This window comes from Rhodanobacter sp. PCA2, assembly GCF_013620825.1.
GTDB lineage: Bacteria > Pseudomonadota > Gammaproteobacteria > Xanthomonadales > Rhodanobacteraceae > Rhodanobacter_A.
Genome location: NZ_NJIC01000019.1, coordinates 1 through 57,671, shown reverse-complemented (window position 1 = coordinate 57,671; position 57,671 = coordinate 1). Strand labels below are relative to the sequence as shown.

General features: G+C 69.5%; 47 protein-coding genes and 1 riboswitch (1 of these 48 running past the window's edge). Of the genes, 17 read left to right on the top strand and 30 right to left on the bottom strand.

Going from position 1 to position 57,671, the window contains the following annotated elements; translation table 11 throughout:
• From PCA_RS07415 to PCA_RS07345, 15 genes are all read right to left on the bottom strand, one after another.
• Positions 1–564, bottom strand: partial view of an ABC transporter permease subunit gene (locus PCA_RS07415; protein ID WP_181301953.1) — the 5' portion only. Its footprint begins 204 nt before the window's first position; only the first 564 of its 768 coding nucleotides appear in the window; its start codon is at positions 562–564; its stop codon lies beyond the left edge, outside the window.
• Positions 561–1,472, bottom strand: coding sequence for an extracellular solute-binding protein (locus PCA_RS07410; protein WP_181301952.1), 912 nt, complete (start codon positions 1,470–1,472; stop codon positions 561–563). The genes PCA_RS07415 and PCA_RS07410 overlap by 4 nt, the downstream gene beginning before the upstream one ends.
• On the bottom strand, positions 1,469–1,819 hold the full coding sequence (locus PCA_RS07405; protein WP_181301951.1) for a hypothetical protein: 351 nt from the start codon (positions 1,817–1,819) through the stop codon (positions 1,469–1,471). The genes PCA_RS07410 and PCA_RS07405 overlap by 4 nt, the downstream gene beginning before the upstream one ends.
• The gene (locus PCA_RS07400) at positions 1,816–2,388 is read right to left on the bottom strand and encodes an NTP transferase domain-containing protein (protein WP_181301950.1); all 573 of its coding nucleotides are present in this window, start codon (positions 2,386–2,388) and stop codon (positions 1,816–1,818) included. Before PCA_RS07400 ends, PCA_RS07405 begins: the two co-directional genes overlap by 4 nt.
• Entirely contained in the window at positions 2,372–2,869 is a 498-nt protein-coding gene (locus PCA_RS07395) for a molybdenum cofactor biosynthesis protein MoaE (protein ID WP_181301949.1), read from the bottom strand. Before PCA_RS07395 ends, PCA_RS07400 begins: the two co-directional genes overlap by 17 nt.
• 1 nt (position 2,870) lies before the next feature.
• On the bottom strand, positions 2,871–3,131 hold the full coding sequence (locus PCA_RS07390; RefSeq protein WP_181301948.1) for a MoaD/ThiS family protein: 261 nt from the start codon (positions 3,129–3,131) through the stop codon (positions 2,871–2,873).
• Positions 3,128–4,369 (bottom strand): gephyrin-like molybdotransferase Glp, encoded by a 1,242-nt coding sequence (gene glp, locus PCA_RS07385; RefSeq protein ID WP_181302044.1) that lies wholly within the window; start codon positions 4,367–4,369, stop codon positions 3,128–3,130. Before glp ends, PCA_RS07390 begins: the two co-directional genes overlap by 4 nt.
• An 8-nt stretch (positions 4,370–4,377) precedes the next feature.
• Entirely contained in the window at positions 4,378–5,391 is a 1,014-nt protein-coding gene (gene moaCB, locus PCA_RS07380; protein ID WP_255436721.1) for a bifunctional molybdenum cofactor biosynthesis protein MoaC/MoaB, read from the bottom strand.
• 3 nt (positions 5,392–5,394) lie between these two features.
• On the bottom strand, positions 5,395–6,378 hold the full coding sequence (gene moaA / locus PCA_RS07375; RefSeq protein ID WP_181301947.1) for a GTP 3',8-cyclase MoaA: 984 nt from the start codon (positions 6,376–6,378) through the stop codon (positions 5,395–5,397).
• A riboswitch (molybdenum cofactor riboswitch) is annotated at positions 6,371–6,509 on the bottom strand. (Overlaps the previous gene by 8 nt.)
• A gap of 130 nt (positions 6,510–6,639) precedes the next feature.
• The gene (gene proC, locus PCA_RS07370) at positions 6,640–7,461 is read right to left on the bottom strand and encodes a pyrroline-5-carboxylate reductase (protein ID WP_181301946.1); all 822 of its coding nucleotides are present in this window, start codon (positions 7,459–7,461) and stop codon (positions 6,640–6,642) included.
• Between the two features lie 9 nt (positions 7,462–7,470).
• The gene (locus PCA_RS07365) at positions 7,471–10,710 is read right to left on the bottom strand and encodes an amidohydrolase family protein (protein WP_181301945.1); all 3,240 of its coding nucleotides are present in this window, start codon (positions 10,708–10,710) and stop codon (positions 7,471–7,473) included.
• A gap of 47 nt (positions 10,711–10,757) precedes the next feature.
• The gene (locus tag PCA_RS07360) at positions 10,758–12,074 is read right to left on the bottom strand and encodes an amidohydrolase family protein (protein WP_181301944.1); all 1,317 of its coding nucleotides are present in this window, start codon (positions 12,072–12,074) and stop codon (positions 10,758–10,760) included.
• Positions 12,064–13,404 carry an amidohydrolase gene (locus tag PCA_RS07355; protein WP_181301943.1) on the bottom strand — a complete coding sequence of 447 codons (1,341 nt, stop codon included), beginning with the start codon at positions 13,402–13,404 and terminating at the stop codon, positions 12,064–12,066. Before PCA_RS07355 ends, PCA_RS07360 begins: the two co-directional genes overlap by 11 nt.
• 114 nt (positions 13,405–13,518) lie before the next feature.
• Positions 13,519–15,711, bottom strand: coding sequence for a TonB-dependent siderophore receptor (locus PCA_RS07350; protein WP_181301942.1), 2,193 nt, complete (start codon positions 15,709–15,711; stop codon positions 13,519–13,521).
• A 242-nt stretch (positions 15,712–15,953) separates the two neighbouring features.
• Positions 15,954–16,949 carry an alpha/beta hydrolase fold domain-containing protein gene (locus PCA_RS07345; protein WP_181301941.1) on the bottom strand — a complete coding sequence of 332 codons (996 nt, stop codon included), beginning with the start codon at positions 16,947–16,949 and terminating at the stop codon, positions 15,954–15,956.
• Between the two features lie 310 nt (positions 16,950–17,259).
• On the opposite strand from PCA_RS07345, the gene PCA_RS07340 reads away from it, so the two are divergent.
• The 4 genes from PCA_RS07340 (at position 17,260) to PCA_RS07325 (ending at position 21,484) form a co-directional block, all read left to right on the top strand.
• Positions 17,260–18,057, top strand: a complete 798-nt coding sequence (locus tag PCA_RS07340; RefSeq protein WP_181301940.1) for a helix-turn-helix transcriptional regulator — start codon at positions 17,260–17,262, stop codon at positions 18,055–18,057.
• Between the two features lie 150 nt (positions 18,058–18,207).
• Positions 18,208–19,308, top strand: coding sequence for a PepSY-associated TM helix domain-containing protein (locus PCA_RS07335; RefSeq protein ID WP_181301939.1), 1,101 nt, complete (start codon positions 18,208–18,210; stop codon positions 19,306–19,308).
• Positions 19,305–19,943, top strand: a complete 639-nt coding sequence (locus PCA_RS07330; protein WP_181301938.1) for an FMN-binding negative transcriptional regulator — start codon at positions 19,305–19,307, stop codon at positions 19,941–19,943. Before PCA_RS07335 ends, PCA_RS07330 begins: the two co-directional genes overlap by 4 nt.
• On the top strand, positions 19,940–21,484 hold the full coding sequence (locus PCA_RS07325; protein ID WP_181301937.1) for an amino acid permease: 1,545 nt from the start codon (positions 19,940–19,942) through the stop codon (positions 21,482–21,484). Before PCA_RS07330 ends, PCA_RS07325 begins: the two co-directional genes overlap by 4 nt.
• A gap of 72 nt (positions 21,485–21,556) precedes the next feature.
• Here the strand turns inward: PCA_RS07325 and PCA_RS07320 are convergent, their stop codons facing one another.
• The 3 genes from PCA_RS07320 to PCA_RS07310 all read right to left on the bottom strand — a co-directional run bounded on the left by PCA_RS07320 (position 21,557) and on the right by PCA_RS07310 (position 25,776).
• On the bottom strand, positions 21,557–23,581 hold the full coding sequence (locus PCA_RS07320) for a beta-L-arabinofuranosidase domain-containing protein (RefSeq protein ID WP_181301936.1): 2,025 nt from the start codon (positions 23,579–23,581) through the stop codon (positions 21,557–21,559).
• 159 nt (positions 23,582–23,740) lie between these two features.
• The gene (locus PCA_RS07315; RefSeq protein WP_181301935.1) at positions 23,741–25,120 is read right to left on the bottom strand and encodes an ATP-binding protein; all 1,380 of its coding nucleotides are present in this window, start codon (positions 25,118–25,120) and stop codon (positions 23,741–23,743) included.
• Entirely contained in the window at positions 25,117–25,776 is a 660-nt protein-coding gene (locus PCA_RS07310; protein WP_181301934.1) for a response regulator transcription factor, read from the bottom strand. The genes PCA_RS07315 and PCA_RS07310 overlap by 4 nt, the downstream gene beginning before the upstream one ends.
• A gap of 367 nt (positions 25,777–26,143) precedes the next feature.
• On the opposite strand from PCA_RS07310, the gene PCA_RS07305 reads away from it, so the two are divergent.
• From PCA_RS07305 to PCA_RS07290, 4 genes are all read left to right on the top strand, one after another.
• The gene (locus PCA_RS07305) at positions 26,144–27,979 is read left to right on the top strand and encodes a hypothetical protein (protein WP_181301933.1); all 1,836 of its coding nucleotides are present in this window, start codon (positions 26,144–26,146) and stop codon (positions 27,977–27,979) included.
• 8 nt (positions 27,980–27,987) lie between these two features.
• Positions 27,988–29,073: a PQQ-binding-like beta-propeller repeat protein gene (locus tag PCA_RS07300; RefSeq protein ID WP_181301932.1), complete on the top strand. Its 1,086-nt coding sequence runs from the start codon at positions 27,988–27,990 to the stop codon at positions 29,071–29,073.
• A gap of 123 nt (positions 29,074–29,196) precedes the next feature.
• Positions 29,197–32,220, top strand: coding sequence for a TonB-dependent receptor plug domain-containing protein (locus tag PCA_RS07295; RefSeq protein ID WP_181301931.1), 3,024 nt, complete (start codon positions 29,197–29,199; stop codon positions 32,218–32,220).
• Between the two features lie 144 nt (positions 32,221–32,364).
• Entirely contained in the window at positions 32,365–33,765 is a 1,401-nt protein-coding gene (locus PCA_RS07290; protein ID WP_219918606.1) for an MFS transporter, read from the top strand.
• A gap of 214 nt (positions 33,766–33,979) precedes the next feature.
• Here the strand turns inward: PCA_RS07290 and PCA_RS07285 are convergent, their stop codons facing one another.
• From PCA_RS07285 to PCA_RS07270, 4 genes are all read right to left on the bottom strand, one after another.
• Positions 33,980–34,978, bottom strand: coding sequence for a YncE family protein (locus PCA_RS07285; protein ID WP_255436717.1), 999 nt, complete (start codon positions 34,976–34,978; stop codon positions 33,980–33,982).
• A 49-nt stretch (positions 34,979–35,027) separates the two neighbouring features.
• Positions 35,028–36,407, bottom strand: a complete 1,380-nt coding sequence (locus PCA_RS07280; protein ID WP_181301930.1) for an ATP-binding protein — start codon at positions 36,405–36,407, stop codon at positions 35,028–35,030.
• Positions 36,404–37,096 carry a response regulator transcription factor gene (locus PCA_RS07275; protein WP_181301929.1) on the bottom strand — a complete coding sequence of 231 codons (693 nt, stop codon included), beginning with the start codon at positions 37,094–37,096 and terminating at the stop codon, positions 36,404–36,406. The genes PCA_RS07280 and PCA_RS07275 overlap by 4 nt, the downstream gene beginning before the upstream one ends.
• Positions 37,097–37,190: 94 nt before the next feature.
• Positions 37,191–39,839, bottom strand: a complete 2,649-nt coding sequence (locus PCA_RS07270; RefSeq protein ID WP_181301928.1) for a TonB-dependent receptor — start codon at positions 39,837–39,839, stop codon at positions 37,191–37,193.
• A 223-nt stretch (positions 39,840–40,062) separates the two neighbouring features.
• Here PCA_RS07270 and azu point away from each other — a divergent pair, with 223 nt between their 5' ends.
• The 7 genes from azu to PCA_RS07235 all read left to right on the top strand — a co-directional run bounded on the left by azu (position 40,063) and on the right by PCA_RS07235 (position 48,917).
• Complete coding sequence (gene azu, locus PCA_RS07265) at positions 40,063–40,509, top strand: azurin (protein WP_181301927.1); 447 nt, start codon at positions 40,063–40,065, stop codon at positions 40,507–40,509.
• 218 nt (positions 40,510–40,727) lie between these two features.
• Positions 40,728–43,004, top strand: coding sequence for a nitric-oxide reductase large subunit (locus tag PCA_RS07260; RefSeq protein ID WP_181301926.1), 2,277 nt, complete (start codon positions 40,728–40,730; stop codon positions 43,002–43,004).
• A 100-nt stretch (positions 43,005–43,104) separates the two neighbouring features.
• Entirely contained in the window at positions 43,105–43,509 is a 405-nt protein-coding gene (locus PCA_RS07255) for a SirB2 family protein (protein WP_181301925.1), read from the top strand.
• Positions 43,506–45,449, top strand: coding sequence for a pyridoxal-dependent decarboxylase (locus PCA_RS07250; protein WP_181301924.1), 1,944 nt, complete (start codon positions 43,506–43,508; stop codon positions 45,447–45,449). Before PCA_RS07255 ends, PCA_RS07250 begins: the two co-directional genes overlap by 4 nt.
• Positions 45,450–45,464: 15 nt before the next feature.
• Entirely contained in the window at positions 45,465–46,574 is a 1,110-nt protein-coding gene (locus PCA_RS07245; RefSeq protein ID WP_181301923.1) for a PLP-dependent cysteine synthase family protein, read from the top strand.
• Positions 46,575–46,638: 64 nt separating this feature from the next.
• Complete coding sequence (locus PCA_RS07240) at positions 46,639–48,159, top strand: UbiD family decarboxylase (RefSeq protein ID WP_181301922.1); 1,521 nt, start codon at positions 46,639–46,641, stop codon at positions 48,157–48,159.
• Complete coding sequence (locus PCA_RS07235; protein ID WP_181301921.1) at positions 48,159–48,917, top strand: prephenate dehydrogenase/arogenate dehydrogenase family protein; 759 nt, start codon at positions 48,159–48,161, stop codon at positions 48,915–48,917. The genes PCA_RS07240 and PCA_RS07235 overlap by 1 nt, the downstream gene beginning before the upstream one ends.
• Before the next feature lie 17 nt (positions 48,918–48,934).
• Here the strand turns inward: PCA_RS07235 and PCA_RS07230 are convergent, their stop codons facing one another.
• The gene (locus tag PCA_RS07230; protein WP_181301920.1) at positions 48,935–49,240 is read right to left on the bottom strand and encodes a hypothetical protein; all 306 of its coding nucleotides are present in this window, start codon (positions 49,238–49,240) and stop codon (positions 48,935–48,937) included.
• Between the two features lie 79 nt (positions 49,241–49,319).
• Positions 49,320–49,793 carry a DnrO protein gene (locus tag PCA_RS07225; RefSeq protein WP_181301919.1) on the bottom strand — a complete coding sequence of 158 codons (474 nt, stop codon included), beginning with the start codon at positions 49,791–49,793 and terminating at the stop codon, positions 49,320–49,322.
• A gap of 154 nt (positions 49,794–49,947) precedes the next feature.
• On the opposite strand from PCA_RS07225, the gene PCA_RS07220 reads away from it, so the two are divergent.
• Positions 49,948–50,946, top strand: coding sequence for a peptidase U32 family protein (locus PCA_RS07220; RefSeq protein ID WP_181301918.1), 999 nt, complete (start codon positions 49,948–49,950; stop codon positions 50,944–50,946).
• Between the two features lie 13 nt (positions 50,947–50,959).
• A complete protein-coding gene (locus PCA_RS07215; protein ID WP_181301917.1) occupies positions 50,960–51,838 on the top strand; it encodes a U32 family peptidase in 879 nt (292 codons plus the stop codon).
• Positions 51,839–51,872: 34 nt separating this feature from the next.
• Here the strand turns inward: PCA_RS07215 and PCA_RS07210 are convergent, their stop codons facing one another.
• The 6 genes from PCA_RS07210 to PCA_RS07185 all read right to left on the bottom strand — a co-directional run.
• A complete protein-coding gene (locus tag PCA_RS07210; protein ID WP_181301916.1) occupies positions 51,873–52,550 on the bottom strand; it encodes an anaerobic ribonucleoside-triphosphate reductase activating protein in 678 nt (225 codons plus the stop codon).
• Positions 52,547–52,732, bottom strand: coding sequence for an anaerobic ribonucleoside-triphosphate reductase (gene nrdD, locus PCA_RS07205; protein WP_181301915.1), 186 nt, complete (start codon positions 52,730–52,732; stop codon positions 52,547–52,549). Before nrdD ends, PCA_RS07210 begins: the two co-directional genes overlap by 4 nt.
• Positions 52,733–52,778: 46 nt before the next feature.
• Entirely contained in the window at positions 52,779–54,536 is a 1,758-nt protein-coding gene (locus tag PCA_RS07200) for a ribonucleoside triphosphate reductase (RefSeq protein WP_181301914.1), read from the bottom strand.
• 222 nt (positions 54,537–54,758) lie between these two features.
• Entirely contained in the window at positions 54,759–55,967 is a 1,209-nt protein-coding gene (gene fabB, locus PCA_RS07195; protein ID WP_181302040.1) for a beta-ketoacyl-ACP synthase I, read from the bottom strand.
• A 19-nt stretch (positions 55,968–55,986) separates the two neighbouring features.
• Positions 55,987–56,502 (bottom strand): 3-hydroxyacyl-[acyl-carrier-protein] dehydratase FabA, encoded by a 516-nt coding sequence (gene fabA, locus PCA_RS07190; protein ID WP_181301913.1) that lies wholly within the window; start codon positions 56,500–56,502, stop codon positions 55,987–55,989.
• Between the two features lie 125 nt (positions 56,503–56,627).
• On the bottom strand, positions 56,628–57,671 hold a 1,044-nt coding region (locus PCA_RS07185), incomplete at its 5' end, for an FAD-binding protein (protein ID WP_181301912.1).

Here is a 57,671-nt window from a genome sequence, read left to right as displayed (position 1 = left end):
CACCGCCGCGGCCAGTCCCAGCCGCGCCAGTGGCAGGCTGACATGGAAGAAACTGCGCGCGGGCGAATGACCGAGCGTGAGCGCGATCTGCTCCAGCTCGCGCGGCACGCCCTCGAAGGCGGCGCGGGCGGCGAGCACGTAGTACGGCAAGGCGGCGTAGAACTGCGCCATCACGAAGGCCGGCGCCGAGTTGGTGAGCAGCAACCCTGCCCGTTCCAGCACCTGCCCGGCCGGCCCGTAGGGGCCGTACATCGTGGCCAGCAGCAGGCCCATCGCCAGCGGCGGCGTGAGCAGGGCCAGCAGCAGCAGCGCGTCGATCAGCCACTGCCCGCGCACGCGATGGCGCGCCAGCCACCACGCCAGCGGCGTGCCCAGCAACGCGATCAGCAGCAGGGCGACCAGGCTGAGGCCCAGCGACACCGCCACCGCGCCGGCGTCGCCGTGGGCGAAGCCGAGGTGGCGCCAGTCGGTGGCGACCACCAGGCCGGCGAACGGCGCGGCCAGCAACAGCAAGGCCAGCACCGCGGCGAACGTGGTCAGCCGCGGCCGCAGCGCATCGATCACAGCGCGTCCCCGTGCGGCGGGTCGTAGCCGCGCTCGCGCAGCATCGCCTGGCCCTGCGCGCCGCGCATGAACTCCACGAACGCGCGGCCCAGCGCGGGCTGCTTCGCATCGTTCGGCACCGCGGCGTAGAACACCAGCGGTTGCGCATCGATCTTCTTGCCGTTCGCCAGGGTGAAGCCGGCCTGCGCATACCACGACGACTGCATCGCCGGCTGCGCGAGGTCGATCTCGGCAGGCAGGTCGACCACGGGAAGATGGTGCGAGAACGCCGCGCTGGCGTAGCCGATGGTGGCGTCGATCTGGCCCGCCTCCAGCCGCGACATCAGCGAGGTCTCGGCGAAGATCTGCTGCGGGTTCTGGGAGTCGCCGGCGACCTGCTGCAGCAGGTCGGGCTGGTGGTAGTAGCGCGACGCCAGCTGCAGCGTGAGCAGCGCGTTGGCGCCCTGCGGGTCCACCGCGGGATCGGTGCGGCCGAAGCGCAGGCCGGGTTCGCGCAATACCTCGTACCAGGATTTCCTGCCCTTCGCGGCAGCGGCGAAATCGGCGGCGTAGCGGCTGCGCGGGCTGTAGACCACCACCATGCGCGTGCTGGCCACCGGCTCCGCGTGCTCCACCAGGCCGGCCTGCTGCACCACCTCGATCGGGCCGGGCGTGATCGCCACGAACACGTCGGCCTGCAGTTGCTTGCCGACCAGCAGCCGTGCCAGCGCGTACGAGCCCTGGCCGATGCCCTGGTAGCTGGCGTGCTGCGCGGACGCCACCGCGGGACCGAGGTCGTGGTCCATCACCACGCCCATCGAGCCGGCATAGGCGACGCGCAGCACCGGCGTGTCGGCGGCCAGCGCGGCCAGGCCGAACGCCATGAGCAGCGGCGCCAACCAGCGTGCGAAGCGTGCGGAACGTTTCATGCCCTGTGCTCCTTGTCCATGTGGCGCTGGCGCACGCTGTCGCGCACGTCCACGTCGAAAAGTATCTGCAGCGCGCCGCCACCCGGCGCCGCCAGCTCGAACGACAGGCCGTCGCGGCTGGGCAGGCGCGCGGCGAGTTCGCGCACCGCCGCATCCGCCAAGTTGATGCGCCAGCCATCGCCGCTGCGCTCCCAGCCATGCTGCGCGGCCAGCGCCAGTTGCTGGCGCTCGTCGCGGCCATCGGGCCAGCGGGTGGTGTTTTCCACCGTGCCGCCGGCCAGCAAGGCCGCCAGCTCCGCTTCGTCGATGCGCAGGCGCAACGACTGTTCCTGCAGTTGCACTCTCATCGGTTCACCTCGTTCCAGCTTGCCTCGGTATTGCAGTCGGCCAGTTGCGCGTGTTCGTCGGGGGCAAGCGCGATCTCCGCGAAACCCATCGCCTGTTGCAATGCGCGCAACGAACGCTGGCGCGGCTCAGGCTCCTGCAGCAAGCCGGCGATCCGTGCACGGCTTTCCGCATCGAGGCGAAGGCGCATCGGCAACACGTGATCCGCACAACGCAAGCCGCGCGCCTGCGCCTGTTCCGTGCGCAACCGTCGCAGCAGCGCGGCGCCCAGCAGCGGCATGTCCACCGGAATCACCAGCAGATCGGCATCGCCCGCCTGCGTTTCCGCGATGCCTGCCAGGCCGCCAAGTGGACCGAGACCGGGCTGCGCATCGGCGACGCACTGGTAACCGGGACGATCGCCGCTCACCCGCAACCCATCCACGCCGGACGCGCGCAACACGTCGAGCTGGCGCTCGATCAGCGGTTGGCCGCGCCAGTCCAGCATGGCCTTGTCGCGCCCCATGCGCGTGGAGCGGCCGCCGGCCAGCACCAGGCCTATGCACGGCAGGCGCTCAGTGGCCGTGGGCATGGCCGGCGTGCTCGTGCCGTTCGGCCTCGCGCTGCTCCTCGCACAGCGAACAGCCTTCGCTCCAGGCACTGTCGCCGTCCACGTAATGCTCCTGCTTCCAGATCGGCGCCTCGTGCTTCACCGCCTCGATGGCCAGGCGGCAGGCGCGGAAGGCTTCGTCGCGATGCGGCGTGCCGGCGGCGATCACCACGGCGAGGTCGCCGATGGCCAGCCTGCCCTTCGCATGCGCGATCCACAGCTTCAGCGGCGCGCCCACCTCGGCCTGCGCACGCTCGCCGATGGCGCGGAACACGCGCAGCGCCAGCGGTTCGAACAGGTCGTAGCTGATGCCGGTGACGGCGCGGCCCACGTTGTGGTCGCGCACCCGGCCGATGAAGCTGGCGATGCCGCCGAAGCGCGGATCGCCCACGAAATCCAGCGCCGCAGCCACGTCCAGCGTGGCCACGCGGCGTTCCACCACGGCGACGTGCAATCCGTCCATCTCAGCCTCCGCTCACCGGCGGCAGCACGGCCAGCTCGATGCCTTCGGGCACCGCGCGATGGTTGTGCAGGATTTCCTCCGCGCTGGCAAACGCGCTGCGCCGCACGAGACCCGCGGGAATCGCCGGCGCGTGCACGGCCAGGTACGCCGCCAGCAGTTCGCGCAGCTCGGCGATGCTGCTGCCGGGCGGCACCTCCAGTTCCACGTGGCCGCCGGCGTCGGCCTCGCGCAGCGCACCGTACAGCGCGATCCGGATCTTCATGCCGCGCTCCCTTCGATGGCCGGGCTTTCCAGATGGCCGGGGCCGCAGACGTCCACCAGCGTTCCCGCCGGCAGCGCCTGCGCCTCCACGGGCACCACCACCCAGGCGTTCGCATCGGCCAGCGGACCGATGCGGTAGGACTCCTGCCCCGCCAGCACGCGCGCCACCAGGCGACCCTGCGCATCCAGCGTCACGCGGGCCTTGAGGTGGAAGCGCAGGCGCGGCTTCTTCGCGTAGTCGGCGGCCAGCGGCACGCGCCACGGCGTTTCGGGCGGCAGGCCCAGCATGGCGCGCAGCGCGGGCTCCACGAAGAAACGCAGCCCGGTCGCCACCGCCACCGGATTGCCAGGCAGGCCGAAGAACAGCGTGCCGTCGGGCAGCCGCGCGAACAGCAGCGGCTTGCCGGGACGGATCGCCACCTTGTGGAAGATCGTTTCCGCGCCCAGCCGCTGCAGTGCTTCGGGCACGAAATCGTAGCGGCCCATCGACACCGCGCCGGTGGAGATCACCACGCGCGCCCCGGCTGTGCGGGCGCGTTCGAAGGCGGCCACGAAGGCATCCACCTCGTCGCCCACCGTTTCGATATGCGCCAGCTCGGCACCGGCGCGCGGCAGGCGCGCGGCAAGGAAGGGACCGTTGGAATTGCGGATCTGCCCGGACGCCAGCGGCACGGCCGGATCGTCCACCAGTTCGCGGCCGGTGCACAGCACGGCCACACGCGGGCGTTCGGTCACCGTCACGCCGTCCACGCCCAGCGCGGCCAGCAGCATCAGGTGCTGCGGCGCCAGCACGGTGCCTGCGGCGAATACGGCTTCGCCCGCCGGCACGTCGGAGCCGGCGGTGCGCACGTTCTCTCCGGCGGCCACGTCGGCCAGCAGGCGCACGCGCGCCGGCGCTTCCAGCCGTTCGATCTGCTCGACCGGAATCACGCGATCGAGCCCATCGGGCAGGCGTGCGCCGGTCATGATTTCCCACGCGCCGTGGCGCGCCTGCGCGGTGCCGTCGCCCGCGGCCTGTTCGCCCTCGATGGGCCACTCGCTGCCCTTCGCCAGCGCCTCGGCGCCACCGCCGAGGGCGTAGCCGTCCATCGCCGAGTTGTCGAACGGCGGCAATGCGCCGGGTGCGTGCACCGGCGCGGCGAGCACGCGGCCCATTGCCTCGGCTGCGCGGACCTCATGCGCGGGCAACGGCGTGCATTCGGCGAGGATCAGCTGCAGTGCCTCGGCGGGATCGAGCAAGGCGTGGCTCATGGGTGGCCCTCGCCCGCGACCATGGCCAGCGCATGCGCGAGGATGGGCGCAAGGATGTCCATGCCTTGCGCCACCGCCTTCGCGCTGCCGGGCAACGCGATCACCAGCATGCCGCCCACCAGCACCGCCTCGGCCCGGCTGAGCCATGCCAGCGGCGTGTGCTGGCTGCTTTCGCTGCGGAACATCTCCGCGAGGCCGGGCACGCGGCGATCGGCCACCTGCGCCAGCGCCTCCGGCGTCACGTCGCGCGGGCCCAGCCCGGTGCCGCCGGTGCACAGCACCAGGCGCACGCCGGCCGCGGCCAGCTCGTGCAGGCGCGCGGCCAGCGGCGCGGCTTCGTCGGCGCGCACTTCGGCGGGGCCGAGGTCCGCGCCCAGCGCACGCAGGCGTTCCACCAGCAAGGGGCCGGAGCGATCCTCGTACTCGCCGCGATGGGCACGGTCGCTGAGCGTGACCACGGCGGCGGCCACGCCTTCCAGCCGCGGCGCGGCCTGCGGGCGGTAGTGCGCGCGTTCGGCCTCGGTCATGCCGTCGGGATGGAACCACAAGCCCTTCTTGCCGCCTTCCTTGAACAGCAGCCGCACGCCGCCGATGGCGAGCGCGGGCTGCACCGGCTTGGTGAGGTCGTAGAGCGTGAGCAGGGCCGCGCTGACGCCGGCCAGCGCCTCCATCTCCACGCCGGTGCGCGCATGCGTGGCGACCTCGCAGTACACGCGGATCGCCTGCCGCTCGGCCACCGGCTCGCAGCGCAGCTCCAGGTATTCCAGCGGCAGCGGATGGCACAGCGGCATCAGCTGCGAGGCGTTCTTCGCCCCCTGCAGGCCGGCGATCTCGGCCATCGCGATCGCGTCGCCCTTGGGCAGCCGCTGCGCCACGATGTCGTCGAAGGCGCTGCCGGCATGCAGCTCGCCCACGGCCACCGCGCGGCGCGCGGTGACCCGCTTGCGGCGCACGTCGGCCATGTGGAAGGCGCTGGCGGATGGCTGGGTGCGCGTCTCGCGCTGGGGCATGGATCAACCTCCGGTGGATGCGAGATGGGGCGTGATGCCGGTGCGGCCCTGGTGCAGGAAATGCCCCTGCTCCTTGCGGCCGATCTGGCCGCCGATGGCGCGCACCAGCTCGTCGAGCTGGTCGTCGCGCTGCAGGAAGTGGCGCAGCGGGATGCCGAATTCGCCGAACAGGCACAGCCTGAGATCACCGGTGGCGGTGACGCGCAGGCGGTTGCAGCCGGCGCAGAAATCCCTGGAATACGGCGCGATGATGCCGATGCGGCCGGCGTAGTCCGGGTGGCGGTATTCGCGCGCGGGGCCGGCATCGGCGGCACGCGGCAGCGCCTGCCAGCCCGCTTCCCGCAGTCCGGTTTCCAGCAGCTCGGCGCGCACGTGGTGGTCGCGGAAGAACGCCAGGTTGTCGCCGGTCTGCATCAGCTCGATGAAGCGCAGCCCCACCGCGTGGTCGCGCAGGTAGTCGAGCCAGCGCGGCAGCTCGTGGTCGTTGACGTCGCGCAGCAGCACCGCATTGAGCTTCACCGCGGGCATGCCGGCGGCGAGCGCCATGTCCACGCCGTGCAGGATGTCGTCCAGCCGGTCGTGGCCGGTGATGCGCGCGAACGTGGCGGCGTCGAGGCTGTCGATGCTGACGTTGATGGCGTTGAGCCCGGCGTCCATCCACTCGCCCAGCCGGCGCGTCAGCAGGCTGCCGTTGGTGGTCATCGCCACCTTGGTCACGCCCGGCACCGCGGCGGCGGTGCGCAGCACTTCGGTGAGGTCGCGGCGCACGCTGGGCTCGCCGCCGGTGATGCGCAGCTTGTGCATGCCCAGTTCGGCGAAGCCGCGCAACAGGCGCGCGATCTCGGCCAGCGACAACGGCCCCGCCACGCCGGGCTCGGCCTGGTAACCATTCGGCAGGCAGTAGCTGCAACGGAAATTGCACGCGGGAATGATGGACAGCCGCACGTACGGAAAGCGGCGACCGTAGCGGTCGGCCAGCGGGGTCATGCTGTTTGCTCCTTTCCAATGTTCGGGAGGCGAACGCGTTTCCCCGTTCGCCCGGTGATCCGCGGATCACGGACGCAGCGCCATGCTTCCAATGGAAGCGCAGGCCCTGTGCCTCGGAGTTGCGGTCCCGATTGTGCCCTCGCCGCCAGCGCGTGTCGATGCTCAACATGTCGCATGCGCCTGCCGGGTGGCAGGCGCAGCGTCACCGCACATGCAGCGGCCATTTGTCCCGCAGGCCTTGTCGGCCCCGGGGAGCGGAAGTCACCGCTGCTCGAGTTCGGCGGCCAGCTCGCCGCCGCGGCGCGTGGCGGCGGCGACCGCGCGGGCCACGCTCGCATCGAAGCGATCGGCGGCGAAGCTTGCCAGCGCGGCCTCGGTGGTGCCGTGGGGCGAGGTCACCCGCTGGCGCAGCACCGCCGGGTCTTCGCCGCTTTCGACCAGCATGCGCCCGGCGCCGTAACAGGCCTGGGCGCTCAGCGCGCGGGCCTGGTCGCGCGGCATGCCTTGCGCGCAGGCCGCTTCCACCAGCGCTTCCACCATTGCGAAGAAATACGCCGGGCTGGAGCCGGCAATCGCCGTGACGGTGTCCATCAGGGCTTCGTCGTCCACCCAGCGGGTCAGGCCGACCGCATCCATGATGCGCTGGGCTTGCGTACGCTGCTCCGGCGCAACCCGTGCATTGGCGCACAGGCCGCTCGCCCCTGCGCCGATCAGGGCCGGGGTGTTGGGCATGCAGCGCACGATGGGCAGGGTTTCGCCGAACCAGCGTTCGAGCTGGTCGATGCGCACGCCCGCGGCGATGGAGATCAGCAGCGGCCGCCGCGCGGCCAGGGTTTCCTTCAGCTCGCCGTGGATCAGGGGCATGACCTGCGGCTTGACCACCAGCACCAGCACGCCCGCATCGGCGGCTGCCGCCCGGTTGTCCGCATGGCAGGCGATGCCGAACCCGGCCTCCAGCCTGCGCCGCGTTTCCGCGTCGGGTTCGGCCACGCTGAGGGAAGCGGCGGCGACGCCGTTGCGCAGCAGGCCGCCGATCAGGCTCTGCGCCATGTTGCCGCCACCGATGAAGGCGATCCGGGTCATCTCGTTTCCTCAATGTGCCGGCTGCGCAGCAGGCTCGGCGCGCCCGGCGTTGAACCACTGCTTCGGGAGCTTGCGCGATTCCGGGTAGATCTCGTCCAGCGTCGCCGCGTCGTAGAGGCGGCCGTTCTTCATCACCTCGGAGATCGCCAGCGCATTGCGGATGTCGGCGAGCGGATTGCGGTCGAGCACCACCAGGTCCGCGTACTTGCCGACGCTCAGGCTGCCGATCTCGTCCTGCCGCCCTATCGTCTCGGCGGAACCCATCGTCGCCGCGTACAGCACTTCGTGCGGGGTCATGCCGCCGGCGGCGTGCGCCTGCATTTCCCAATGGATGCCGTAGCCCGGCACCTCGCCGTGCGAGCCGATGCCGACCAGGCCGCCCGCCCGCTGGATCCTGGCCGCACCCTGCGCGATCTCGCCGAACACGTATTCGCCGGGCGCGTACCAGTGACGGCGCGAGAGTTTCTTTTCCGCCAGCAGCGGCGGCGAGAAGTGCCGCAGCTTCGGGTCCATCTGCGGCGCGTCGCGTTCGATGAAGTAGTTCTGCGCGGGCGGACCGTTGTGCGAGATCTGCAGCGTGGTGGTGTAGCTCGTGCGCAGCTTCGCCATCAGCTCGACGACGTCCTTGTACAGCGGGGCCGCCGTCAGCGCATGCTCGTTGCCGGCGTAGCCGTCGATGATCTGGGTGAGGTCGAGCTTCATGTCCAGCGCGCCCTCCGTCGTCGGCTGCAGGCCCAGCCCGTGCGACGCCATCGCCACCCATTCGCGGACGCGTCGGTTGCCGGTGCGGTACTCCTTGAGATTGCTGGTGCGGAAATGGTTGGGATAACGCGAGAGCACGGCGCGCACCTGGTCCAGGCTCGTGAACTCGTTCCAGGAAAAGATCGCGGGCCCGGTCGAGTAGACGCGCGGCCCCAGCGACAGCCCAGCATTCAGCATGTCCTGGTAGGCCAGCATGTCGATCGACAGCGGCGACGGGTCCAGGCCCGCGGTTTGCCCGTAGGCCAGGTCGGTGAGGAAGCTCCAGTTCTGCATGTCCAGCACGCCGCGGCGCACTTCCGCCCAGTGGTCGTGCGTGTCGATGAAGCCCGGCACCACGTACTTGCCCGTGAGGTCGCGCACGACCGCGCCCCTGGGCACGCTCACGTCGCCGCGCTTGCCGATGGCGGCGATGCGGTTGTCGACCACGAGGATGTCGGCGTCCTTCAGCACCTCATTGCCGCGCATGGTGACCGCTGTGGCGCCGCGCAGCAGGATCGTGGCATGCGGAACGTCGCGCGGAACCTCGACCGCGGCCTGGAATGCTTCCACGCCATTCTTTCCGGGCTGCGGGCTCGCACCCTGCCCTGCTTCGCCGGCGCGATCCAGCGCGATGTCCGCCAGCGGCTGGCGGTACAGGGTGGAGCCGACCGCCCAGAACACGCTCTTGCCGCCCTCGGCCCATCCCAGGAAATCGGCGCCCACGTCGGTCACTTTGCGATGCGCCACCGGCGGTGCGTCGAGGTCGATCGTCTGCCCTTCTTTTTCCGGCATGCGCAGCAGGTACAGCTGCTCCACCGACTGCGCCAGCAGGTAACGGCCATCCGGGCTGAGCCGCAGGTCGTCCACCGGTACCCTGCCCTCCTGGAAGTAGAAACCCGGGCCGGTGACGGCGACCAGCTTGCGCCGGCCCGAGCCATCGAGCCTGACCGCATCCAGGCCGTCGCCGAAGACCACGTTCACCACCGAGGTATCGGCCGCGAAATGCGGCACGCCGCCCATGCTGCCGCGCGCGAGCACCTTCGCCTCGCCGCCGTGCGCCGGCAGCAGGATGAGGTCCGCCTCGCGCAGCGGGCCGTATTCCATGTAGGTGCGCATGCGCTCGGTGTTGCTGGAGCGCTGCGCGACCAGGCTGCGGCCATCCGGCGTGAATACCGGATTGGTGTAGTAGGCGCCGGCGGTCGCGACGCTGCGCGGCGTGCCGCCGGCCGCATCGATGCGCCAGATCTGGCCGCCGTCCGCGGCCCGCCAGGTGACGTAGGCGATCGTCTTGCCGTCCGGCGACCACGACGGCTGGAACGCCGCCTGGCCGGCCGGGCTCAGCACGCGCGGGCGCGCGTCCGGCGCGAGGTCCATCGTGTAGACGCGGCCCAGCGCGGAGAACGCAACGTGCCTGCCGTCGGGCGAGAGCGCCGGCGCCTGGATCAGCCGCGCCCTGACCGGACCGGTCCCGTCCTTGATGGACTGGCGCAGCGACGGGCCGGCATCGAGATCGACGTGCGCATGGAACGGGACGATCACCGCCTTGCCGCTGGCCATGTCGATCCGGTGGATCTTGCCTTCGTAGGCGGCGATCAGCGAACGCCCGTCCGGAGTGAAGGCGTAGCCGGGAAGAAGATCGCGCGTCGGCAGGCCTTCCTGGTCGTCGCGCTGCACCATGCGGACGAGTTCGCGATCCGCGCCACTGGCAAGATCGCGCACGCGCAGCTCGGCCTGGCCGCCGGCACGTATCGCATAGACCAGGCTCTTGCCGTCCGGGGACAGCGCCGGGCGCATCGCGCTGCCCTGGTCGGTGACGATGGTGTCGCTGCTCCCGGTGACCAGGTTGCGCCGCTCGATGCTCCACATCGGCAGCGTCATGTCCTCGTCGAACGTGCCGTAGCGGCCGGCCAGGTACAGCGTGCGGCCGTCGCGGGCCGCCACGACACCCAGGGCGCTGTAGCGCTCGTCCTTCGGCTGCGCGTCGTAGCTCTTGGCGCGCGTGATGCGCTCGCCCTTGCCGTCGCCGTCGATCGCGTAGCGCCAGACCTCGAAGGCGGTCAGGTCGGGGTGGTAGACCGAGACGTAGATCGATCGTCCGTCCGTGGACCAGGTGGGCGAGGTGAACTCGGCGTTGTCGTCGAGGCGGGAAACCTGCCGCGGATGGGTCCCGTCCTTGTCGGCGATCCAGACGTTCTCGTTGCCCGAGCGGTCGCTGGTGAAGACGATGTGCCGGCCGTCCGGCGAATACCGCGGCTGCGAATCGAAGGGAAGGCCGCGCGTGATCGCGGTCGCCTCGCCGCCGCCGATCGGCAGCGTGTACAAGTCGCCGAGCAGGTCGAACACGATGCTGCGGCCGTCCGGGGATACATCGAGCGAGATCCAGGTGCCCTCGTCGGTATCGAAGCTGATGTGCCGTGCCGGCGTCATCGGCAGCGTGTCGTCGGACGCCGAGGCCAGCCCGGCAACCAGGCAGAGGACGACGAGCAGCAGCAATCGGGTCAGGCGCATGGCATCGCAATCCGGTAGTGAACGTCGGGAACTACATCACACGGAGATCAGGGCCGGTAGGCCGGCGGCAACGGATCGTGCGCGTGCGAAGGCGCGTAGCGGTCGCGCAGCAGGGTCTGGCGCGTGGTCCGTGAAGCCTGCACGCCGCGGACGAACACCGTCTTGGGCGCACTGGTCGGCTCCAGCGGGTCGCCGTCCCACACCACGAGGTCGGCATCCTGGCCCTTCGCCATGCTGCCGTAGTGGTCGGCGATGCCGAACATGCGCGCGGGATTGACCGTCAGCGCCATCAGCGCATCCGCATAGGGAAGGCCATTGGCGACGGCGAGGCCGGCGCCCTCGCGCACGGCGGAACCGGCGTTGTGGCTGAGCTGGATGGTGTTGCCGGACACGGTGAACGCGATCGTCACGCCGGCCTTCGCCAGCAGCGCGGCGCTGTCGGCGCGCGCGCCGAGGTCGTCGAAGGTCCAGGGGATGTCCGCCTCGGGATCGAGCACCACGGCGACCTTGTTCGCCGCCAGCAGGTCGGCGCAACGCCAGGCCTCGCTGCCGCCGATCACGATCAGGCGCAGGCGGTAGTCCGCGGCAAGCGCCACCGCCTGGCGGATGTCCGACTCGCGCGTGGCGCGGACGGCGAGCGGCATGTGCGCATCGAGCATGGCGCGCAGCGCGGCGATGTTCATCACGTTCTGCAACTGGTCGCGCGGCGCCGGCACCGGGCGCGAGGGGTTGAAGGTTTTCGCTTCGGCAAAGGCATTGCGCAGCAGCTGCCACTGCGCGCTGCGCGAGCCGCCCTGCTGTCCGATGCCTATGCCCCCTATCCCGGCATACATGGCCGCCCTGGGGCGATCCAGGATGTCGCCGCCGGGCTGGATGCGCAGCACCGCGCCCATGCCGAGGAACACCGGATCGGCGGTGGCGGTGGGACGGGTCACCGCACGCGTCAACCCGTCGTCCAGCGCGATCGGCAGCAACATGGAGTTCGCATTGAGCCCGTATTGCACGTCGAACGCCGCGCCGAGCGGGCCGCCGTTCAATCCGGAATCGCGGGTTTCCGGTACCGAGGAAACCTCGACCAGCCCGAGTTGCGTGTCCGCGTTCATCAGGCCCGGCGTGACCGTGCGGCCCGCCGCGTCGATCACGCGCGCATCCGGCGGCGGTGCTGCTCCGCGCGCCACCGACTCGTAGCGGCCATCGCGTATCACGATGGTGGCGTCGTCGATGCGGCCGCCGTCGGCGCCCGTCATCGTCCACGCCTGGGCATGGACGATGGCCACGACATCGGCTGCCGTGGCATCGCCCAGCACCAGGCCCAACCCGGCCGCGAGCAGGCATCCGAACAACCGGCGCTTGTCAGTGGCCATTGCCAGACACCCCGGGCCTGTCCGTCATGCTGGGCTGGCCAAGCTCGAAATCCGAGCGTGGCTGGTGCGCCGGATTGCTGCGGTCGTAGACCATGGCGCCGTCGATGAAGACCTGGTCGGCCCTGGTGTAGACGCTGAAGGGATCGCCGGACCACAGCACCACGTCGGCATTCTTTCCCGGCTCCAGCGAGCCGATCCGCGCTTCCAGCCCCAGCACCCTGGCCGGATTCAGCGTCACCCACTGGATCGCATGTTCGGGACTGATGCTCAAGCCCGCGCGCCGCCCCGCGGCTGCGGCCTTGCCCGCCTCCAGCGCCAGGTGCTGGCCCAGCCATGGCGAATCGGAGTGCATCGCGACGCAGGCGCCCGCCGCGTCGACGAACGCCGCGTTCTCGCGGATGCCGTCCAGCGCTTCCATCTTGTAGCCCCACCAGTCCGACCAGACCACGGCGCAGGTGTGGTTGGCGACGAACAGTTGCGGGATCTTGTAGGCCTCGACGGCGTGGTGGAAGGCCGCGATGCGGAAGCCCTCCTCCCGGGCGAAGTCGAACAGCGTCGCCATGTCGTCGGCGCGATAACAGTGCCAGTGCACGCGTATGCTGCCGTCGAGCACGCCGGCGAGCGTGTCTTCCTTCAACTCGTCGTCGGGCATTTTCTTCCGCTCGCCGGAAAGATAGTCCAGCCACTTGCCACGGTATTCCTGCGCCTCCAGGAACTCCTCGCGGACGCCGGCGACGTTGCCCATGCGGCTGGAGGGAAACTTGCCCTTTTCGCCGAAGGCGTATTTCGGGTTTTCGCCGCAGGCCATCTTCACGCCATAAGGGGCGCCGGGAAACTTCATCGCCTGCACGGTGGTGGCCGGTACGTTCTTCAGCACCACGCTGCGACCACCGATCAGGTTGTTCGAGCCCGGCAGGATCTGCAGCGTGGTGACGCCGCCGGCGAGCGCCCGGGCGAACGACGGGTCCTGCACGGTGATCGAATGCTCGACCCAGACGTTGGGCGTCATCGGCTCGCTGGTCTCGCTGACATCGGACGCCTGCAGGTCCAGGCTGGTGAACGGGGCGGCGAACGCGCCGTCGTGCGAGTGCACGTCGATGATGCCCGGCGTGACCCAGCGGCCTTTCGCGTCGATCGTCGTCGTGCCGGCCGGCACCGCGATCGGCGCCGTGGACACGGCCACGACCTTGCCATCGCGCATCAGCAGGTTCGCATGGTCGAAGCGGTGGCCCGCGCCGTCGAGCACGGTGGCGCCGACGATCAGGGTGTCCTGCCGCGGCAACGGGGCGTAGGTGCTCGGCCAGGGATCGCGCAGCCACGGCAACGTCATCCGCGCGCGATCCTGCTGCGCGGATGGCGCGGCCCCGGCGCGCGGAGCCGCGTCCGCCGCCGAGACCGTTGCGAAGCATGCCAGGACGAGCGCGACAAGCTTCATGCGCTGCACTCAGAACCTTCGCGTCAGCGTGAGGTTGACGGCCCGGCGCAGGCCGTAGAAGCACTGCGCATCGCTGGAGCAGCGCGACAGGTACTCGCGGTCGAACAGGTTGGCGACGTTGAGCTGCAGCAGCCACTTGTACGTCGTGTAGTGCACGGTGGCATCCCAGAGCACGACCGAGGGCGTGCGATAGGCGTTCGCCGGATCGCCGTAGCTCTGGCCGACGTAGCGCATGCCGAGGCTGGCGCCGAGGCGGCCGCTGGCCTCGGTGTAGTCGACCAGGCCCGACAGCATCTGCTTCGGCACCTGCACCAGCGCCTTGCCGAGGTCGGGACCGTTGCTCCTGGTCACCTTCGAATCGGTGTAGGTATAGGCGCCGTTGAAGCTCCAGCGCTCGTTGAAACGCGCGACGAACTCCAGCTCGGCGCCCTTCACCTCGACCGCACCGGTCTGCACGTTGAAGAAGACGTGCGACGGGTCCGGGTCGGGCGTCAGCACGTTCTTCTGCTTCAGGTCGTACAGCGCCGCGGTGAACAGCATGTTCTGCCCGTTCGGCAGGAAGTTCGGCTGGAACTTGATGCCGGCCTCCACCTGGCTGCCCTGGGTCGGCTTGAACGCCTTGCCGCCGAAGTCGGCGCCGGCCACCGGCTGGAACGAAGTCGCATAGGACACGTAGGGCGCGACGCCGTTCTCGAACAGGTAGTTCACGCCCACGCGGTAGGTGAACTTGTTGTCGGTGGTGCTGGTGCCGAAGTTGTCCGACACGACATGGTCGTAGCGGCCGCCCACGGTCAGCACCCAGCGGTCGAGCTTGAACTGGTCCTCGCCGTAGAGGCCGGTCTGCTTCTGCACTTCCTTGGTGTACGGGCTCAGCGACGGCGTGGCGATCGCCGCGCCGTAGACGGGGTTGAACAGGTCGAGCGACGGCGCCAGCGCGAAGCCGAACGCCGCGTTGTTGGTGTAGCGGCGATAGTCGACGCCGAGGAGGATCTTCTGCCCCACCGGGCCGGTTTCGGCCTTGCCCTCGACGCGCGAGTCGACGTTGAACGAGGTCACGTCCTCGTTGAACGGGAAGTTGTAGCGATTGACCGTGCGGTAGTCGGTCGGCGTGCCGTCGGGGTTGAGCGCCAGGCCGGCGCCGTAGACCTGCTTGATCTTGACGTCGTTGGAGAAGTACTTGAGGTTCTGCTCGAAGCGCCAGTCCTCGTTGAACTTGTGGCTGAAGTCGTAGCCGACGCCGTACTGGTCGCGGGCGAAGTGGTTGTAGTCCGGCTCGCCGAGGTTGCGGCCGGTCGGCACGGTGCCGAGCGGATTGAACTTCGCCACGCCGTAGATCGGCAGGAAGCCGCCGCCGTCGCCGTAGACGTCGTCGTGCTGGAAGTAGCTCAGCAGGGTCAGGTTCGTATCGGGCGAGATCACCCAGGTGAGCGCTGGCGCGACGTACTGGCGGTCGGTGTCGACGCCGTACATCTGCGTGCCCTTGTCGAACCACACGGCGGTGATGCGGCCGAGGAAGTGGCCGTCCTTGTCGAGCGGCCCGGTGAAGTCGGCGTTGGCCTGGGTGTTGCCGTAGCTGCCGTACTGGACGCCGACCTCGCCGCTGAACTGCGCCTCGGGGCGGCGGCTGGTGAGGTTGATGATGCCGCCCGGGGGCGCGAGTCCGTACATCGTCGACGACGGGCCCTTGAGCACCTCGACGCTCTGGAAGCCGTAGAGATCGAGGCCGACGCTGCTGACCGATCCGATCGGCGCCTGCAGGCCGTCGATGTATTCCGGCGGCGTGAAGCCGCGCATCGTCAGCCAGTCGTAGCGCGGGTCGGGGCCGTAGTTCTCGCCGATCACGCCCGAGGTGTAGCGCACGACCTGGCTGAGGTTCTGCCAGTCCAGCAGGTCGATCTGGTCGCGCGGGATCACCGTCACCGACTGCGGCGTCTCGATCAGCGGCACGGACAGCTTGACCGCGTCGTTGGTCTGCCTGGGCACGTAGTTCGGCGCGCTGACGACGATCCTTTCCAGTTGCGTGGGCGCCTTCTTCCGGGCGGCATCAGCCTGGGCGCCGTTGCCGTTTGCATTGGCGTCCTGCACGTCGGCAGGGGCCGAATACGCGGCGACCGCGGAAGTGCCGAGCGCCAGCGACACCGCGACGTGCAGCAGGCGACGCCGCCAGGAGCGATGCGCGCCAGTCGATTCACGAACGTTCATAGGTATTCCCCTCGGCTGATTCGACAAGTCCGGCGGCTCCCCCGAGCCCACCCCGACTTCTGATGACATGTGTCGCGATCACTGTCGCCCTCTTGCTCTCGCCCTGCATACTCGGCGGGGTCTTTAGTCGTCGCGCTCGGGCCATCACGCCCGCAGCGGAAACGTCCCGACCAGATGGCGCAGCGATCGCCTCGTGCATTCCTCCATCCAGGCCCGTGCGGGGCCGGAGCCGCTCTTCCCGCTTACCGCTGGAACAACTCGCGCAACCACGTCGCGCCATCCGCGATGGCCCGATCGGCGACGTCCGCAATGGACACCGCCTCCAGGAAACTGTGGGGCGCGCCGGGATACTCGGTGAAACGGACATCGACGCCCGCGCGCTCCAGCTTTGCGCCCAGGGCCCGGCTCTGCTCCGCGAGGACGTCGCATTGCGCCCCGATCACGAAGGCGGCCGGCAGGCCCGCCAGTTCGGCACGCAGCGGCGACACCAGCGGGTTGAGCCCCTCGGTGGGCCTGACCAGATAGTTGTGCCAGAACGTCGCCATCTCTGCGGCCGTGAGCAAATTGCCCTCGGCGCCGAAACCGCGCCCCTGCTCGGGCGAGATCTCGTCGATGTAGCAGCCGTAGATCAGCAGCATGCCCTGCAGCGCGGGCTGCAGGCCGGCGTCCCGCAGCAGCAGGCTCGCCGCGACGGACAGGTTCGCGCCGGCCGAGTCGCCGCCGATCGCCAGGCGTGCGGGATCGATGCCCAGCGCGGTTCCCTGCGCATGCAGGGCGCCGATCGCGTCCACGATCTCTTCCAGTGCGCGCGGGAATTTCGCCTCGGGCGACAGGCTGTAGTCGATGCCGACGACGCTCACCCCCGAGCGCGCGGCGAACTCGCGCATGATGCGGTCGTGCGTGTCCAGGCTGAAGATCGTCCAGCCGCCGCCGTGCAGGTAAACCAGCGCCGGCTGCGCGGACTCGCCGCCCGCAGGGCGATGCAGCCGCGCCCGCACCGGGCCGTGGCGGGTGGGCAGGCTCAGCTCGCGCGTCTCCGCCATCGCCGGGCCGCCCTGGCGCCACGGCGTGCGTACCAGTTCGGCGATGCGGCGCTGCTCCGCGACGGGCAGCGATTCCGCCTCGGGGTATTGCGCCCAGGCCTCCGCCAGCGCGGCGACGAAACGGCGTATCTGGGGGTCGAGTGGATCGTGGGCGCGCGTTTCCGCGTCGATACCGGCAGGTCCAGGGCTTTGCAACGGTGCCTCCAGGCGATGTAGTCGGCAGGGATGTGGCTGGCGGCCCGGCGCGTGGATCGCGCGCGACGCCTGAGTGATTCCTATCTTTGGCCAACGCCCCGGGACGCACCGTCGAAGATGGATCGCTTATCGTCTCGACTGGGCCAACTTGGTCCCCGCACGGCCCGAGGCGAGGCACGGGCCACGATGTCTGGTGTCGCGCCGGCCCTCGCCGGCGAGCTTCCCAAGACCCCGGATTGAGGGTAGCGTGTGGCCCGCAACAAGACTGTCATGGTCGCACTGGCTCTTCCGGGCCGCTCGGGGGCTCCACATGCAGCGAAGCAAGAAAGGCATCGACTACCAGTACGTGCCGCGACCTATCGCCGTGCTGACGGACGACTACCCGCCCGGCTTCCACGACCCGATGCATTCGCACGTGCGGGCGCAGCTCGTCTACGCGATCAGCGGGGTCACCATCCTGACCACGCAGGACGCGAGCTACGTCGCCCTGCCGCAGCGCGCGATCTGGGTGCCGCCGGGGGTCGAGCACGAAGTCTTCTGCCGCGGCCGCGTGCAGATCCGCACCCTGTACATCTCGCCGGAAGCGGCGCCCGACCTGCCGCAGGCCTGCCACGTGTTCGAGGTGTCGAACCTGCTGCGCGAACTGATCATCGCCGCCGCCGAACTGCCGATCGAATACGCGCTGGAAGGCCACGACGCCCGCATCATGGCCTTGATCCTCGACGAGATTCACCTGGCGCGGCGCATTCCGCATTTCGTGCCGATGCCGACCAACAAGCGCCTCGCACAGGTGTGCAGCACGATCCTCGCCGATCCCGCGCAGCACACCACGCTCGACAAATGGGCGTCCGCGGCGGCGATGGGCCGGCGCACCTTCACCCGCACCTTCCGTCGCGAGACCGGCATGAGCTTCGAGACCTGGCGCCGGCAGGTCCGCCTGATGGACGCGCTTTGCCGCATCGCGACCGGCCATTCGGTGGCGTCCGCGGCGCTCGACGTGGGCTACAACAGCCCCAGCGCCTTCGCCGCCGTGTTCCGGCGCACCTTCGGCGCGCCGCCGACCCAATACGCCGTCAACGAAACGACGCAGGCGGCGCATCTCGGCTGAGCCCTTGGCCGCGAAGCGCGCCAGGCACCGGCACGACGCGAAAATGGCCCGCTTGCAACGACGAAAGTCCCCGTGGGAGCGGTCCCGGGACAGCTTTGCCGCGACATTAACCCACAGCCTCCCCATCAACGTGACGAAGGCTTCGAGGAAATGCCGCCTTTCCTGCGCACCGCGCACAAGTACCTGAGCCTCACCTTCGGCCTGCTCTGGCTGCTCCAGGCGGCGACCGGCACGCTGCTGGTCTTTCGCGGCGAGCTCGAGGACGCCACGCTCGCCGGGCCCAACCAGCCGCTGGACCAGGCGGCATTCGCCGCGGCGGTGAGCCGGCTGGAAGCGGACCGCAAACCGTCCACGCTCACCTTCATCCTGCCCAGCGAAGGTTCGAAGAACCGCTACGACCTGCTGTTCGAGGCGCCGGACGGCCTCACCCGGGTGCTGCGCGTCGACGGCGAAGGCCAGCTCGTCGCCGACCGCCCGCGCGACCACGACTACCCCGCGCCCGGCCTGTTCCAGACGGCGCTCGATTTCCATGAAAGCCTGTTCTCCGGGCAACGCGGCATGTGGTTCATGGGCATCAGCGGGCTGCTCCTGCTGACCAATATCGTGGGCGGCATCTGCATCGCCTGGCCGCGACCCGGGCAGGCCTGGCGCCGCGTAATCCTGCCCGGCACCGCAGGCACGGCCCCGGTCAAGCTGTACAAATGGCACCGCGCCCTCGGCCTGGCGCTCGCGGCCATCGCCCTCGTGACGGTGACCACCGGCATATTGCAGGAATACCCGGTCGACCACTGGATGGGCGTGCAGCGGCCCGACCCGCCGCCGCGGGAAGGCCATGCGCCGTTCGCGGTGCCGTTCGGCGCTGCGCTGGCCACGGCGTTCGCCCGCTACCCCGGGGCGCCGATCGCCTTGATCGAGATGCCGGCCGCGGATCATCCCTGGTACCGCATCCGCGTGCGGCAGCACGACGATACGCGCCGCGTGTTCGGCTGGACCTCGGTGCTCGTGGATGCGCAGGACGGCCGCGTGCTGCTCGACGTGCCCGCCGCCGACCTGCCGCTCAGGAACAAGATCTACAACTCTTTCTATTCGATCCACACCGGCGAATTCTTCGGCCTGGGCGGCCGCGTCGTCGTGCTGTTCGTCGGCCTCTGGATGCTCACGATGGCCACGTTCGGCTTCGGATTGTGGTGGACGCGACGCAAGATGCGCCAGGCGGCGCGGCAACGGACCCGGACGGCGGAGGCGGTATGAGCAGCGAACGTTTTGCGGCACGCAGCGGCAAGGACGTGGCCGACCTGGTCGCGCAACAACCCCTCGCCCTGCTCGCCTCCTCCGGCGACGGCGGCCTGCGGGTGACGCCCCTGCCGATGCGCATCGAGCGGGTCGCCGGCGACGACATCGTGAGCATGACCGGCCACATGGGACGCGCCAACCCGCAGGTCGCCGCGCTGCGCGCCAACCCGCAGGCATCGCTGCTGTTCCTCGGCCCGCACGGCTACGTCTCGCCCTCGTGGTTCAACGACCGCAGCCAGGCGCCCACCTGGAACTACGCCTGCGCCAACTTCAGCGTGCGCATCGACTTCCTGGACGACGACGCCAGCCTGGAGCGCATCGTGCGCGACCTCGTCGACGCGATGGAAGCCGGCCGCGAGCATGCCTGGAGCGTCGACGACATGCAGGCGCGCTACGCCCTGCTGGCCACGCGCATCATCGCCTTCCGCGCCACCGTCACCGGGGTCGAGGCCAAATTCAAGCTCGGCCAGGACGAGCGCGAGGACGTGTATCCGGAAATCCTCGCCGGCCTGGGCAAGGAAGGCGGCCACGCGGAACTCATCGCCATGATGCAGCTGTTCAACGCGCATCGCGGCGGGAACGCCAAGGCATGACCGCCTCCCGCCTGCTCGCGCGCAAGTCGATCGAGACCCTGCAGCGGCAGAACCGCGACAACGGCATGCGCAAGGTGCTGGGGCCATTGCAGCTCACCCTGCTCGGCATCGGCTGCATCGTGGGCGCGGGCATCTACGTGATGATCGGGCCGGCGGCGGCGAGCTATGCCGGCCCGGGCGTGATGATCTCGTTCCTGATCGCGGGCGCGGCCTGCTCGCTGACCGCGCTGTGCTACGCGGAACTCGCCTCCGCGGTGCCCACGGCCGGTTCCTCGTACGCGTATTGCTACGCCGCGATGGGCGAAGTGTATGCGTGGACGCTGGGCTGGCTGCTGATGCTGGAATACGGCCTCGCCGGTTCCCTGCTCGCCGTGGGTTTCGCCGGCTATCTCACCAGCCTGCTCGGCGATTTCGGCATCCACCTGCCCACGGCGATATCGGTGTCGTGGCTGCAGTCGTCGGTCGCCAACGGCCACATCAGCTTCCACCGCAGCGGCGGGTTCAACCTGGTCGCCGCGGGCGCGCTCGTCTGCATCGCCGCCGTGCTCGTCGCCGGCGTGTCGAAGGCGGCCTGGGTGAACACCCTGCTGGTGGCGATCAAGATCGCCGTGCTCGCCTCGTTCGTCGCCATCGGCGTCGGCGCGGTGGACGTGCAGCACTGGGTGCCGCTGATCCCGCCCAACGAAGGCGGCTTCACCTACGGTTGGCAGGGCGTGCTGCGCGCATCGTCGATCCTGTTCTTCGCCTATCTCGGGTTCGAGACGGTTTCCACCGCGGCCGGCGAAACCGCCAACCCGCAACGGGCGATGCCCATCGGCATCCTCGGCGCGCTCGGCGTCAGCACGCTGATCTACATCGTCGTCGCCGCCGTCCTCACCGGCATCGTGCCGTTCCGCGAGCTGGGCGTGCCCGACCCCATCGCCGTGGCGGTGGACCGCATCGGCCATCCGGGCTTCGCGGTGCTGATCAAGGTCGGCGCGCTGGCCGGCCTCTCCTCCGTGCTGCTGGTGAACGGCTACGGCCACTCGCGCATCTGCTACGCGATGTCGCTGGACGGCTTGCTGCCGACGGCGTTCGCGCGCCTGAGCACGCGCTTCCGCACGCCGTGGATCGGCTGCATCCTCGTCTGCGGCATCTCCGCCGTGCTGGCGGCCCTGTTCCCGCTGTCGATCCTCGGCGACTTCGTGAGCATCGGCACCGCGCTCGCCTTCATCATCGTGGCGCTGAGCCTGATGTGGTTGCGTACCACGCGCCCGGACATTCCCCGCCCCTTCCGCGTGCCGCTGGGCGGCTTCCGGATCGGGCGCATCTGGGTCGGCTACATTCCCACGGCGGCGATCGTGCTCTGTGTCGCCATGGTCCTGCCGATCGCGCTCGACATCGCCGATTCGGCCCGCCACGGCAATGTCCTGCCCGCCGCCATTCTCGGCGGGTATGCCTGCCTGGGCGTGCTCATCTACGCCTTCTTCGGCATGAAAAGCGCCAGGCTCGTCCGCGAAGCCGCGTCGGAAGACGGCCAGGGCATTCCAGAGAGCGCCTGACGGAACCCGCCCAGCACCGCCTGCCCATCCCGCAACGATGGCCACGCGAATGCCGCGCGGCCGGAGTCCTGCTCAGCCCAGCGCCGGAAACGCGGCGATGCGCAGCTTGGCGCCGGCATAGGGCACCAGCACGAGGGGCTGCTCGGCTTCGTCGGCGGCCGCTTCGGCCTTGGCGGGCACCGGGTCCGCGCTGCCGTCCGAGGCCTTCCACGCCGGCACGTAGCGTCCCTGCAAGGCCAGTTGCACCGCCGGCGTGGCGCCCGCGAACGGCTTGTCGCCGATGGGGTGTTCGCTCACCGCGATGGCCGCATCGGGGCGGATGCCCATGTTCCAGCGCGAGCCCGGATACACCTGCCAGTCGTTGGTGAGGCCGCGCTTGCGCCAGATCAGCCAGTTCTCCTTGATCGGCAAGGCATACACCAGCGCGCCGCGGCTGAAACTGAGCGCGCCGTTGTAGCCGCGTTCGGCCTTCACTTCGGCGTTGAAGCCCACTTCGACCGTGTCGCCCGGCGCCCAGGTGCGTTCGATGGTGGTGAAGCCCGCCGTGGCGTCGACCGGTTTCCCGTTCACCGCGATGCGCGTGCCCTGCGACCACGCCGGCACGCGCAGGCGCAGCGGGAAGCGCAACGCGCGCTGCGGCTTGAGCGTGATGCTGACGCCCTGCCGGAAGGGATAGTCGCTCGCCTGTTCGACCTGCACGGGCACGCCGCGCACCTCGGTCGTCACCGTGCAGGGCGCATAGCTCATCGCCGCCAGTCCCTGGTCGGCCGTCGCCATCCACAGGCTGTTGGCGAACTTGGGCCAGCCCTGGTGGAAATTCGCCGTGCAGCAGCGGAAATTCGGTTCCAGCCCGAACAGGTTGGATTCCGGGCCGTCGGTGGTCCACGGCTCGCGATGCAGGCTGCTTTCGACCTGGTTGGGTTGCTGGTTGTACTGGTGCGCCCACATGTCGTCGGTCAGCGCCGCCGGCAAGGCGTTGAAGGCGATGCGCTCCAGGCGGTCCCCCAGCGCGGGATCGCCGGTGATCGCCAGCGCCACTTCCAGCGAGTACATGGTCTCCACCACGGTGCACAGCTCGGTGCCCTGCGAGGGGCTGCGGCCGGCGAGATGCTCGTCCGCGGAGAACATGCCGTTGGGCAGGCCGTGGTAGGTGTCGAGCATCTGCAGCTGGTGGTGGACGGCATCGCGGTCGGCGGCGCTGCCGGACACGGTCGACCACACCGGCGACGCCTTCAGCGCCTGCGCGTTGTTGACGCCGTGCACCTGCAGGCCGAGGTCCTCCATGAACGCGGCCTCGCCGCCGGCCTGCTTGCGCAACGCTTCCGCATCGGTTTTGACGGTGAACGGGAAGTGGGCAAACATGCCCTGCCAGTCGTAGCCCTGCTTCCTGAGCAGGTGCGCTAGTTCAAGCAACTTCGCATCCTGCGTGCGCTGGTAGAGCCACAGCACGGACATCACCTCGTCCTGCCAGCGCATGCGCCCCCAGTCGCGCAGGGGCCGCGCCGGCATGGCCTGCAGCTGATGGTGGAAATAGCGCGTCATCAAGGGCACGACGCGCGCGTCGCCGGTGAGCTCGTGGTACTGCGTGAGCACCTTGAGCATGACCATGCGCGGCCACCAGTCGTCGTTGCTGCGCGGGCCGAACATGCCGTTCTCCCACGGATGCTCCAGCGTCCAGTCGATGAAGCGCATCGCCTTGACCTTCAGCGCCGGCGAATCCAGTTGCCACGCCAGCGGAACCAGGCCATCGAGGAAATACGGGCCGTCTTCCCACGACTCGCCCTTCCCGCCCAGCCATCCGCTGTCCGGCCCCACGATGGGCCAGAACTCGTCGAGATGGCCGCCCAAGCCGCCGGCCTGGATCTCCAGCTGCCGCCGCAGCCAGCCGGTGGCCTTGATGGAACCGGCCGGCAGCAGCGCGAAGGCCTGCTGCATCAGCGGGGCCTGCGGAAACAGCGGCGCCCGCTGCGCACCGCCCGCGACCGACACCGGCATCGCGGAAGCCCGGAGCGGCCGGAACGTCATCGTGCCCATCGCGGCGGCGCAGGCCATGCCCTGCAGGAAAGCCCGGCGGCTCATCGGGGAAAGTGGCGGCATGCTCCTGCTCCCGGCATCTGGTGGTTCGCCGAGTGTTGCTCAATTGTCGGACATATTCAAACGACTGCCAGAACCCGATCAAAACGAGGCCCGCGCATCGGGCGCCGCTCACGCGCCGGGACCGACCCTACTGCCCTCCGGTCCCGAAAGACGCGGGAATCACGCGAGGCCCTGCACGCGCTCGTTGCTCGCCGGCAGCTCGAACACCACGCGCAGGCCCGTGCCCGTGGCGCGCGGCTCGGCGTAGATGCGCCCGTTGTGCAACTGGATGATGCTGCGGCAGATGGCGAGGCCGAGGCCGCTGCCGCGATCTTCCTCGCCGCTCTGGTGGAAGCGCACGAAACGCTCGAAGACGCGTTCGCACTGCTCCAGGGTGAGGCCGGGCCCTTCGTCCTCGATGCCGACGCGCCAGTAGCGGGGCACGAATTCCGAGCGCAGCGTGATCAGGCCGTTCGGCGGCGAGGCCCGGAGCGCATTCGTGAGGATGTTGAGCACGACCTGCCGCAGCCAGCGTTCATCCAATGCGACCAGGCCCGTACCGCGACGCGTGAGGCGCAGGCGCCGCCCCTGGTGTTCGGTGAGGGCGCATACGTCCTGCTCGAAGCTCTGCAGGAAGCGGTGCGGGTCCTGCACGACCAGGTCCATGTGGATGCCCTGCGCCTCGGCACGCGAGAGGAACAGCAGCTCGTCCACCATCTGGTTGATGCGGGCGAGTTCCTCCAGCTGCACCAGCACGGCGTCCTCCTGCGACTGGCTCAGCTTGCCGTCGACCAGGAGTTTCTCGGCGTGCAGCCGCACCAGGGACAAGGGCGTCTTGAGTTCGTGCGACACCTCGGCGCTGAACTGCCGGACCTGGTTGAACGAGGATTCGAGCCGGTCGAACATCTGGTTCAACAAGCGGGCAAGGTCGGAGATCTCGTCGTCGATGCCGCTGACGCTGATGCGTTCGGCCAGGTTGTCGGAGCGGATGCGGTTGGCCGTCTCGCCGATCAGCCGCACCGGGCGCAGCATCAGGCGCGAGAGGCCCAGGCCGATCGCCATGCTGGCGAGGATCATGCCCAGCAGCAGCGCCAGGCTGACTTCGGTATAGGCCACCATGGCGCGCTGCATCTGGCTCACCGGCGTGCCGATGCTGATGTCGAACGGCGGCAGCAGGAACTCGGCGATGCGCAGTTCGCCCACGCCCGGCATCGTGCCGTTGAAGACGCGCTTGCCCTTCACGTCAGGCAAGGGGTTGCCGGCGAGGTTCTTGGAGCGGAAGAGGTTGCCGTGCCCCGGCGAATCGATGCTGATGTAGAAAAGCACCGACGCGTATTCCGTGGTCAGGCGAATCCGTTCGTCGATGGCGGCCGGGGTCAGGGTCGAATAGTCAGGGCCCAGGCGCGCCTTGATCTGCTCGAACTCGGTGGCGTTCAGCAGATCCAGGTCATGGGTCACGTAGCTCTGCAGCAGGTGGTAGCCGGCCGTGAACAGGCAAGCGAGGGTGAGCGTGACGCTCAGCACGAACCAGAACGTGATGCGCGCCCCGATCGATTTCATACGAGCTGGTAACCGACGCCTCGCAATGTCTTGAACAAGGGGCCGCCAAGGCCGGGCTCCAGCTTGTTGCGCAGCCGGCTCATGTAGACGTCCAGCAGGTTGGTGTCGGACAGCCCCGGCCAGATGCGCTCGGAAATGTACGAACGCGTGAGCGTGCGTCCCGCGTTCTGCATGAAGATCTCCAGCAGGGCGAACTCGCGGCTGGTCAGGTCCACCGTCTGCTCCTTCAGCTTGACGGTGTGGCCCAGCAGGTCGAGGCGCACGCAGCGATGGGTGATCACCGTCTGCTTGACCGTCGACTGGCGACGCAGCAGCGATCGCACGTGCGCCAGCAGTTCGTCGAAGCTGAAGGGCTTGGGCAGGTAGTCGTCGGCGCCGATGTCGAGGCCCTTGATGCGGTCCTCCACCGTGTCGCGCGCGCTCAGGATCAGCACGGCCTCGTTGAAACCGGCGCGGCGCCACTCGGAAAGCAGGTGCAGGCCGTCGCCGTCCGGCAGGCTGAGGTCGAGGATGATCACGTCGTAATTCGTCTCGGCCAGGGCGTCGCGCGCTTCCCTGCAGGTGCCGACCCAGCACACCGTGTAGGCGCATTCGCTGAGCCCCTGCCTGAGAAACTGGCCGAGGCGCTGCTGGTCTTCGACGACGAGAATCTTCATGGCGCACCTGCCTGCCGACAATGCGCGGCGAGTGTAAGCCCGTGTCGGATGCAACCGGTGACGCGACGCACAAAGCGCTGCAGGGCATGCGCGAGGCGTCGCGTCGGCACGCGTTCCAGCGGAAAAGTCATCGCGTTTGAGGCTCCGCCGCTCGGTACAGACGGGCGCGCGCCGACCTGAACAAATTTTCAGGATCGTTAAAGGTAGCCGTCAGGTGCCTGTCCTAGGGTGCATGCCATGCAGTCGCCGGATACGGCGTGCGGGAAAGGGGCAATCCATGGTCGCTGGCAGGCTCCCCCGTACGGGCAATCCATCGCTGCACGCGACATCCCGATTCAATGCGCACCCATCGTCGAGGACGGAATCCATGGCTCGTTATGCACTGTTCCTGGCCACTGCCCTGCTCGCGCCGCCGCTGCTGGCGCAGACGGCCACGCCGAATTACGCCCAGCACCTGGTGGACGAAACGCTCGCCACACACCCCGACATCGCCATCATGGCGATGCACGTGACGCCGCCCAAGCAGGCGGTCAACGTCATCATCGCCTCCAACATCGGCCGCATCGGCAAGGCGGCCGACTCCGACGACATGGGCGTGGTCGACACCGGCAAGCCGGTGCTGGAAGTGAACAAGGAAGGCGACCACTTCGAGGTCGAGCTGCCGCTGAAGGACGTCTCCGACGACACCGTCGGCGCGCTGAGCATCGTCTACCCCTACGCCGCCGGCGACGACAAGGCCGCGCTGGCGAAGAAGGCCGAGGCGGTGCGCGACCAACTCCGTCGCCGCATCTCGAATGTCGCGAACCTGACCCAGGCCTACCAGTTCGACACCGGCGTCCCCACCCGGACCTACGCGCAGCAGCTGGTGGACCAGACCATGGCCGCGCACCCGAAGCTGCTGATCCTGATGCTGCATGCGGTGCCGCCGGGCAAGAGCGTCAACGCGGTGGTGGGATCGAGCATCGGCCGCATCGGCAAGCAGGCCGACGAGGACGACATGCGCGCGATCGACACGGGCATTCCCAACCTCGAGGTCAACGGCAACCGCTTCGAGGTGGAGACGCGCCTGCTCGATGCGAGCGGCAAGACCATCGGCGCCACCGGCATCGTGTTCCCCTACAAGCCGGGCGACGACAAGGAGGCGCTGAAGCGCGAAGGCTTCGCGATCCGCGACGAGCTGCGCGCGAAGATCCCCTCGCTGGCGGCGCTGATGCAACCGGTGCCGGCCACGCAAGTATCCGATCCCAACCCCACTGCCACGCTGGCCGGACGCAGCACCGACTGGAAGCCCGGCTACTCGGGCGACTTCGACCACTTCGGCTATGACCTGAAAGGCAACCGCCTGTGGCTGGCGGCGGAAGACCACGGCTCGCTGGAGCTTTTCAACCTGCGCACCGGCCAGCACGAGCGCACGATCACCGGCGTCGAGACGCCGCACGCGATCATCTACCTGCCCAAGGCCAACCGCCTGGTCGTCACCGACAGCGGCAAGGGCATGACCAAGGTGTTCGACGCCACCACCTACAAGGTCGTCAACCGCATTGCACTGGAGCCGGGCGCGGACTCGGCGGAATACGACTCCTCCACCGGGCATCTGTACATCGTCACCGGCGGCCAGGACGTGGGCATGAAGGACTGCTTCCTCAACGAGGTCGATCCGCTCACCGGGCACGTCTACAACAAGCTGCGCTTCGACTCCGACCACACCGAGGCGGTGAAGGCGGAGCAGCACGGCAACCGGCTGTTCGTGAACGTCGCCGACCACAACGAAGTGGACGTGGTGGACAAGAAGACGTTCAAGGTGATCGCGCACTGGCCGCTCGAAGGCGCCAGGACGAACCTGACCATGGCGCTGGACGAAGCCGACCACCGCCTGTTCGTGGGAACCCGCAACCCGGGCAAGCTGTTCGTGCTGAACACCGATAACGGCGCCACGGTGGCGACCCTCGATACGCCGGCCACCTCCGACGGGCTGTTCTGGGACAGCGCCCGGAAGCGCGTATACGTTCCCGGCGGCGACGGCTACCTCGGCGTGTTCCAGCAGGTGACGCCCGACCTCTACGCCGCCCGGCCCCGCATCCCCAGCGCGACCGGCGCGAAATCCGGCATCGTGGTGCCGCAGCTGGATCGTCTCTACCTGGCCGCCTCCCCCGGCGAGCACGGCAAGGGCGGCGAAGTGCTGTGGTTCGCCCTGGGCAAGTAGGCCGAGCCATGTCTCTTCCCTCTCGATCCAGTGCGTCACGGCGATACAGCCCGCTGGCCTGGGCGACCGCACTGCTCGGCCTCGCCGCGGTGCCCACACCGGGCCACGCCGCCAGCTTCTATCGGCTGCACTCGGCCGTGACGCTGCCGGGCAAGGCGCCGGGGTGGGATTACCTCACCTACGATCCCGCGCACTCGCACCTGTTCATCGGCCGCCGCCACGACGGCGTCACCGTGTACAACGTGGCGACGCACAAAGTGATCGCCACCATCGCGGACTCCGCCGGTGCGAACAAGGCGATCCTGGTGCCCTCGCTCGGGCTGGGCTACAGCGTCAACGGCGACGGCTCGACCACCGAGTTCGACCTGGCGTCGCTGAAAACGATCCGGCGCATCCGCTTCGGCAAGGATGCGGACGCCGGCAGCTTCGAGCCGGCGACCGGGCAGCTGATGTTCACCATGGGCGACAGCGGCAAGGTCGCCTTCATGGATGCGCGCAGCGGCAAGCTGGTGGCGACGCTGCCGCTGCCCAGTCATCACATCGAGGCGTCGGCGCCGGACGGTGCGGGCAACTTGTTCGTGGCCGAGCGCGATCGCGACGAGGTGGTGCGCATCGATGCGCGCACGCACAAGGCCACCGCCCACTGGTCGACCACGCCCTGCCATCAGCCCACCGGCCTGGACTACGACGCCGCCAGCCGTCGCATCTTCATCGGCTGCCGCGGCGACCAGCCGCTGCTGGCGGTGCTCGATGCCCGTACCGGCGCCGTGGTGGCGAAGCTGCCGATCGGCCGCGGCAACGACGGCGTGAGTTTCGACCCGGCCACGCACCGCATCTATGCCTCGAACGGACTGGATGCCGACCTGATGGTGATCGACCAGCTCGGCGCCGACCGCTACCGGCTGGAACAGGCCATCACCACCCGTCCGATGGCACGCACGATGGCGCTCGATCCGCAGCGCAACCGGGTGTACCTGGTCGCAGCCGAGGGAGGCGTCGATCCCGCCGTGAAGGTGGATACCGCAGTGGCTCCGTTCTATCCGAACTTCTATTTCGACAACAGCTTCACCGTACTGACGTACCAGGAGAACTGAAGCGGGCAACCCAAGGCCATCGCCGTGCACCGCGCCATGGGGTGGCGCCGGATGGATGGAGCGAGGGCTGGCTGCACCCATTGCCCGGAACTTGACGCGACATCATGTGGGGGGAGACATCACATGCACGACTATCCACGCAAGGCGTTGTTCGGCGCGTTGCTCCTCGGCATCGGCCTGACCGGTCACGCCATGGCGGCGACTTCGCCCAGCGGTGACACGGGCACGCCAGCCGGGCAAGAACCGGCCACCGGGGCAGCGCCTCCGGCTGGCAAGCAATCGGCGGCCGCCACGGCCACCCAGCCTCGCAAGGTCACCACCCTGAACCAGGTCATGGTGACCGGCACGCTGCTGCCGATCGATCCGAATGCCGCAGCCGTTCCGGTGACGACGCTCGAAGCGGACGACCTCCGCCAGACCGGCGTCACCAGCGACGTGCTCGAAACGCTGCGCAAGTCCATTCCTGCCTTCGCCGGCCGCAGCAATTCCGGTGCGAGCAATGCGCAGAACCACAACCAGTTCACCGCCGGCGGCTCGCAGATCGAATTGCGCAACCTGCCGACGCTGGTGCTGGTGGACGGCCAACGCATGGCCCTGGACGGCGTTGCGGGCCTGAGCGGCAGCAAGAACTTCGTCGATGTCAGCCAGATCCCGGCCGCCGCGCTGGACCGCGTCGACGTGCTCACCGACGGCGCCTCGTCGCTCTATGGCTCCGATGCCGTGGGCGGCGTGGTGAATTTCATCCTCAAGCGCGACTACCACGGCGCAACCGTCGGCGCCCATTACGGCACGGCCAAGAACGGCTACAAGGACCGCTCGGTCTTCGCGACCGTGGGCGGGGATATCGGCCCGATAAACATCACGGCCACTCTCAGCGACGCCCGGACCAGCCCGCTCTACCAGAGCGCGCGCTCGTTCACGAGCCCGCAATTCGGCGTCGTTCCGGCCAACGGCATTCCCGGCGTCGTCGGTGGCGGGAGCTATGTGCTGGCACCGGGGCTGCTCACCCCACCCGGGCCGAAAGGCAGTGCCGCGACCGCCGGCAGCTATGCGGCGCTGTCGCCCGGCGTCTACACCGCCACGACGGCCGCGAAACTGTCCAACGGATTCGATTATTCGAAGTACGCGATGCTGCTGCAGAAGGAGGAACACAAGAACATCGTCGCGACGATCACCTCGCAGCCGTTCACCGACGACCACATCGAGCTCACCGGCCACGTGCTGCTGTCGCAGAACAAGGTCCGCTCCACCGCATGGCAGGCCGCGGGCCAGCCCTTCTCGGCCGCCACCCTCACCGTTCCCGCCGGCGCTCCCTCCAATCCGCTGGCCACCGCGGCGACGGGCGTGACGTTTGCCGACCTGGCGCGGCCGAAGCAGGTTTTCGACACCACCGACGGCTACACCTTCTCGCTCGGACTCAAGGGCGACCTGCCCCGCGCGTGGACCTGGCATACCAGCGTCAACTACAGCGAGAGCAGGCTGAAGGAACGCGACACCCAGCTGCTCTTCAAGCCCAACCTGGCACGGGCAGTGGCCGGCGGATACGACGCCAGCGGCAACGCGGCGGCCGGCGGCGCCTACAGCAGGGTCTACGGCGACTTCTCGGTCAACAGCCCGCTCATCCTGCAACCCGCGCTCGATCCGTTCGCGGTGACGGGCAACCCGGCGGCGGCGCTGGCGAACATTTTCGGCACCGAAGTGCTGAATGGCGACAGCAAGCTCTACTCCTGGGACGGACATGTCGTCGGCAAGCTGTTCGATCTCCCTGCCGGCGCCGTGCACCTGGCGGTCGGCTTGAGCTGGCGACACGAACAGGTTTCCGGCCATGCCGATCCGAACGGCCGCGTCACCGATCCGGTCACCGGCTCCACCGTCGGGAACGCGCAGAACTGGATCGGCGGCCTGTACACCGATCCCTTCAGCCACGGCCGCGACGTGAGCGCCGCCTATGCCGAGGCCTTGGTCCCGATCACCTCGGCGAGCATGAACATCCCCGGCCTGCACCAGCTGGAACTCACGCTCGCCAGCCGCTTCGAGCATTACAGCGACGCCGGCAGCAGCAACTCGCCGAAGTTCGGCTTCCGCTGGGAGCCGATCGACAGCCAGTTCGTGATCCATGGCACCTACACCAAGTCGTTCGCCGCGCCGCCGCTGTACCAGGCCTACGGACCGTTCGACACGCGCCCCGTGACCGACCGCCTCATCGGCATCGTGTTCGGGCCGCAGTATTCGGTGGGAAACAACTTCAACGGACAGGACGGCGTCAATCCCTCGCTCAAGCCATCCACGTCGACCTCGCGCTCCATCGGCTTCGAATTCCATCCGGACTTCGCCAAGGGCCTGACGCTCACCGCGGATTACTCGTCGATCACCCTGCGCGGCTTCCCGGGCGGCGCGGACTTCACGCGCATCATGCAATCGGTCAACGACTCGGGTTCGGCCTCGCCCTACTTCGACAGCGTGAGCACCGGCAACTTCACCAACCTCGGCGGAACCAGTCCCTTCGGAACCCCGGGCTCCCTGAAGGCCTTCCTGACCAACCCCGTCACGGGACTGCCCGACCCGGGCAAGTACTCCGATCTCTACGTCATCGACAAGTTCCGCAACCAGAGCGTGCTGATCGAACACTCGTGGATGCTCGGGCTGAACTACACCTTGCCCACCAGCAAGTACGGCACCTGGGCCTTTTCCAGCAAGGGCATGCTGTTCAACTCGTTCAAGTTCCAGCGCCGGCCGGGCGATCCGTACCAGCAGTACGCCGGCAACGCCAGCAACATCGGCGTGTTCGCCGGGACGCTGCCGAAACAGAGCTTCTACTCGACGCTCGAATGGACCTACGGGAACCTGGACCTCCTGCTGGCGAACACCTACATATCCTCGGTCAACGACGCGGGCGCGGCGGGCACCCTCCCGGGCATCCGGGTGCCGAGCTACAGCGTGTGGGATGTGCACGGCTCGTACACCTGGACGCTCGGCGGCGAGGAGAGCGACCGGAGCATCACGGTGGCGCTCGGCGTGAACAACATCGGCAACACGATGCCGCCGATTTTCCCGCGCGCCTTCACGAACCAGTACACGACCAGCGACATCGGCATGTACTCGCCCATCGGCCGTCTGGTCTATGGCGACGTGAGGGTGTCCTTCTGAAACGGCGGCGGCCCGGATGCCGTGACCACGCGCGGGCCCCTGCCCGACCGCGTGCCGGCACCGGGCCGCCGCGATCCCGCTGCCGTGATGCATGCGCCGTACCGCCCCGACAGGGATTCTTACCGCTGCTGACAGGTGAACAACGTGTCCGAAACCGCCTCTGCCAGGATCGCCGCCCGCCTCGACCGGCTGCCGCCCTCGCGCACGATATGGAAGATCGTCCTGTGGATTTCGCTGGGCGGCGTGTTCGAATTCTACGACCTCTTCTTCACCGCCTACGTCGCCCCCGGCATGATGAAGTCGGGGCTTTTCACGCCCCAGTCGCTGGGTTTCTTTGCCAGCCTGGATTCGATCAAGATCGCCGGTTTCGGCACCTTCGTGTTCAGCACTTTCGCCGGCCTGTGGGTGGGCGTGGTGCTGTTCGGCCACATGGCCGACCGCTTCGGCCGACGGCCCGTGTTCACCTGGTCGCTGGTGTGGTACGTGGCCTGCACCGCCATCATGGCGTTCCAGCACAGCGGCGAGATGCTCAACGTCTGGCGCTTCATCGCCGGCGTGGGTTTCGCGGTGCAGCTGGTCACCATCGACACCTACATCTCGGAACTGATTCCCAGCGCGGAGCGTGGGCGCGCGTTCTCCGTCAACCAGTTCATCACCTTCGCCGTGGTGCCCGTGGTGGCGCTGCTGGCGTGGCTGCTGGTGCCCCTCAGCCCGCTCGGCATCGACGGCTGGCGCTGGGTGGTGCTGATCGGCTCGATGGGCGCAGTGCTGGTGTGGCTGCTGGTGCAGGGGATTCCGGAAAGCCCCCGCTGGCTGGCCCTGCAGGGGCGCACCGACGAAGCGGAATCCATCATGGCGGCGATCGAGCAGCGGGTGGCCAGGGAGACCGGCACGCCCTTGCCTGCACCCGCGCTGGCGCACGCCGAGGAAACCGGCCGCGGGCATTTCGCCGAAATCTTCTCGCGGCAATACCGCAAGCGCACGCTGATGCTGTCGGTATTCAACATGGCCCAGGTGATCGGCTTCTACGGCTTCGCCGCGTGGGTGCCCACCCTGCTGATCGCACGCGGCGTCACCGTCACGCACAGCCTCGAATATTCATTCGTCATCGCCATCGCCAACCCGCTGGGGCCGCTGCTCGGCGTGCTGTTCGCCGACCGGATCGAGCGCAAGCTGCAGATCATGCTGGGGCTGGTGGTGATGGGCCTGAGCATGCTGGCCTTCGCCATGGCGAGCAATCCGGTGCTGCTGGTCTTGCTGGGCGTGATGTTCACGCTGGCGGCCAACGTGATGTCGTACGCCTACCACAACTACCAGGCCGAGCTTTACCCGACCCGCATCCGCTCCAGGGCCGTGGGCTTCGTCTATTCGTGGAGCCGCCTCGCGGCCGCGTTCGCCGGCCTGGCCGTCGGCTACCTGCTCCATGCGGGCGGCGCGCTGGCGGTGGCGATGTTCATCGCCATCGCCATGGTGGTCGGCATCGCGATGATCGGGATTTTCGGCCCGCAGACCAAGGGAGTGGCGCTGGAGGAAATCAGCCGCTGAGGTTTTTGGAATGTCGACCTGACCTGCGCCTTCCCTGGTCCGGGTATCCGCACGCGCTCCGGAAGCCATCACCAGCGGCAGCCACCAAGCACCACGCCCACGCGCGCCTTCGTCCAGCGCAAGCGACGCGACGCACCGGCTGCTCCCGCGACATCCCACCCGATCGCCCGGCAAGCGGCATGCCGTGCACGCCTGCCGGGCGAACAGCGCTGCCTCAGTGCGGCTTGGCTACCAGCAGGCTGAAGCCGGCGACGGTCTTGCCGCGGCCGTAGGTGGCGGCACCGACCGTGAACACCTCGTGGCTGGCCGGGTCCAGCGCCAGCGTGCGCGCGCTGGGCATCGTGGGCACTTTCACCGCCGGCGCATAGTGGTCGGCATCGATCTGGTGGATCACGCCGAGCGAACCCTCGCCGCTGGAGGCAATCACGTTGTGCCACGCGGCGTCGTAGACCACGGCATCCGGAGAGCGGCCGATCGGCAGCCTGGCGACCTGCTTTCCGTCGTCGGCATTCGTCACGATCATCCAGCCGTTCGCGCAGACCGAGAACAGGCGGTGGGCCGCCTCGTCCATCGCCAGGCCGGTCGGGCCCTTGCACGGGCCCAGCGGCCAGACATGGACGACCTTGCGGTCGTGCAGGTCGATCTGCGCGAGCTGGCTGGAGCCTTCGAGGTTGACGTAGAGCCTGCCGCTGCCGTCGATCACCGGAAACTCGGGATTGCTGGCCAGCGCGATGGTGGCGATCTCCCTGGCCGACTTCGGATCGATCACGCTGACCTCGTTGCTGTCGCCGTCCATCGCGAGCACGTCGCCGCTGGCGGCGTCGTAGATGATCGCGTCCGGGTCCCTGCCGCTGACGGGGATGCTGCCGACCACCTTCAGCGTGGCCAGGTCCACCACGCTGATGTCGTTGCCGTCGCCGTTGCTGACATAGGCCCGATGCAGCCGGGGGATGAAGGCGACGCCGTGGGCGTGCCGCATGCCGCCGATCTCGGCGACCAGCTTGCCGTCGCCGGCATCCACCACCATCACGCTGTCGTCGCGCGCGATGAACAGCCGGTGCGCTGCCGGATCGAAGCTCAGGTAATCCCATTTGCCGGCACCGCCGAGCGCGTAGTGCTGCGTGACGGCGTAGGCGGGTCGGGCCGTGCCGGCGGTGGCCAGGGGCGGCAGGACCACGGCGGCAGCGAACAACATCCAGCAGGCTTTCTTCATTGCATCGTCCTCGGGCAAGAGTGGGTGAACGGGCGCTGCAGCGGCGGCCTCAGGGCCGGCTTGCACCCGATGTGGGAAATTCCAGCTGCACCTGCAGGCCGGGCCGGGCGTCGCCGAACGCCAGCGTCGCCCCGTGCAGGTCGACCACGGCGGCAACCAATGCCAGGCCCAGCCCGCTTCCCGGCGTGCTGCGCGCGGCGTCCAGCCGCACGAAACGGCCGACCACGCGGCCGCGCGCCTCCGCGGGAATGCCGGGGCCGGCGTCGGCGAGCGTGACGCGGCAACCGCCTGCCTGCCGTTCCAGCAGCAGCGTGACCGGCGTGCCCGGCGGCGTGTGGCGCAGCGCGTTCTCGATCAGGTTCACGAACATCTGCGTGAGCAGCGCGCGGTCACCGAGCATGTGGATGTTGCGATCGAGATTCGCATGCAGCACCCGGCCCTGGTCTTCCATCAGCGGCGCATAGTCGCCGACCAGACTGTCCAGCAGCGCCGACAGGTCGACCGCGGAAAAGCCGGCGCGACGCTGGCGGCTCTCGACCTGGGCGATCCGCAGCAAGGCGGCGAACGTCGCCAGCACGCCGTCGACGTCGGCCAGCGCACGCTCGGCCGCGGCGCGAAAGGTGGGGACGTCCGTCGCCGTGCGGGTCGCCGATTCCAGCCGCTGGCGCAAGTGGGCCAGCGGCGTGCGCAAGTCGTGCGCGATGTCGCTGGATACCTGGCGCACGCCCTCCACCAGCACCTGGATGCGCTCCAGCATGCCGTTCAGTGCCTGCGCCAGACGGTCGAACTCGTCGCCCCGGCCGCTCCCGGATACGCGCACGCCCAGATCGCCCGCGGCGATGCGCGCGGCGGCCGTGGCGACCGCCTCGACCCGCCGCAGGTAGCTGCGCGCGGTGAACACGCCGCCCAGCAGCGCCAGGAACACCGAGGCCGCGCCGGCCCACAGGAAAGCCTCCTGCAGCAGTGCGTCCAGCTTGTCGGCGCTCCGTCGGTCGCGCCCTATCGCGAGCAGCCGGCCGTCGTCCAGCCACTCGGCATGCACCAGCACGCGCGAGCGGTCGCGGGGCGGGACGGCCTGAGTCAGCGTGCTCCAGCCGGGCCCTGCCGGCATGTGCGACAGATCGCCCGCGATGCGGTGCCCGCCGCGGTCGAACAATCCGTAGTACAGCGGCCCCTGCGGCGCCTGCGCGACCATGCCGGCGATCGCGGTCGCGCGGTTGCCGGCCGGCGCCGCCACGACTTCGCTGAATTCGTCGCTGATGGCGCGCCGCACCTGCGCCTCGACGTAGCCGCGCACCGACCACCAGGTGATCGCGAACAGCAGCAACGCGATCAGCGCGAACAGGCCCGCCTGCATCGCGGCGAGCTGGAACGCCGAACTTCGCAGCAGGCTGGCCCCGTCCCTGTCGCCGCCGGCGCCACCGGTCATGCGCGTTCCGACGTGCCGCGCAGCACGTAGCCCACGCCGCGCAGCGTGCTGAGCAATTCGCCGCTGGCGAAGCCGCGGTCGATCTTGCCGCGCAGGCGGCTGATATGGGTTTCGACCACGCTGGTCTGCGGGTCGAAGTGGTATTCCCACACCTGCTCCAGCAGCATCGTGCGGGTCACCAGTTCGCCGGCGTGGCGCATCAGGTATTCCAGCAGGTGGAATTCGCGCGGCTGCAGTTCGATCAGCCGGCCGTCGCGGCGCACCTCGCGCTTGAGCAGGTCCATTTCCAGTCCAGCCACGCGCAGTTCGACCACGGCGGCACTGGCCAGCGGCGGCCGGCGCGCCAGCGCGCCGATGCGCGCGGCCAGCTCGGCGAACGCGAACGGCTTGGCGAGGTAGTCGTCGGCGCCGGCCTCGATGCCTTCGACGCGCGCATCCACTTCGCCCAGCGCGGTCAGCATCAGCACCGGCGTGCGGGTCCCGGCTTCGCGCAAGGCGCGCAGCAAGGCCACGCCGTCCAGCCCGGGCAGCATGCGGTCGACCACCAGCACCTGGTAGCGCCCGTCGCGCGCGCGGCGCAGGCCGGCCGGGCCGTCGCGGGCCTCGTCGACGGCATGGCCGAGATCGCGCAGGCCACGCGCCACGTAATCGCGGGTTTCGGCATCGTCCTCGATCAGCAAGATGTCCAATGGCGGAAGCCTCGGCGTCCAGTCCTGTCCGGCGGCACTACCCCAGAAACACGTGTCAATCCGATGACGGCAACAACTTGCGGGCGCGCAACGGTCAGAACGCGAAACGCACGCCCGCAAGATAGGTGCGTCCGTAGAACTCGCGCTGGATCGGCCGGTCCGAGGTGCCCTGGTAGAACGCATGCGGCGTGTTCAGCAGGTTCTTGGCCTGGAAGTAGACGGACCAGTTTTCCGGAAACTGGTAGCTCGCGCTGAAATCCATCGACGTGCGCTTCGCGTTGTAGATGTCGCTGCTGCGGTCGCTGCCGATGCCGAACAGGTCGGCGGACACCGAGTACGCCGCCAGGTTCAGCGAGAGCCCCGCGCGCTTGTAGAACAGCATCGCGTTCCAGGTGTTGCGCGAGGTCGACGGCAGCAGCGAATACGCGCCGGGCCGGATCTCGACGCGCGAATCGACCCAGGTGTAGTTCGCGCCGGCGCCCAGCCCGTCGAGCCAGCCCGGCAGGCCCTGGAAGGTCTGCTCCCAGTTCAGCTCCAGGCCGCGCGCGTAGGCGGAACCGACGTTCTGGAAGGTGAAGACGTGGAACGGGATCGCGCCGCCCGGATACAGGTTGGTGTTCGGCAGCGTCTGCGTCGTCTCGGTGGGGACGATGTAGTTGGAGATCTGCTTGTCGAAGATGCCTGCGGACAGGATGCCTCCCTGCGGCAGGTACTTCTCGATGCTGAAGTCGAAGCTGTGGGCCGTGGCGGGCTTCAGGTTCGGGTTGCCGGTGGTGGCGAGTCCCGAGCCCACGTCGATCGCCAGCGAGGGATTGGCCTGGTTGAAGCCCGGGCGCGCGATCGTCGAGGAATAGGCGGCGCGCAGGATCAGGTCGGGCTCCAGCTCGTAGCGGAGCTGCAGGCTGGGGAAGAAGTTGTTGTAGCTGTGACGGCTGTTGACCGGGTACGAGAACGGATTGCCCGCGGCATCCGCGCCGGACGAGAAGGCCTGGCCGCGGTTGCGCGTATCCTCGAAGCGGACGCCTGCAAGTATCCCCAGCTTGCCGCAGGTGCCGGTGTACTGGCCGTAGGCGGCGTAGATGTCCTCGTGCGCATCCAGGTACTGCTGCTGGCTGCTGGTCACGTCGCCGGGAGCGATCGAACCCATGCCGAAGATGCGCTGCAGGGCGCCCGGCATGATGTCCATGCCGTTCTGGTAGTGGCCGTCGTAATAGGTCTCGTAGGCGCCGCTGGAAACCGCGGCGAGCGAAAGCGCGGTCGCATCGATCGAGTACGGCTGCGCCGTGGTCCGCTTGTGCCGCTGCTGCACGCTCAACCCGAAGTGCAGCTCCTGGTCGGTGAGGCTGCCCCATTCCACCGGCGTCTTCGAATTGACGGCGTACGACATCTCGCGGTCGAAGTTGTAGGCCGTGCCGTTGCCGAGGCTGCTCAGCACGTAGTTGGCCGGGTTCAGGTAATCCGGCGCGCCGGAGATCGTGTAGAGCGGAACGTGCCCCGGCCCGTTCGGCGCATAGCTGATCGTCGGCGTGGGCGTGGCCAGCGGGTTGTAGGTGAAGGTCGAGTTGTAGTCGAAGGGCTTCTTGTACGTGCCTTCGACATAGGCCACGTGGTAGTCGAGCGTGGTGCCGCCCAGCAGGTTCTGGCCGCCCAGCATGTAGAGCCGCTCGCGCGAGGTTTCCTGCTCGTCGCGCAGCGACTTGGTGATCGCGCCCGGCACCGTCAGCGTGTCCTGGTAGCTGCCGTCGGGCTGCGCCACAGTATTGCCGTCCAGGGTGATGTCCATGTACTGGCGCTTGTAGCGCTCGGTGTAGCCGGCGTCGAAGGCGCGGAAGTACCACTGGTCGTCGTCGTCGGGCTGGTAGCCGAGGTCGATGGCGTAGCCGTGCCGGCGGCGGTGCAGCTCGTAGTCGCGCTGCTCGATGACGTTCACGGCCTGGTACGGATGCGCCGCATCGTTGAAGTAGGCGGGCTCGACGTCGTCGATGCCGCGCGAATCGATGTGGCTGGACGCGGTCAGCAGGATCGAGAACGGTCCGTAGCGGCCGCCGCCGGTCAGCGAGAAATTGGTCACCGGCGTGCCGCGCAGCGGCTCGTAGCCCACGCCGGCGTTGCCTTCGAGGAAGCTGCCCTGCTCGGTGGGCGCGGTCTTCGGCAGCACCTCGATGGTGCCGCCCAGTGCCTCGGCATCCTGGCTGGGCAGGTTCGACTTGGTGACCTTGACCGCGCCGATGAAGCCGACCGGAATGGAGTCCAGCGCCACGCCGCGGTAGCCGCCGAACGGCGAGGCGTTGTTGGTGGGCAGCAGGCGCACGCCCGCATACGTCGTGCTGTTCAGGTCTGCATCGAAGCCGCGGATGTTGACGTAGCGCCCCTCGCCCTCGTCCGTCTCCATCGAGACGCCGGGAATGCGGCGCACGGCTTCGGCGGTGTTGCTGTCCGGCAAGGCGCGGATCTGGTCTTCCGTGCGGATGTTGATCAGGTTCGGGGCATCCTGCTGCGTCGCGCGCGCCACCTCGTCGGAAGTGCGCGGCGCCACCACGTGCACGCCTTGCAGGTTCCTGACGGCCTTGCCGGTCTTCGCCGCCGTGTCGTCGGCCGCGTCCGGTGTCGCGTCGCCCGCCGCAGCCGGCTTGTCGGATGCATCCAGCACGAAGGCGTGGGCGTGGGCAGGCAGGCCGAACGCACCGAGGCTCACCAGTGCGGTGGCGTTGAGGATGGCCCTGTGCAGCTTCGTGGTGTGCATCGACTGGATCCTGGCTCGAAGAGAAAGCGCGCCGCCCGTCCATCCGCGGATGGACGTTGCGAGTGGTCCCATCAAACCTAGGCATGCGGAATGACATGGAAGTTGCCGCCCGCATACCGATCCGTAAGGAAGGAAACGCCGCGCCGGCATGACGCAGATCAGTGCCCTCCTTCCGCGCCGTCACCAGAATCGCCCCGCCCATTTCTCCCAAGGAGCGATCCCCATGCGCAAACTGATTGTCCTCGCCCTGCTCGGCTTCGCCTGCAGCCCGCTGATGGCCGCCGAGTGCAGCACCACCGTCGAGGCCAACGACGCGATGCAGTTCAACACCAAGACCATCACCGTGCCCAAGGCCTGCAAGAGCTTCAAGGTCACGCTGAAGCACACCGGCAAGCTGCCGGTGGCCTCGATGGGCCACAACTGGGTGCTGTCGCACGCCACCGACGAGGCCGGCGTGATCGCCGACGGCATGAAGGCCGGCGCCGGCAGCAGCTACGAGAAGCCCGGCGACGCGCGCATCCTCGCGCACACCAAGCTGATCGGCGGCGGCGAATCCGACACCGCGACCGTCAACGTGGCCAAGCTCAAGGCCGGCGAGCAGTACGCGTTCTTCTGCACCTTCCCAGGCCATGCCGCGCTGATGAAGGGCACGCTGAGCCTGGCGAACTGAGTTTTCCGCAAGGCGACGCACCCGGCTGCAACGGCCGGGTGCGTTTTTTGTCCGGGCCGTCGTCGCGCCGCGATTCGCCTCGCCCCATGCATGGCCCGTGCGCCACAAGGCGCCTGCGACAATTCGCACCGCGCCACCGTGCCGCGGGCTGATATAGATCAGGGGCGCGCCCCGGTGCCGCCGCCAGCATGCGTGCACCTCTGATAGGGAGATGCGCGATGAGTAGTACCCGTAAATTGTGGCTGGGGCTGGCGGCACTGCTGGTCGCCTCCTTCGCCGTACTGCTCTGGGTGGGCAAGCTGGTCCACCAGCAGGCGCCGCCGCTGCCCAAGGCGGTGGTCACCAGCAGCCAGGAGACCCTGTTCACCGGCGACGACATCGAGCTGGGCAAGCAGGTGTGGCAGAGCATAGGCGGACAGCAGCTGGGCTCGATCTGGGGCCACGGCGCGCTGCTGGCGCCGGACTGGAGCGCCGACTGGCTGCACCGCGAGAGCGAGGCGATGCTGGAGCTGCTGGCGCGCGACCAGGGCGCCGCGTCCTACGCCGCGCTGGACGTGCCGCAGCAGGCCGCGCTGCAGGCGCGCGTGCGCGAGGAACTGCGCACCAACACCTGGGACCCGGCCACCGGCACCATCACGGTGTCGCCGCTGCGCGCGCAGGCGATGGCAGTGGTGGGAGCCCACTACATGAGCCTGTTCAGCAACGACCCGGCCACCGCGAAGCTGCGCGAAACCTACGCGATGCGCGACAACACCGTCGCCGAGATGGAGCATCGCCGCTCGGTCAACGCGTTCTTCTGGTGGACCGCCTGGGCCGCCGCCGCGAATCGTCCGGGCGGCAGCATCAGCTACACGCAGAACTGGCCGTACGACCCGGTGGCCGGCAACACGCCCACCCCCGCCAGCTTCCTGTGGTCGGTGTTCAGCATCCTGTTCCTGATCCTCGGCATCGGCCTGCTCGCCCTGCACCACGCGCGTCAGGTGCACAACGAGCCGCTGCCGGTGGTGCCGGCGCGCGATCCGCTCACCGAGCTGAAGGCGACGCCGTCGATGAAGGCGACCGGCAAGTACTTCTGGACCGTGCTGGCCCTGTTCCTGGTGCAGATCCTGCTGGGCGCCACCACCGCGCATTACCAGGTGGAAGGCCAGCAGGCCTACGGCTTCGCGCTGGCCAACTACCTGCCCTACAGCCTCACCCGCACCTGGCACACCGAGCTTGCAGTGCTGTGGATCGCCACCGCGTGGCTGGCCTCCGGCCTGTACATCGCACCGCTGATCTCCGGCTACGAGCCGAAGTTCCAGCGGCTGGGGGTGAACTTCCTGTGGGTCTGCCTGCTGATCATCGTGGTCGGCTCGTTCGCCGGCCAGTGGTTCGCGGTGATGGACAAGATGGGCCTGCAGTACAACTTCTGGTTCGGCCACCAGGGCTGGGAATACACCGACCTCGGCCGCTTCTGGCAGATCTTCCTGTTCATCGGACTGATGCTGTGGCTGTTCCTGGTCGGCCGCGCGCTGTGGCCGGCGATGCGCCGCGGCAAGGAAGGCGCGTCGATCGTGGGCCTGCTGTTCCTGTCCACCGTGGCGATCGGCCTGCTCTACGGCGCCGGCCTGATGTGGGGCGAGCACACCCACATCGCGATGGTCGAGTACTGGCGCTGGTGGGTGGTGCACCTGTGGGTGGAAGGCTTCTTCGAGGTGTTCGCCACCGCGCTGATCAGCTACCTGTTCGTGCGCCTGGGCCTGCTGCGCGTGGGCAGCGCCACCACCAACGTGCTGTTCGCCACCATCGTGTTCATGGCCGGCGGCGTGCTTGGCACGCTGCACCACCTGTACTTCAGCGGCACCACCACGGCGGTGATCGCGCTGGGCGCCAGCTTCTCGGCGCTGGAAGTGGTGCCGCTGGCGCTGATCGGTCTGGAAGCCTGGGACACCTGGAAGAAGCAGCACGCCGCGCCGTGGATGGCGCGCTACCGCTGGCCGATCCTGTTCTTCGTGGCGGTGAGCTTCTGGAACCTGGTGGGCGCCGGCCTGTTCGGCTTCCTGGTGAACACGCCGATCGCGCTGTACTTCATGCAGGGCCTCAACCTCACCGCCACCCACGGCCACACCGCGCTGATGGGCGTGTACGGCATGCTGGGCCTGGGCCTGATGCTGTTCTGCCTGCGCGGCATCAAGCCGGAGGCGGAGTGGCGCGAGGGCTGGCTGAAGGGTTCGTTCTGGAGCCTCAACATCGGCCTGTCGCTGATGGCCGCCTGCACCCTGCTGCCGCTGGGCATCCTGCAGCTGAAGGCGGTGCTGGAGCACGGCTACTGGTTCGCCCGCTCGGCCGAGTTCATGGACCGTCCGCTGATCCACCTGCTGATCTGGATGCGCGTGCCCGGCGACACCTTGTTCGCGGTCGGCGCGTTGCTGATGGCCATCTTCGTGGCGGCGCTGTGGCTGTTCCCCAGGCGCAGCCTCGCGGTGCAGCCGCAGGCGATCCGCGACAACGGCTGAACCACCCCGGGGCGCGCCGCCAGGCGCGCCCCGAGGCTTTCCCGAATCCCGAATCCCGAATCCCGAATCCCGAATCCCGAATCCCGAATCCCGAATCCCGATGCTCGAGTTCTATCCGCAGATCAAATGGGTGCACATCGCCTGCGTGCTGGCCAGCGGCCTGCTGTTCGCGCTGCGCGGCCTGCTGGTGCAGGCCGGCCACGCCGGCGCCGCGCAATGGGCGCCGCTGCGCTACCTGAGCTATTCCATCGACACCACGCTGCTCACCGCGGCGCTGATGCTGCTGTCCATCCTGCCGCACGGGCTGTACGCGAACGGCTGGCTGACCACCAAGCTGACCCTGCTGGTGGCCTACGTCGCCATGGGCACGCTGGCGCTGAAGCGCGGGCGCACGCCGCGCGCGCGCCGGATCTTCTACGTGGCCGCGCTGGCGACCTACGTCTACATGCTGGGCGTGGCGCGCATGCACCACCCGCTGGGCTGGCTGCACGGGTGGCTGGCATGAGCGCGGCGCAACCGTTTCCCGCGGCGGAGCCGCGCGACCGCACGCTGGACGCCTGTTTCCTCGGCCCCTACGGCGAGAACGACGCGCTGCTGGAAAAACTGCTGGTGGAATTCCTGCGCGACCACGTGTACTGGCGGCGCAACTTCCATCCGGAGGACCCGCCGGCGATCGCCACCGCGGCCGCGCACCACCCGGACTATCTCGCGTTCGAATCGCGCATGCGCCGCGAGCTGCACCAGCTCTCCGCCGCGCTGAAGAAGTCGGTGCCGTTCCACAGCCCGCGCTACATCGGCCACATGAGCTCCGACCTGCTGCTGCCGGGGCTGGCCGCGCAGATGCTGACCCTGCCGTACAACCCGAACAACGTCAGCGAGGACGCCGCACCGGTCACCGTGGACATGGAGGTGCAGGCCGGCCTGCAGCTGGCGCGCATGCTCGGCTATCCGCACGATCCGTCGCAGCCGGCCTGCGCGTTCGGCCACCTCACCTCCGGCGGCACCCTGGCCAACTACCAGGCGCTGCGCCTCGCGCTGGCGCTGAAGGCGTTCCCGGTCGCGCTGCGCGCGGCGCAGGTGCCAGACCTCGCGCTGCCCGACGACGACTGGACCGCGTTCAACCTGCCGCAGGCCGAAGGCATCGCGCTGCTGGAACGCTGGCAGCAGTGGCTGGCCGCGCAGGCGCCGGCCGAACGCCGGCGCTGGCAGGCGCGGGTGGAGCGCGAGCGCATCGAGCAGCACGGACTGGCCGGCTTCTTCGCCGCGCATCCCGCGTTGCACGTGCCCTGCGTGCTGGCGCCGGTCACCGCGCACTACTCGTGGAGCAAGGGCGTGAAGCTGCTGGGCCTGGGCCGCGACCAGCTGGAACTGCTGCCCACCGACGGCATGCGCCTGGACCCTGCCGCGCTGCGCGAAACGCTGGCGCGCTGCGCCCGCACGCGCCGCAGCGTGCTGATGTGCGTGGCGGTGCTGGGCGGCACCGAATACGGCACCATCGACCCCATCGACGAGGTGCTGGACGCGCGCGCGGAGTCGCGCCGCGCGGGACTGGACTTCGCCGTGCACGTGGACGCCGCCTGGGGCGGCTACCTCGCCACGCTGTTCCGCCGCGAGGACGGCGGGCTGCGCCCGCGCGACGAAGTGGCCGCCGAATACGTGCAGTTCCCCACGCCGGCCGTGCATGCCGCCTTCGCCGCGCTGGGCGACACCGACTCGGCCACCGTCGATCCGCACAAGCTTGGCTACCTGCCCTACGGCAGCGGCGCCTTCATCTGCCGCGACCACCGCGCCATGGCGCTGCTGGCCGAGCGCGCCGACTACGTGTTCCACGGCGGCGCGGCGGACGATTACTTCGCGCGCTGCCGCAGCCTGGGCCAGTTCATCCCCGAAGGCTCGAAGTCCGGCGCCGCGGCCGCCGCGGTGTACGTGACGCACAAGGTGCTGCCGCTGGACCACGCCCACTTCGGACGGCTGCCGCGCGCCACCGTGCGCGCCGCCGAGGCGTTCCACGCCCGCGCGCAAGGCTTCGCGCTGGAAATGGGCGGCACCGTGCGCGCGCTGGTGCCGTTCGCGCCGGACAGCAACCTGGTGTGCCTCGCGCTCAACCCGCACGGCAATACTTCGCCGGCGGCCGCGAACGCGTTCGTGCACGCGCTGCACGACGAACTGCGCAGCGACCCGCAGCAGCCGCTGCAGCTGAAGGAGTTCTTCGGTTCGGTGACCAGCCTGCGCCCGGAGTTGCTGGGCGCCACGCAGACCGCGCGCATCTTCGGCGCGCTGGGACTGGACCCCGCCGACGCCGGCGACGACCATCTGCTGATCCTGCGCCACACCCTGATGAACCCGTACCTGATCGACCGCGAGAACGGCATCAGCTACATCGACCGCTACTTCGACTTCCTCGCCCGGCGCGTGCGCGCGCTGGCCGCCGCACGACCGACCTGAGCCCGGAAACCGCCGATGAACCACGTTCCGCAAAGCGGGCACCCCTCCAGCGAAAGCGAGCGCCGCTGGGTGCATGGCGCGCTGGAAATGCTGGCGCAGGAAGCCGCGCGCTCGGCCGACACCCATCTGCTCAAGCTCAACTTCCCGGGTTTCGACGGCATCGACTTCTACTTCAAGGACGAGTCGGTGCACCCCAGCGGCAGCCTGAAGCACCGCCTGGCCCGCTCGCTCTACCTCTACGCGCTGTGCAACGGCCGCCTGCGTGCCGGCCAGGCGGTGGTCGACGCGTCCTCGGGCAGCACCGCGATTTCCGAAGCCTGGTTCGCGCGCCTGCTGGGCCTGTCCTTCACCGCGGTGATGCCGGCCTGCACCGCGCCGCGCAAGATCCGCGACGTGCAGGCGCTGGGCGGCCGCTGCGACCTGGTGGACGACCCCGCCCAGGTGCATGCGCGCGCCGCCGGACACGCCGCGCGCGGCGCCTGCCACCTCGACCAGTTCGGCCTCGCCGAACGCGCCACCGACTGGCGCGGCAACAACAACATCGCCGAGTCGATCCTGCAGCAGATGGTGCACGAGCCGCATCCGGTGCCGGCCTGGATCGTCTGCGGCGCCGGCACCGGCGGCACCTCGGCCACCATCGGCCGCAACCTGCGCTACCGGCGCCTGGACACCCGCCTGTGCGTGGCCGAGCCCCCGGGCTGCGGCTTCGCCGAAGGCTGGCGCACGCGCAGCCGCGACACGCTCGCCCGCCTGCCCACCCTGATCGAGGGCATCGGCCGCCCGTGCGTGGAACCGGGCTTCCTGTTCGACGTGGTCGACCACGTGATCGAGGTGCCGGACACCGCGTCGATCGCCGCCGCCTGGCTGCTGGAGGAACTGCTTGGCCGCCGCTACGGCGGTTCCTCCGGCACCAACCTGGTGGCCTGCCTGCAACTGGCCGCGGCCATGCGCGCGCGCGGCGAGCGCGGCAGCATCGTGAGCCTGCTGTGCGATCCGGGCGTGCGCTACGTGGAGACCTTGTTCAACCCGGCATGGCTGGCCGAGCGGAACATCGACACCGCCCCCGCGCGCGAGGCGCTGCAGCTGTGCCTGGCCAGCGGTCGCTGGATGCCGCTGCAGGAGTGAGGTCCTGCGCTCCGGCCTGACCGGGATCAATGCGCGCGCGGCGCCGGGCGGCGAGCCTTGCGGGATGAGCTTCCACGACCTGCGTTCCTTCCTCGACCGGCTGGAGCGCCAGCAACAGCTGCTGCGCGTGCGGACGCCGGTCGATCCCCATCTCGAAACCACGGCGTTGTGCCATCGCGCGCTGCGCGAGGAAGGCCCCGCCGTGCTGGTGGAACGGCCGACAGGCGCGAACCACGCCTTCCTCGGCAACCTGTTCGGCCACCGCCGGCGCATCGAGCTGGCGCTGGCCGGGCGGCCGCTGGCGAGCCTGCGCGAACTGGGCCAGTTGCTGGCCGCGATCAAGGAGCCGCGCTGGCCGGCGAACCTGCGGCAGGCGCTGGCCACCTGGCCGGAGCTGGCCCAGCTCGCCCACGTGGCGCCGCGCCATGTCGACGACGCCGCGTTCCAGGACGAGATCGTGGAGGGCGACGACGTCGACCTCGGCCGCCTGCCCATCCAGCACTGCTGGCCGGGCGACGCCGGGCGGCTGGTCACGCTGGGCCTGGTGGTCACCCGCGGCAGCCGCAAGCGGCGGCAGAACGTGGCGATCTACCGCCAGCAGGTACTGGCGCCGAACCGCGTGATCATGCGCTGGCTGCCGCATCGCGGCGGCGCGCTGGACTACGCGGACTGGCGCAGCGACCACCCGCACGAACCCTTTCCCGTGCTGGTCGCGATAGGCACCGATCCCGCCACGCTGCTCGCCGCGGTGGCGCCGGTGCCGGACACATTGTCCGAATACGAATTCGCGGGCCTGCTGCGCGGCGAGCGCACGCGGCTGTGGCGCAGCAACCTCACCGGACTGGATGCGCCCGCCAGCGCGGAGATCCTGCTGGAAGGCTTCATCCATCCCGGCGACACCGCGCTGGAAGGCCCGTTCGGCGACCACACCGGCTACTACAACGCGCAGGACCATTTCCCGGTGCTCACCATCGAGCGCATGCAGCTGCGCCGCGGCGCGATCTACCAGGGCAGCTACATGGGCCGGGCGCCGCACGACGAACCCTCGGTGCTGGCGATGGCGCTGAACGAGGTGTTCGTGCCCATCCTGCAGAAGGTGTTCCCCGAGATCGTCGACTTCCACCTGCCGCCGGAAGCCTGCTCCTACCGCATCGCCGTGGTGGCGATCCACAAGCAGTACGCCGGCCACGCGCGGCGCGTGATGATGGGCGTGTGGTCGTACCTGCGCCAGTTCACCTACACCAAGTTCGTGATCGTGGTGGACGGCGACATCGACGCGCGCGACTGGAAGCAGGTGATCTGGGCGCTGGCCACCCGCGTCGATCCCGCGCGCGACACCATGCTGGTGGAGAACACGCCGATCGACTACCTGGACTTCGCCAGCCCGGTGGCGGGGCTGGGCTCCAAGCTGGGCATCGACGCCACCAACAAGTGGCCCGGCGAGACCAGCCGCAACTGGGGCATGCCGATCGCCCCGGACGCCGAAGTGGAGGCAAGGGTGGAGACTTTGTGGCGCACGCTGCGAGAATCGTCGGATGTCGCCCCCGGCCGGGGCGGCGCGTCCCCCGATCGCTGGAGTCCCTGATGATCTTCGCCCTGTTCGGCCATGGCCGCTTCGGCAGCGCCTTCGCCGACCTGCTGCAGAGCGCCGGCCACACCGTGCGCATCCACGACCCGCACGCCGAGGTGCCCGCCGCGCTGGCCTGCCCCACGCCGGCCGCCGCGCTGGCCGGCGCCGAATGGGTGGTGCTGGCGATGCCGGTGCCGCGGATGGAGGCGGCGCTGCGCGAGCTGCGCCCGCTGCTGGACGCGCGCCACACCGTGATCGACGTGGGCAGCGTGAAGGAACATCCCTGCTCGCTGCTGGATGAGTATCTCGGCGACGCAGTGCCGCACGCCGGCACCCACCCGCTGTTCGGTCCACTCAGCCTCGCCCGCGGCGAGCCGCTGCGTGTGGTGCTGTGCGCCAGCGCGCGCCACCCGCAGGCGGCGGAGCGCACGCAGGCGCTGTTCGAATCGCTGGGCTGCGCGGTGATCCCGCAGGACGCCGCCACGCACGACCGCGCAATGGCGAAGACCCACGCGCTGGCGTTCTTCATCGCCCGCGCGCTGGTGGAGATGGGCGTGGGCGACGACCTGTCGATGGCGCCGCCGTCGTTCCTGGGCCTCGCGAACATGCTCGCCGCGGTGCGCGGCGACGCCGGCCACCTGTTCGCGGCGATCCAGCGCGAGAATCCCTACGCCGAAGCGGCGCGCGCGGAACTGCTGGAACACCTGGACGCGGTCCACCGCCGGCTGCTGGCCAGCGACGATGCGCTGGCGATTCCGCCGCCGGCATCCTGAGCCGGCCGCGGCGCGGCTCAGGCCGGCGGCTTCACGCCATCGGCCGACGCCAGCATCGCCAACGCCTCCTGTACCTGCGCCTGCAACGCGCGCCACGAGTTTTCCCATTGTCCCGGCTTGGGTTCGGCGCGGCCGAAGCGCAGCAGCATCGCGCGCGTGCGCTCCAGCTGCTGCTGCAGCGCGGCGTTGGCGGCCAGCGCGCGCTCGTGGTCGTCCTTGCCCACCATGAATGCCTTGCGGTCGCGGCACACGCCGATGCAGGTCTGCGGCGCCTCTATCCGGCCGCAGCCTATGCATTGCCAGACCTGGATGTAGTCAGTCATCTGCGTTGCCCGTTGCGATGGCGGCATCGTGCGCCGCCTCCATGCGGACGTGCTTGATCCAGATCAGCGGCGCCGGGGATCAGTGCGCGTGCGCGGCGCCCGCCGCCCAGCCCGGCGCCTCGAAATAGCGGGGATAGCCCGCCACCGCCTCGCGCATCGCCTCGAGCTGGCGCATGTCCGCGGGATCGGCCTTGAACTTCTGCACCGCAGCGAGCAGCGGCACCAGCATGCCGTGCAGCACGGCGTCCTGCTGCGGTTCCAGCTTGCACTTGGCGAAGATGTCGGCGGCCGACTCCTCGATCACGGCCACGCGGTCCAGCGCCAGCGTCGCGTCCATGTGGCCCATCTCGTAATGGCGCAGCTGTTCCAGCACCAGGTGGATCTGCCCCATGTCGGCGCGCAGCGTGGCGTCGGCCGCCCAGGGCCTGGCCGGCGGCGGCACCGGCGCGGCGACGTGCGCGTGCGCCGCATGGTCGTGCTGGGCCAGCGCCGCGCCGGCGGGCAGCGCGAACGCCGCGAAGGCCAGCCATGCCAGGGAAGGTCTCGTCGTCATCGGAAACTCCGGTCTGCGGCGGATGCCGCTGCCGGACCGATGCTAGTCGGCCGCCATCGGGGACCCTTGATCCACGACAAACTGACCCACGTCAACACCGTGGTGGCATGTCGCAGCCACGATGCCCGCACCTTTTCCGCGCGGAGTGCCACGCATGCAACTAGTCTGTCCCGCCGGCAACCTGCCGGCCCTGCAGGCGGCGATCGACGCCGGCGCCGATGCGGTCTACGCCGGCTTGCGCGACGAGACGAACGCGCGGGCCTTCCCCGGCCTGAACTTTTCCGACGCGGAACTGGCGCAAGGCATCGCCTATGCGCATGCGCGCGGCCGCCAGGTCTACCTCGCGCTGAACACCTATCCGGACAGCGCGCGCCTGCCGCAGTGGTATGCCGCGGTGGACAAGGCGGCGGCGCTGGGCTGCGACGCGATCATCGCGGCCGAGATGGCGGTGCTGGACTACGCCGCGCGCACCTATCCCGCGCTGGCGCGGCATCTCAGCGTGCAGGGCTCGGCCACCACCGCGCCCGCGCTGCGCTACATGCGCGAGCGCTTCGGCATCAGCCGCGCGGTGCTGCCGCGCGTGCTGTCGGTGCAGCAGGTGGAACGCCTGTGCGAAACCAGCCCGGTGCCGCTGGAGGTGTTCGCGTTCGGCAGCCTGTGCATCATGGTGGAGGGGCGCTGCCAGCTTTCCAGCTACGTCACCGGCGCCTCGCCGAACCGCCACGGCGTGTGCTCGCCGGCGAAGTTCGTGCGCTGGGACGAACACGGCGACGGCCGCCGCAGCGTGCGCCTCAACGAGGTGCTGATCGACCGCTTTGAACCGGCCGAACCCGCCGGCTATCCCACCGTGTGCAAGGGGCGCTTCGAAGTGCGCGGCGAAACCTTCCACGCGCTGGAGGAACCCACCAGCCTCAACACGCTGGAGCTGCTGCCGCGGCTGGCCGGCGCCGGCGTGGCGGCGCTGAAGATCGAAGGCCGCCAGCGCGGCGTGGCCTACGTGGCCTCGGTCACCCGCACCTGGCGCGATGCGCTGGACCGCTACGCGGCCGCGCCGGCCGAGTGGTCGGCGCGGCCCGCGTGGCAGGCCGCGCTGACCAAACACGCCGAGGGCCGCCAGACCACGCTGGGCCCCTACCACCGCCATTGGCACTGACCTGGACCGCACCATGAAACTCAGCCTGGGACCGCTGCAATATTTCTGGCCGCGCGAACACACGCTCGCCTTCTACCGGGCGGCGGCGGACTGGCCGGTGGACATCGTCTACCTCGGCGAAACGGTGTGCAGCAAGCGCCGCGAACTCTCCACCAGCAACTGGATCGGACTGGCCGCGGAGCTGGTCGAAAGCGGCAAGCAGGTGGTGCTGTCCTCGCTGGCGCTGATCGAGGCCGAGTCCGAGCTGGGCGTGCTCAAGCGCCTGATCGCCGAAGGCGGCGGCTGGATCGAGGCGAACGACCTCTCCGCCGCGCAGCTGTGCCGCGAGCGCGGCGTGCCGTTCGTGGCCGGGCCCTCGCTCAACGTATACAACCACGTGGCGTTGAAGCTGCTGATGGACGACGGCCTGGTGCGCTGGGTGCCAGGCGTGGAACAGGGCCGCACGCTGATCCGCGAACTGCGCGACGCGATGCGGGCCGCGGGCCAGGCGATGCCTGAGCTGGAAGTGATCGCCTACGGCCGCCTGCCGCTGTCGTATTCGGCGCGCTGCTTCACCGCGCGGGCGCTGGACGTGCCCAAGGACCAGTGCGGCTTCCGCTGCATCGACTTCCCGGACGGCCTGCCGCTGGCCACCCGCGAGGGCAAGCCGTTCCTGCGCATCAACGGCATCCAGATCCTGGGCGAGGAGATCGTCGACCTGGGCCCGGAACTGCCGCAGCTGCGCGAACTGGGCGTGGACGTGCTGCGCCTGTACCCGCGGGCCGAAGGCATGGCCGAGACCGTGGCGCATTACGACCGCGCCCGCCGCTCGCTGCAGCCGCCGCCGCGCATCGCCGCGCGCAGCGGCTACTGGCATGGCGAGCCGGGGATGCGTGCGGCCGACGCCGGCTGAAGATTTCGACCATCGCCGCGACGCGCGCAGCCGCCTACTGGACGGCGTCGCCGCCGCGGAACACGAACGAATCGAAGCCGGCGCCCAGCCGCACGAGGTCGGGCGTACGCCAGTCCGGATGGCGGCGACCGTCGACGCGGCATTCCTGCAGCGCCCAGTGCCGCACGCCGGCCTCGCGCAACTGCCCGGCGAGCTCGTGCAGCGCGGCTTCGGGAAACAGGCCGGGATGCCAGGTGGTGCGGCATTCGTGGGCCACGCCGCCTTCCACCACGGCGCGCAGGCTGCGGCCCACCTTGCGCGCGCTGTCGCGCCGCCGGGTCACGCCGTCGTACAGCGGCCACGGCGCCTTGATGTCCAGGCCCACCCAGTCCAGCGCGGGCAGCAACGGCAGCAGGCGTTCCGGATACATGCCGCCGGTATGCAGGGCGGCGCGGTAGCCCAGCCCGCGCACCGCCGCCACGGCGGCGCCCAGGCCGGGTTGCAGCGTGGGTTCGCCGCCGGAGAACACCACGCCGTCCAGCAGGCCGCGACGGCGTTCGAGGAAGGCCAGCACCGACGTCCAGGCGACGCCGGTGCCGGCCCGCGCGGGCAGCAGATGAGGGTTGTGGCAATACCCGCAGCGCCACGGGCACCCCTGCAGGAACAGCACCGCCGCCAATCGGCCGGGAAAGTCGATGGTGGTCAGCGGCGTCATCCCGCCCACGCGTATCATGCGGCGCGGTCCAGCCCCGCCGCCTGCTCCTGGAAGAAGCGCCGCTCGTTGTGCTCGCCCTGCTTGCCGATGTTGAAGCTCGCCACCGGGCGGTGGTAGCCCATCACGCGGGTCCAGACTTCGCAGCGCTGGCGCTCGTCGTCGCGCAGCGCGGGTTCGATGGTCGGTCGGTTCGTCTTCATGGGAATGCTCCTTGGGGATGGTGGGTGGAAAGGCGGAACTGCCGCCTCAGGCAGCCTGCCGGCGCTTGCGTTCCAGCCGTTCCTCGTCGCAGCGCGGGCAGAATTCGTGCTCGCCGGCCAGGTAGCCGTGCGTGGGGCAGATCGAGAACGTCGGCGTGACGGTGACGTAGGGCAACCGGAAGCGGCCCAGCGCGCGGCGCACCAGTTCGCGGCAGGCATGGCTGCCGGACAGCCGCTCGCTCATGTACAGGTGCAGCACGGTGCCGCCGGTGTAGCGCGACTGCAGCGCCTCCTGCCGCTCCAGCGCCTCGAACGGATCGTCGGTGAAGCCCACCGGCAGCTGCGAGGAGTTGGTGTAGTACGGCTGCGCCGCGCTGCCCGCCTGCAGGATCTGCGGCCAGCGCTTGCGGTCCTCCTTCGCGAAGCGGTAGGTGGTACCTTCGGCCGGCGTGGCTTCGAGGTTGTAGAGGTGGCCGGTCTCCTCCTGGAAGTCGGCCAGTTTCCCGCGCACGTGGTCCAGCAGGCGCAGCGCGAGCGCGTGGCCCTCGTCGCTGGCGATGTCCAGCGCGCCGCCGCTGAAGTTGCGGATCATCTCGTTGATGCCGTTCACCCCCAGCGTGGAGAAATGGTTGCGCAGCGTGCCAAGGTAGCGCCGGGTGTACGGGTAGAGTCCCTCGTCGATCAGCCGCTGCACCACGCCGCGCTTGATCTCCAGGCTGCGCTTGCCCAGCTCCAGCAGCTCGTCCAGGCGCGCCAGCAGCGCGGCTTCGTCGCCGGCGTGCAGGTAGCCGAGGCGCGCGCAGTTCACCGTCACCACGCCCAGGCTGCCGGTCTGCTCGGCGCTGCCGAACAGGCCGTTGCCGCGCTTCAGCAGCTCGCGCAGGTCCAGCTGCAGGCGGCAGCACATCGAGCGGATCATGCCGGGGTCCAGCTCGGAGTTGATGAAGTTCTGGAAGTACGGCAGGCCGTACTTCGCGGTCATCGCGAACAGCCGTTCGGCGTTCTCCGATTCCCACGGGAAATCCGCGGTGATGTTGTAGGTAGGGATGGGGAAGGTGAACACCCGCCCTTTCGCGTCGCCGCGCGTCATCACCTCGATGTAGGCGCGGTTGATCATGTCCATCTCGGCCTGCAGCTCGCCGTAGGCGAACGGCATTTCCTCGCCGTCGATCACCGGCACCTGTTCGCGCAGGTCCGCCGGGCAGGTCCAGTCGAACGTGAGGTTGGTGAACGGCGTCTGCGTGCCCCAGCGCGACGGCACGTTGAGGTTGTAGATCAGCTCCTGCATGGACTGCAGCACGGCCGCGTAGTCCAGGCGGTCCTTGCGCACGTACGGCGCCATGTAGGTGTCGAACGAGGAGAACGCCTGCGCGCCGGCCCATTCGTTCTGCATCGTGCCGAGGAAGTTCACCACCTGCCCCACCGCCGACGACAGGTGCCGGGGCGGGCCGGCCTCGACCTTGCCGGGCACGCCGTTCAGCCCCTCACGCAGCAGCGTGCGCAGCGACCAGCCCGCGCAGTAGCCCGACAGCATGTCCAGGTCGTGGATGTGCAGGTCGGCATTGCGGTGGGCGTGGCCGATCTCCGGCGGGTAGATGCGCGACAGCCAGTAGTTCGCGGTGACCTTGCCCGAGGTGTTGAGGATCAGGCCGCCCAGCGAATAGCCCTGGTTGGCGTTCGCGTTGACCCGCCAGTCGGCGCGGCTCAGGTACTCGTCGATGGTGCCGACCACGTCGACCAGCACCTGCTCATGCCGGCCGAGGCTGCCGGAAGCATCGAAGGCATTACCACAATTGGTGTTCATGTCCACTCCGAGACACAAGATGTAGTGGTCATGCTGGTGGCAAGCCCGAGACGGCGGCTTGACCTGCGTCAGTTCCGGAACAGATGGGGAACGCAGCCGCCGTCGGCGCGACGGACGCGCAACAGCCACCAGGACGCGCCGTCTACCGGCGCATCCTGGTGGCATGGGAAAGGTATGGGGAATGCCGGCCGGCGCAGACCGCCGGCCGGGCGACCGGGGCGGTTACACCCGGGCGAACACCAGGCTGGCGTTGGTGCCGCCGAAGCCGAAGCTGTTGGACATCACGGTGGCGAGCTGCGCCTCGCGGCTCTCGCGCAGGATCGGGAAGCCTTCGGCGCGCGGGTCCAGCGCGTCGATGTTCGCCGAGCCGGCCATGAAGCCGCCCTGCATCATCAGCAGGCTGTAGATCGCCTCGTGCACGCTGGCCGCGCCCAGCGAGTGGCCGGTGAGCGCCTTGGTCGAGGACAGCGGCGGCATCGCGTCGCCGAACACCTCGCGCACCGCCGCCAGTTCCACGATGTCGCCCAGCGGCGTGGCGGTGCCGTGGGTGTTGAGGTAGTCGATCGGGCGCCCGGCGTTCGCCAGCGCCATCCGCATGCAGCGCACCGCGCCTTCGCCGGACGGCGCCACCATGTCGGCGCCGTCGGAGGTGACGCCGTAGCCCACCAGCTCCGCGTGGATGCGCGCGCCGCGCGCCTTCGCGTGCTCGTAGTCCTCCAGCACCAGCATGCCGCCGCCGCCGGCGATCACGAAGCCGTCGCGCGCGGCGTCGTAGGGGCGCGAGGCGGCATGCGGCGTGTCGTTCCAGGCACAGGAGAGCGCGCCCATCGCGTCGAACTGCGCGGTCATGCCCCAGTGCGCCTCCTCGCCGCCGCCGGCGAACACCACGTCCTGCGCGCCGTGGCGGATCAGGTCGGCCGCCGCGCCTATGCAGTGCGCGGAGGTCGCGCAGGCCGCGGCGATGGAATAGCTCAGGCCCAGGATGCCGAACGCGGTGGCCAGCGTGGCCGACACCGTGGAGCACATCGTGCGCGGCACCATGAACGGTCCCACCTTGCGCACGCCCTTGCTGCGCAGCAGGTCGGCGGTCTCGATCTGCCATTGCGCCGAACCGCCGCCGGAACCGGCCACCACGCCGGTGCGCGGATGGCTCACGGTCTCGTGGTCCAGCCCCGCATCGGCGATCGCCGAACGCATCGAGAGGTAGGCGTAGGCGGCCGCGTCGCCCATGAAGCGGCGCAGCTTGCGGTCGATCGACGCCTCCAGGTCCACCTGCGGCTCGCCCGCCACCTGGCTGCGCAGGCCGCGCGCGGCGTAATCGGGGATCGCGCGGATGCCGCTCTTCAGTTCCTGCAATGCGCGCGAAACCGTATCCGCCATGTCGCCCAGGCAGGACACGATGCCCATGCCGGTGACCACCACGCGGCGCATCTCGGGAGCCGTCGACATGTCAGAAGCCCTCGGTGGACTGGAACAGGCCCACGCGCATGTCGCTGGCCGTGTAGATCAGGCGGTCGTCGACGAAGGTCTTGCCGTCGGCGATCACCATCGAGAGCCGGCCGCGCATCACGCGGCGGATGTCGATCTCGTAGCGCACCAGCTTCGCGCTCGGCAGCACCTGCCCGGTGAACTTCACCTGGCCCACGCCCAGCGCGCGGCCGCGGCCCGGCTCGCCCAGCCACGGCAGGAAGAAGCCGGAGAGCTGCCACATCGCGTCCAGCCCCAGGCAGCCGGGCATCACCGGGTCGCCCTCGAAATGGCAGTCGAAAAACCACAGCCGCGGATGGATGTCCAATTCGGCGTGGATCTCGCCCTTGCCGTGGGCGCCGCCGGTATCGGCGATCTTCGTGATGCGGTCGAACATCAGCATCGGCGGCGCCGGCAGGCGCGCATTGCCGTCGCCGAAAAGTTCGCCGCGGCCGCAGGCCAGCAGTGCCTGGTAATCGAAGGAGTTGGGCCTGGTCATGAAGCTCTTGTCGAGTGGAGGGTCAGGCAGTGTGCGGGACGCGGGCAAAAGCTTACTTGACCCACGTCAGCACAACGCCGGCGTATGGTACATGCGAAACAAGACATGCCGTCGCAAGGCAGCCGTCACCCCGGCCCGTGGCGGTCTTCGCGCCAATGCGCGCCCAGGCTGCGCCGGCGCAGCCGCATCGCGTGCAGCAGCGCCTGCGCCAGCCGCATCTGCCAGCCGGCGCCGGCCTCGGCCGCGCACACCCGCCACGCCTCGCGCAGCACGGCGCCTTCGCGCACCGGACCGGCCGCCAGCCACAGCAGGTCGCGCAGCGCGGACAGGCTTTCCGGCGCCAGCGAGGCGCCGCGTTCCACCCAGCGATGCGCGCCCGCTGCCGGCGATGGCGTCGCGGCGGCCAGCACCGCGCCCAGCCGCCGCCCGGCGGCGACCGCCTCCAGCAGCGAGTTGCTGGCGAGACGGTTGGCCCCGTGCACGCCGTTGCACGCCACCTCGCCCACCGCATGCAGTCCGGGCAGCGAGCTGCGGCCGTCCAGGTCGGTGGCCACGCCGCCCATGTGGAAATGCGCCACCGGGGACACCGGCAACAGGTCCCGGCGCGGGTCCAGCCCCCGCGCGCGGCAGGACGCCAGCACGGTGGGAAACCGCAGCTCCCAGTCGCCCCCCACCGGCGTGGCGTCCAGCCACGTGCCGCCGCATTGCTGGCGTACCTGCCACACGCGTCGCGCCACCACGTCGCGCGGCGCCAGGTCGCCCAGCGGGTGCAGCCCGCGCATCAGCGGGGTGCCGGCGTCGTCGACCAGGCGGGCGCCGGCACCGCGCAGCGCCTCGGTAAGCAGCGGCAGGCTGTGGCCATCCACCGCGAGCGCGGTGGGATGGAACTGCACGAACTCCAGGTCGCGCGGCGCCGCACCGGCGGCCAGCGCCAGCGCCAGGCCCGCGCCATCCGCGCCGGGCGGATTGCTGGTGCGCGCGTACAACGCGCCGATGCCGCCGGTGGCGAGCACCACCGCGGCGGCCTCGATCAGTTCCTCCCGCCCCTGCGCGTCGCGCACGCGCACGCCGGCCACGCGGCCGTCGGCGAGCAGCAGGGCCTCCGCCTCGACGCCGCCGCGCCATTGCACGTGGGAGGCGGCCTGCACCCGGGCGCGCAAGGCGCGCAC

Bases quoted from the DNA above. Each gene is read 5' to 3' on its own strand.
- PCA_RS07410 (WP_181301952.1), bottom strand. From the start codon at position 1,472: ATGAAACGTTCCGCACGCTTCGCACGCTGGTTGGCGCCGCTGCTCATG.
- PCA_RS07405 (WP_181301951.1), bottom strand. From the start codon at position 1,819: ATGAGAGTGCAACTGCAGGAACAGTCGTTGCGCCTGCGCATCGACGAA.
- PCA_RS07400 (WP_181301950.1), bottom strand. From the start codon at position 2,388: ATGCCCACGGCCACTGAGCGCCTGCCGTGCATAGGCCTGGTGCTGGCC.
- PCA_RS07395 (WP_181301949.1), bottom strand. From the start codon at position 2,869: ATGGACGGATTGCACGTCGCCGTGGTGGAACGCCGCGTGGCCACGCTG.
- PCA_RS07390 (WP_181301948.1), bottom strand. From the start codon at position 3,131: ATGAAGATCCGGATCGCGCTGTACGGTGCGCTGCGCGAGGCCGACGCC.
- moaCB (WP_255436721.1), bottom strand. From the start codon at position 5,391: ATGCCCCAGCGCGAGACGCGCACCCAGCCATCCGCCAGCGCCTTCCAC.
- moaA (WP_181301947.1), bottom strand. From the start codon at position 6,378: ATGACCCCGCTGGCCGACCGCTACGGTCGCCGCTTTCCGTACGTGCGG.
- proC (WP_181301946.1), bottom strand. From the start codon at position 7,461: ATGACCCGGATCGCCTTCATCGGTGGCGGCAACATGGCGCAGAGCCTG.
- PCA_RS07365 (WP_181301945.1), bottom strand. From the start codon at position 10,710: ATGCGCCTGACCCGATTGCTGCTGCTCGTCGTCCTCTGCCTGGTTGCC.
- PCA_RS07360 (WP_181301944.1), bottom strand. From the start codon at position 12,074: ATGGCCACTGACAAGCGCCGGTTGTTCGGATGCCTGCTCGCGGCCGGG.
- PCA_RS07355 (WP_181301943.1), bottom strand. From the start codon at position 13,404: ATGACGTTGCCGTGGCTGCGCGATCCCTGGCCGAGCACCTACGCCCCG.
- PCA_RS07350 (WP_181301942.1), bottom strand. From the start codon at position 15,711: ATGAACGTTCGTGAATCGACTGGCGCGCATCGCTCCTGGCGGCGTCGC.
- PCA_RS07340 (WP_181301940.1), top strand. From the start codon at position 17,260: ATGCAGCGAAGCAAGAAAGGCATCGACTACCAGTACGTGCCGCGACCT.
- PCA_RS07335 (WP_181301939.1), top strand. From the start codon at position 18,208: ATGCCGCCTTTCCTGCGCACCGCGCACAAGTACCTGAGCCTCACCTTC.
- PCA_RS07330 (WP_181301938.1), top strand. From the start codon at position 19,305: ATGAGCAGCGAACGTTTTGCGGCACGCAGCGGCAAGGACGTGGCCGAC.
- PCA_RS07325 (WP_181301937.1), top strand. From the start codon at position 19,940: ATGACCGCCTCCCGCCTGCTCGCGCGCAAGTCGATCGAGACCCTGCAG.
- PCA_RS07320 (WP_181301936.1), bottom strand. From the start codon at position 23,581: ATGCCGCCACTTTCCCCGATGAGCCGCCGGGCTTTCCTGCAGGGCATG.
- PCA_RS07315 (WP_181301935.1), bottom strand. From the start codon at position 25,120: ATGAAATCGATCGGGGCGCGCATCACGTTCTGGTTCGTGCTGAGCGTC.
- PCA_RS07310 (WP_181301934.1), bottom strand. From the start codon at position 25,776: ATGAAGATTCTCGTCGTCGAAGACCAGCAGCGCCTCGGCCAGTTTCTC.
- PCA_RS07305 (WP_181301933.1), top strand. From the start codon at position 26,144: ATGGCTCGTTATGCACTGTTCCTGGCCACTGCCCTGCTCGCGCCGCCG.
- PCA_RS07300 (WP_181301932.1), top strand. From the start codon at position 27,988: ATGTCTCTTCCCTCTCGATCCAGTGCGTCACGGCGATACAGCCCGCTG.
- PCA_RS07295 (WP_181301931.1), top strand. From the start codon at position 29,197: ATGCACGACTATCCACGCAAGGCGTTGTTCGGCGCGTTGCTCCTCGGC.
- PCA_RS07285 (WP_255436717.1), bottom strand. From the start codon at position 34,978: ATGAAGAAAGCCTGCTGGATGTTGTTCGCTGCCGCCGTGGTCCTGCCG.
- PCA_RS07280 (WP_181301930.1), bottom strand. From the start codon at position 36,407: ATGACCGGTGGCGCCGGCGGCGACAGGGACGGGGCCAGCCTGCTGCGA.
- PCA_RS07270 (WP_181301928.1), bottom strand. From the start codon at position 39,839: ATGCACACCACGAAGCTGCACAGGGCCATCCTCAACGCCACCGCACTG.
- azu (WP_181301927.1), top strand. From the start codon at position 40,063: ATGCGCAAACTGATTGTCCTCGCCCTGCTCGGCTTCGCCTGCAGCCCG.
- PCA_RS07260 (WP_181301926.1), top strand. From the start codon at position 40,728: ATGAGTAGTACCCGTAAATTGTGGCTGGGGCTGGCGGCACTGCTGGTC.
- PCA_RS07255 (WP_181301925.1), top strand. From the start codon at position 43,105: ATGCTCGAGTTCTATCCGCAGATCAAATGGGTGCACATCGCCTGCGTG.
- PCA_RS07250 (WP_181301924.1), top strand. From the start codon at position 43,506: ATGAGCGCGGCGCAACCGTTTCCCGCGGCGGAGCCGCGCGACCGCACG.
- PCA_RS07245 (WP_181301923.1), top strand. From the start codon at position 45,465: ATGAACCACGTTCCGCAAAGCGGGCACCCCTCCAGCGAAAGCGAGCGC.
- PCA_RS07240 (WP_181301922.1), top strand. From the start codon at position 46,639: ATGAGCTTCCACGACCTGCGTTCCTTCCTCGACCGGCTGGAGCGCCAG.
- PCA_RS07235 (WP_181301921.1), top strand. From the start codon at position 48,159: ATGATCTTCGCCCTGTTCGGCCATGGCCGCTTCGGCAGCGCCTTCGCC.
- PCA_RS07230 (WP_181301920.1), bottom strand. From the start codon at position 49,240: ATGACTGACTACATCCAGGTCTGGCAATGCATAGGCTGCGGCCGGATA.
- PCA_RS07225 (WP_181301919.1), bottom strand. From the start codon at position 49,793: ATGACGACGAGACCTTCCCTGGCATGGCTGGCCTTCGCGGCGTTCGCG.
- PCA_RS07220 (WP_181301918.1), top strand. From the start codon at position 49,948: ATGCAACTAGTCTGTCCCGCCGGCAACCTGCCGGCCCTGCAGGCGGCG.
- PCA_RS07215 (WP_181301917.1), top strand. From the start codon at position 50,960: ATGAAACTCAGCCTGGGACCGCTGCAATATTTCTGGCCGCGCGAACAC.
- PCA_RS07210 (WP_181301916.1), bottom strand. From the start codon at position 52,550: ATGATACGCGTGGGCGGGATGACGCCGCTGACCACCATCGACTTTCCC.
- nrdD (WP_181301915.1), bottom strand. From the start codon at position 52,732: ATGAAGACGAACCGACCGACCATCGAACCCGCGCTGCGCGACGACGAG.
- PCA_RS07200 (WP_181301914.1), bottom strand. From the start codon at position 54,536: ATGAACACCAATTGTGGTAATGCCTTCGATGCTTCCGGCAGCCTCGGC.
- fabB (WP_181302040.1), bottom strand. From the start codon at position 55,967: ATGCGCCGCGTGGTGGTCACCGGCATGGGCATCGTGTCCTGCCTGGGC.
- fabA (WP_181301913.1), bottom strand. From the start codon at position 56,502: ATGACCAGGCCCAACTCCTTCGATTACCAGGCACTGCTGGCCTGCGGC.